Origin of the sequence: Shewanella sp. SP1S2-4 (assembly GCF_031932075.1) — a bacterium.
GTDB classification, from domain to species: domain Bacteria; phylum Pseudomonadota; class Gammaproteobacteria; order Enterobacterales; family Shewanellaceae; genus Shewanella; species Shewanella baltica.
On sequence record NZ_JAUOET010000030.1, the window covers coordinates 1 to 52,983 of the forward strand.

The 52,983-nt window shown below is 45.9% G+C and carries 46 protein-coding genes and 1 rRNA gene; 26 read left to right on the top strand and 21 right to left on the bottom strand.

Annotated features, from left to right (window positions below; genetic code table 11):
- Positions 1-1,217 (bottom strand): TonB-dependent receptor plug domain-containing protein (locus Q4Q52_RS19200; protein ID WP_311991376.1); only part of this gene is annotated, 1,217 nt, incomplete at its 3' end.
- Between the two features lie 425 nt (positions 1,218-1,642).
- Here Q4Q52_RS19200 and Q4Q52_RS19205 point away from each other — a divergent pair.
- Positions 1,643-3,001, top strand: coding sequence for an isochorismate synthase MenF (locus Q4Q52_RS19205; protein ID WP_259577623.1), 1,359 nt, complete (start codon positions 1,643-1,645; stop codon positions 2,999-3,001).
- A 12-nt stretch (positions 3,002-3,013) separates the two neighbouring features.
- Here the strand turns inward: Q4Q52_RS19205 and Q4Q52_RS19210 are convergent, their stop codons facing one another.
- Complete coding sequence (locus tag Q4Q52_RS19210) at positions 3,014-3,754, bottom strand: ABC transporter substrate-binding protein (RefSeq protein ID WP_006079406.1); 741 nt, start codon at positions 3,752-3,754, stop codon at positions 3,014-3,016.
- 215 nt (positions 3,755-3,969) lie between these two features.
- Between Q4Q52_RS19210 and Q4Q52_RS19215 the strand changes: the two genes are divergently transcribed.
- Both Q4Q52_RS19215 and Q4Q52_RS19220 read left to right on the top strand, forming a co-directional pair.
- The gene (locus tag Q4Q52_RS19215) at positions 3,970-4,629 is read left to right on the top strand and encodes a 7-cyano-7-deazaguanine/7-aminomethyl-7-deazaguanine transporter (protein WP_006079405.1); all 660 of its coding nucleotides are present in this window, start codon (positions 3,970-3,972) and stop codon (positions 4,627-4,629) included.
- Between the two features lie 100 nt (positions 4,630-4,729).
- On the top strand, positions 4,730-5,188 hold the full coding sequence (locus Q4Q52_RS19220) for a GNAT family N-acetyltransferase (RefSeq protein ID WP_259510916.1): 459 nt from the start codon (positions 4,730-4,732) through the stop codon (positions 5,186-5,188).
- A gap of 349 nt (positions 5,189-5,537) precedes the next feature.
- Here the strand turns inward: Q4Q52_RS19220 and Q4Q52_RS19225 are convergent, their stop codons facing one another.
- Positions 5,538-7,691 (bottom strand): cache domain-containing protein, encoded by a 2,154-nt coding sequence (locus Q4Q52_RS19225; RefSeq protein ID WP_311991377.1) that lies wholly within the window; start codon positions 7,689-7,691, stop codon positions 5,538-5,540.
- Between the two features lies 1 nt (position 7,692).
- Positions 7,693-9,075: a sigma-54 dependent transcriptional regulator gene (locus Q4Q52_RS19230; RefSeq protein ID WP_311991378.1), complete on the bottom strand. Its 1,383-nt coding sequence runs from the start codon at positions 9,073-9,075 to the stop codon at positions 7,693-7,695.
- A gap of 284 nt (positions 9,076-9,359) precedes the next feature.
- Here Q4Q52_RS19230 and Q4Q52_RS19235 point away from each other — a divergent pair, with 284 nt between their 5' ends.
- The 8 genes from Q4Q52_RS19235 to mutM all read left to right on the top strand — a co-directional run bounded on the left by Q4Q52_RS19235 (position 9,360) and on the right by mutM (position 16,418).
- Entirely contained in the window at positions 9,360-10,184 is an 825-nt protein-coding gene (locus tag Q4Q52_RS19235; RefSeq protein ID WP_006079399.1) for a substrate-binding domain-containing protein, read from the top strand.
- Complete coding sequence (locus tag Q4Q52_RS19240; RefSeq protein WP_006079398.1) at positions 10,181-10,888, top strand: ABC transporter permease; 708 nt, start codon at positions 10,181-10,183, stop codon at positions 10,886-10,888. The genes Q4Q52_RS19235 and Q4Q52_RS19240 overlap by 4 nt, the downstream gene beginning before the upstream one ends.
- 3 nt (positions 10,889-10,891) lie before the next feature.
- Complete coding sequence (locus tag Q4Q52_RS19245) at positions 10,892-11,602, top strand: ATP-binding cassette domain-containing protein (RefSeq protein ID WP_115335872.1); 711 nt, start codon at positions 10,892-10,894, stop codon at positions 11,600-11,602.
- Positions 11,586-12,176, top strand: coding sequence for a molybdenum cofactor guanylyltransferase MobA (gene mobA / locus Q4Q52_RS19250; protein ID WP_071940244.1), 591 nt, complete (start codon positions 11,586-11,588; stop codon positions 12,174-12,176). The genes Q4Q52_RS19245 and mobA overlap by 17 nt, the downstream gene beginning before the upstream one ends.
- Positions 12,177-12,209: 33 nt before the next feature.
- Positions 12,210-14,021, top strand: a complete 1,812-nt coding sequence (locus Q4Q52_RS19255; protein ID WP_311991379.1) for a bifunctional molybdopterin-guanine dinucleotide biosynthesis adaptor protein MobB/molybdopterin molybdotransferase MoeA — start codon at positions 12,210-12,212, stop codon at positions 14,019-14,021.
- A gap of 16 nt (positions 14,022-14,037) precedes the next feature.
- The gene (gene moaA, locus Q4Q52_RS19260; RefSeq protein ID WP_311991380.1) at positions 14,038-15,021 is read left to right on the top strand and encodes a GTP 3',8-cyclase MoaA; all 984 of its coding nucleotides are present in this window, start codon (positions 14,038-14,040) and stop codon (positions 15,019-15,021) included.
- Positions 15,022-15,111: 90 nt separating this feature from the next.
- Entirely contained in the window at positions 15,112-15,567 is a 456-nt protein-coding gene (locus Q4Q52_RS19265; protein WP_311991381.1) for a hypothetical protein, read from the top strand.
- A gap of 35 nt (positions 15,568-15,602) precedes the next feature.
- Complete coding sequence (gene mutM / locus Q4Q52_RS19270) at positions 15,603-16,418, top strand: bifunctional DNA-formamidopyrimidine glycosylase/DNA-(apurinic or apyrimidinic site) lyase (RefSeq protein ID WP_259214350.1); 816 nt, start codon at positions 15,603-15,605, stop codon at positions 16,416-16,418.
- Between the two features lie 75 nt (positions 16,419-16,493).
- Here the strand turns inward: mutM and Q4Q52_RS19275 are convergent, their stop codons facing one another.
- From Q4Q52_RS19275 to rfbB, 7 genes are all read right to left on the bottom strand, one after another.
- Entirely contained in the window at positions 16,494-17,969 is a 1,476-nt protein-coding gene (locus tag Q4Q52_RS19275; RefSeq protein WP_311898293.1) for a capsule assembly Wzi family protein, read from the bottom strand.
- Between the two features lie 90 nt (positions 17,970-18,059).
- Positions 18,060-18,551 carry a pantetheine-phosphate adenylyltransferase gene (gene coaD / locus Q4Q52_RS19280; protein ID WP_006084735.1) on the bottom strand — a complete coding sequence of 164 codons (492 nt, stop codon included), beginning with the start codon at positions 18,549-18,551 and terminating at the stop codon, positions 18,060-18,062.
- Positions 18,552-18,621: 70 nt separating this feature from the next.
- Positions 18,622-19,452 (bottom strand): hypothetical protein, encoded by an 831-nt coding sequence (locus tag Q4Q52_RS19285; RefSeq protein ID WP_311898292.1) that lies wholly within the window; start codon positions 19,450-19,452, stop codon positions 18,622-18,624.
- Positions 19,453-19,472: 20 nt separating this feature from the next.
- Positions 19,473-20,012, bottom strand: coding sequence for a dTDP-4-dehydrorhamnose 3,5-epimerase (gene rfbC, locus Q4Q52_RS19290; RefSeq protein WP_107950028.1), 540 nt, complete (start codon positions 20,010-20,012; stop codon positions 19,473-19,475).
- Between the two features lie 10 nt (positions 20,013-20,022).
- Positions 20,023-20,904, bottom strand: a complete 882-nt coding sequence (gene rfbD, locus Q4Q52_RS19295; protein WP_107950030.1) for a dTDP-4-dehydrorhamnose reductase — start codon at positions 20,902-20,904, stop codon at positions 20,023-20,025.
- Between the two features lie 47 nt (positions 20,905-20,951).
- Positions 20,952-21,821, bottom strand: a complete 870-nt coding sequence (rfbA, locus tag Q4Q52_RS19300; RefSeq protein ID WP_107950032.1) for a glucose-1-phosphate thymidylyltransferase RfbA — start codon at positions 21,819-21,821, stop codon at positions 20,952-20,954.
- Positions 21,822-21,909: 88 nt separating this feature from the next.
- Complete coding sequence (gene rfbB, locus Q4Q52_RS19305) at positions 21,910-22,968, bottom strand: dTDP-glucose 4,6-dehydratase (RefSeq protein WP_107950034.1); 1,059 nt, start codon at positions 22,966-22,968, stop codon at positions 21,910-21,912.
- Positions 22,969-23,259: 291 nt separating this feature from the next.
- Between rfbB and Q4Q52_RS19310 the strand changes: the two genes are divergently transcribed.
- A complete protein-coding gene (locus tag Q4Q52_RS19310; RefSeq protein ID WP_107950036.1) occupies positions 23,260-24,174 on the top strand; it encodes a WavQ in 915 nt (304 codons plus the stop codon).
- 74 nt (positions 24,175-24,248) lie between these two features.
- Here the strand turns inward: Q4Q52_RS19310 and Q4Q52_RS19315 are convergent, their stop codons facing one another.
- From Q4Q52_RS19315 to Q4Q52_RS19330, 4 genes are all read right to left on the bottom strand, one after another.
- Positions 24,249-24,809: a galactoside O-acetyltransferase gene (locus tag Q4Q52_RS19315; protein ID WP_107950038.1), complete on the bottom strand. Its 561-nt coding sequence runs from the start codon at positions 24,807-24,809 to the stop codon at positions 24,249-24,251.
- Positions 24,809-25,915: a dTDP-4-amino-4,6-dideoxy-D-glucose aminotransferase VioA gene (gene vioA, locus Q4Q52_RS19320; protein WP_107950040.1), complete on the bottom strand. Its 1,107-nt coding sequence runs from the start codon at positions 25,913-25,915 to the stop codon at positions 24,809-24,811. The genes Q4Q52_RS19315 and vioA overlap by 1 nt, the downstream gene beginning before the upstream one ends.
- Before the next feature lie 84 nt (positions 25,916-25,999).
- The gene (locus tag Q4Q52_RS19325; protein ID WP_311898291.1) at positions 26,000-27,073 is read right to left on the bottom strand and encodes a hypothetical protein; all 1,074 of its coding nucleotides are present in this window, start codon (positions 27,071-27,073) and stop codon (positions 26,000-26,002) included.
- A gap of 24 nt (positions 27,074-27,097) precedes the next feature.
- On the bottom strand, positions 27,098-28,147 hold the full coding sequence (locus tag Q4Q52_RS19330; RefSeq protein ID WP_311898290.1) for a glycosyltransferase family 9 protein: 1,050 nt from the start codon (positions 28,145-28,147) through the stop codon (positions 27,098-27,100).
- A gap of 98 nt (positions 28,148-28,245) precedes the next feature.
- Between Q4Q52_RS19330 and Q4Q52_RS19335 the strand changes: the two genes are divergently transcribed.
- Positions 28,246-29,001 carry a 3-deoxy-D-manno-octulosonic acid kinase gene (locus Q4Q52_RS19335; protein ID WP_311991382.1) on the top strand — a complete coding sequence of 252 codons (756 nt, stop codon included), beginning with the start codon at positions 28,246-28,248 and terminating at the stop codon, positions 28,999-29,001.
- A 13-nt stretch (positions 29,002-29,014) separates the two neighbouring features.
- Here the strand turns inward: Q4Q52_RS19335 and waaA are convergent, their stop codons facing one another.
- Complete coding sequence (waaA, locus tag Q4Q52_RS19340; protein WP_311991383.1) at positions 29,015-30,280, bottom strand: lipid IV(A) 3-deoxy-D-manno-octulosonic acid transferase; 1,266 nt, start codon at positions 30,278-30,280, stop codon at positions 29,015-29,017.
- Positions 30,281-30,422: 142 nt separating this feature from the next.
- On the opposite strand from waaA, the gene Q4Q52_RS19345 reads away from it, so the two are divergent.
- From Q4Q52_RS19345 to glpG, 5 genes are all read left to right on the top strand, one after another.
- Positions 30,423-31,070 carry a TetR/AcrR family transcriptional regulator gene (locus Q4Q52_RS19345; RefSeq protein WP_311991384.1) on the top strand — a complete coding sequence of 216 codons (648 nt, stop codon included), beginning with the start codon at positions 30,423-30,425 and terminating at the stop codon, positions 31,068-31,070.
- 286 nt (positions 31,071-31,356) lie between these two features.
- Positions 31,357-32,550: a glycine C-acetyltransferase gene (locus Q4Q52_RS19350; RefSeq protein ID WP_311991385.1), complete on the top strand. Its 1,194-nt coding sequence runs from the start codon at positions 31,357-31,359 to the stop codon at positions 32,548-32,550.
- 23 nt (positions 32,551-32,573) lie between these two features.
- Positions 32,574-33,599 (top strand): L-threonine 3-dehydrogenase, encoded by a 1,026-nt coding sequence (gene tdh, locus Q4Q52_RS19355; RefSeq protein ID WP_006079369.1) that lies wholly within the window; start codon positions 32,574-32,576, stop codon positions 33,597-33,599.
- Between the two features lie 153 nt (positions 33,600-33,752).
- Positions 33,753-34,058, top strand: a complete 306-nt coding sequence (gene glpE, locus Q4Q52_RS19360; RefSeq protein WP_006084745.1) for a thiosulfate sulfurtransferase GlpE — start codon at positions 33,753-33,755, stop codon at positions 34,056-34,058.
- A complete protein-coding gene (gene glpG, locus Q4Q52_RS19365) occupies positions 34,055-34,900 on the top strand; it encodes a rhomboid family intramembrane serine protease GlpG (RefSeq protein ID WP_311991386.1) in 846 nt (281 codons plus the stop codon). The genes glpE and glpG overlap by 4 nt, the downstream gene beginning before the upstream one ends.
- A gap of 88 nt (positions 34,901-34,988) precedes the next feature.
- On the opposite strand, the gene elbB is transcribed toward glpG, so the two are convergent.
- Complete coding sequence (gene elbB / locus Q4Q52_RS19370; RefSeq protein ID WP_311991387.1) at positions 34,989-35,651, bottom strand: isoprenoid biosynthesis glyoxalase ElbB; 663 nt, start codon at positions 35,649-35,651, stop codon at positions 34,989-34,991.
- 387 nt (positions 35,652-36,038) lie between these two features.
- Here elbB and polA point away from each other — a divergent pair, with 387 nt between their 5' ends.
- Entirely contained in the window at positions 36,039-38,804 is a 2,766-nt protein-coding gene (gene polA, locus Q4Q52_RS19375) for a DNA polymerase I (protein WP_311991388.1), read from the top strand.
- Between the two features lie 1,270 nt (positions 38,805-40,074).
- Here polA and yihA read toward each other — a convergent pair.
- Positions 40,075-40,734, bottom strand: coding sequence for a ribosome biogenesis GTP-binding protein YihA/YsxC (yihA, locus tag Q4Q52_RS19380; RefSeq protein ID WP_006079362.1), 660 nt, complete (start codon positions 40,732-40,734; stop codon positions 40,075-40,077).
- Between the two features lie 168 nt (positions 40,735-40,902).
- Between yihA and Q4Q52_RS19385 the strand changes: the two genes are divergently transcribed.
- The 5 genes from Q4Q52_RS19385 to hemN all read left to right on the top strand — a co-directional run bounded on the left by Q4Q52_RS19385 (position 40,903) and on the right by hemN (position 45,817).
- Complete coding sequence (locus tag Q4Q52_RS19385; protein WP_006084749.1) at positions 40,903-41,526, top strand: cytochrome c; 624 nt, start codon at positions 40,903-40,905, stop codon at positions 41,524-41,526.
- An 821-nt stretch (positions 41,527-42,347) separates the two neighbouring features.
- Positions 42,348-42,986, top strand: coding sequence for a class I SAM-dependent methyltransferase (locus Q4Q52_RS19390; RefSeq protein WP_283627148.1), 639 nt, complete (start codon positions 42,348-42,350; stop codon positions 42,984-42,986).
- Between the two features lie 90 nt (positions 42,987-43,076).
- Complete coding sequence (gene yihI, locus Q4Q52_RS19395; protein WP_006079359.1) at positions 43,077-43,637, top strand: Der GTPase-activating protein YihI; 561 nt, start codon at positions 43,077-43,079, stop codon at positions 43,635-43,637.
- A gap of 74 nt (positions 43,638-43,711) precedes the next feature.
- Positions 43,712-44,179 (top strand): DUF2489 domain-containing protein, encoded by a 468-nt coding sequence (locus Q4Q52_RS19400; RefSeq protein ID WP_311898281.1) that lies wholly within the window; start codon positions 43,712-43,714, stop codon positions 44,177-44,179.
- Between the two features lie 261 nt (positions 44,180-44,440).
- Entirely contained in the window at positions 44,441-45,817 is a 1,377-nt protein-coding gene (hemN, locus tag Q4Q52_RS19405; RefSeq protein ID WP_275956785.1) for an oxygen-independent coproporphyrinogen III oxidase, read from the top strand.
- Positions 45,818-45,911: 94 nt separating this feature from the next.
- Here the strand turns inward: hemN and add are convergent, their stop codons facing one another.
- Entirely contained in the window at positions 45,912-46,907 is a 996-nt protein-coding gene (gene add, locus Q4Q52_RS19410) for an adenosine deaminase (RefSeq protein WP_012197884.1), read from the bottom strand.
- Between the two features lie 210 nt (positions 46,908-47,117).
- On the opposite strand from add, the gene Q4Q52_RS19415 reads away from it, so the two are divergent.
- Positions 47,118-48,929: a DUF885 domain-containing protein gene (locus Q4Q52_RS19415; protein WP_311991389.1), complete on the top strand. Its 1,812-nt coding sequence runs from the start codon at positions 47,118-47,120 to the stop codon at positions 48,927-48,929.
- 95 nt (positions 48,930-49,024) lie between these two features.
- On the top strand, positions 49,025-50,008 hold the full coding sequence (locus Q4Q52_RS19420) for an alpha/beta fold hydrolase (protein WP_259214366.1): 984 nt from the start codon (positions 49,025-49,027) through the stop codon (positions 50,006-50,008).
- On the opposite strand, the gene Q4Q52_RS19425 is transcribed toward Q4Q52_RS19420, so the two are convergent.
- Both Q4Q52_RS19425 and rrf read right to left on the bottom strand, forming a co-directional pair.
- Positions 49,965-52,415 carry an EAL domain-containing protein gene (locus Q4Q52_RS19425; RefSeq protein ID WP_311991390.1) on the bottom strand — a complete coding sequence of 817 codons (2,451 nt, stop codon included), beginning with the start codon at positions 52,413-52,415 and terminating at the stop codon, positions 49,965-49,967. The genes Q4Q52_RS19420 and Q4Q52_RS19425 overlap by 44 nt on opposite strands.
- 288 nt (positions 52,416-52,703) lie before the next feature.
- Positions 52,704-52,819 (bottom strand): 5S ribosomal RNA (rrf, locus tag Q4Q52_RS19430).
- Positions 52,820-52,983 lie beyond the last annotated feature (164 nt).

The following is a 52,983-nucleotide window of genomic DNA, read 5'->3' on the forward strand; positions in this document are numbered from 1 at the left end:
CCAGTGCCAGTTCCACCGCCTGTGCCAGTTCCACCACCTGTACCTGTTCCACCGCCTGTGCCAGTTCCGCCGCCAGAACCGGTAGTGCCACCATTATTGCTGCCTGTATTAGCCGTATAAGTATCGACGACTGACTTCCAGCTTTGTTTCTCGGCAATGACTGAGGTCGTGAATAAACCCGCGGTATGCAAGTCTGTGATTAACTGCAGATTGACGCCTTGCGCAACCGAGCGCCCATCTTGCGACAGCGTAACAGCCTGATAGGTTTCATCGGCATAGGAGGCTTCTAAGGTATCGCTTTGATTGTGATAGCCAAAGCCACGTAGGGTGAAAGTGTCATCAAACTGATGTGCTAACCCCAGTTGGAAAGTATGCGCGTCATAGTCATCGGTACGTTCGAATTTCAACTTGCCGCTGCCAGTACCGTCACGGGCAGGTTTTCCCCATTCGCCGCTGCGCAGCGCCATATTGGCAATCAATTGGGTCTTGTCGGATAACCAGTAACTGCCTTGGGCATAAACGTTAGTGACTTCTTTATCCGAGTTAACGCGCAGCTCACCATCTTGGTATTGTGTCGGCTCAAAGTCATTGGGCATAGGGAAACCATCGGTTTGCTGCCGACTGACACTGACTAAACCTTGCCAATCGTCACCCGAACCTGCGGCGCTGATATCGCCATTAAATGTATTGTCTTTGCCGGCTTCGAGGCGCCCCGCCAGTGCTGGTGCCGTACTGCCCTGTTTAGTAATAATGTTGATCACGCCGCCCGCACCACTTGGACCGTAAAGCACAGATGTCGGGCCGACAGACACTTCTACCGAGGCAATTTGGCTTGTGGGAATGATACTCGGGTCGAACTGACCATCGTCAGCGCTGCTCATAGGCACACCATTGACCAACAAGGTCACATGGCGAGTTTTAAAACCACGAATATCGACCCTTGGTGTTCCGTCACCACCAACACGAATGTATACACCCGGCACATTCTTTAAGACTTGATCTAGGCTTTGCGCTCCGGTTGCGCGGATCTCTTCTTCACTAATGCTCCAATGGGTCGTCGCCATTTCACTGGCTTCTCCGCCGTCACCATGCACGACGATCACTTCATTGATATTGAGTCGCGGATCACGGGCGATTTCATCGGCTTGAACAGTAAAACTAAGACCAATAGCTAAGGCTAAAGATGACACTCTAAAGAGGGTATTCGTGGTAATCATATTATTGTTGTCACGTCGAAAATTTAAGATGTGCCCGCTATTGTGAACCGCGATGATTCTGTCTCAACCGGAAAACGTTTAAAAACCAACCCAGATCGACAAATTGAAACAAAGGGAAAGCGCATAGCGTAACCAAGAGACAAAATGTCCACCAAGGGTGACTTATCCGACAAAAAGACCCACTCAAGTCACATTTTTTAGCAGCGTAAAATGAGACTATGGCGAAAGTCACACGCTGGGGGCTTACATCTTGACACTCTAGACCTTGGCCTTTAATTTGAGCGAAAGATTCTTATTTACAGACTGAATCAACTAAAGGTAAATGACTTGAAAAAGAGTACATTAACCTGAGTCGAATTTATTAACGCTGACAGAGTGACCTTCAGCTTTCGCCTTTATCCCTTATCTTTACTTTGGAGTTCTATTTGCCCGTTCATGCCCTGTCTGAAGACCTTAAGTCTCTCATCGACAAACTCATTCAATTAAAGCAAGTTCCGCCGACGGAGCCGATAGTGCAGTTGTCGCTTAATACTGTCGCTATGCCTTTAATTTCATGGCTGGCATCGCAAACGCAATTTCCGCGTATTTACTGGCATGGGCGCGACAGAATCGAAGAAGTAGCGGCGATTGGGGCATGTAAAGACTTCAGATTTGAAACCGGCATTAACGATCAACAACTGGCCATGGCCTACCAAGAGCAGCGAGCCTTATCGACGAATCAAAATATTCGCTACTACGGCGGCGTTGCCTTCGATCGCACCATAGAATCTTGGCCAGAGTTCGGTAATAGTCGCTTTATCCTGCCGCGCATTGAATTTAGACGCAGCGGAAGCAAGTTTAGCCTGTTAGTGAATCTTAATTTTGCCGAGAATGATCACCATAGCGAAATCAACAAGGCCATCGCCGCTATCGAAGCTGTGATGCCCGCGAAACCACTCTCGCCGCCGAAGAAAATCGTTCCACTTGGCCGTAGTGACAAGCCTGATTTTGAACGCTGGAAGACATTAGTCGAGCAAGTGGTCGAGCCAAAGTTCAATCAAGACACCCCAAAAGTGGTGTTATCCCGCTTAACTCAGCTTGAAGTGAACGAACCTATCGATCCTTGGATGGTACTGGCGTGCTGGCAGGGACGTAATCCCAACAGCTTCCAATTTGGCTTTCAATTCAGCCCAGAACGCACTTTTATCTCTTGCTCACCGGAGCGTTTGTTCCGCCGCCGTCAGCAGGAATTATTCACCGAGGCGTTAGCAGGCACAACGGTACGCGGCTTAAGCCAAGAAGAAGATATTGCGCTGGCGAATGCCCTGTTAGAAGACAATAAGAATAGCGTAGAGAACCAACTCGTTCGTAGCCACATAGTGAATATGCTCACGCCGCTGAGCAATTATGTCGGCGCCGATGAATTAGCGACCATCTTTAAACTGAATCATATTCAACATTTGCACCGCGCGATTCGAGCCGAATTAAAGCCGGGCGTAAATGATTTCCAACTGTTGCAAGCACTGCATCCAACCCCTGCTGTGGGTGGCTTGCCGCGGCATTCGGCATTGAACTTTATTCGTCAGCGTGAAGGTTATACTCGTGGTTGGTACGCAGGTGCCTGCGGTTACTTCAATAAATATGAGAGTGAGTTTTCGGTGGCTATCCGCAGTGCGTTGATCGAACCGGGTCGGATTAACCTATTTGCGGGGGCGGGAATTATTGCGGGTTCTGAGCCCGAAGCTGAGTGGCAAGAGCTTGAAAATAAACTCGCGACTATCATGTCGATTCTGTTCGAAATGTAATAAGCCTAAGACCTATTTTTCACCATCAACCCTGCGTTTTTCAAGCGTTTCAAGGTAAAGCCTGTCCTGTTCACCCGAATCAATTAAACGTTTATGTGCAAGGTCAAAATGGTGTTTCAGCATCTGACCTTTTTCAGTATTCGCGAAGGCGAAATAGGTTTCGGCCTTGAGTACGCCTTGAATAATCACAAAATTTTGTGGCGCCTTCAGCTTAGGCACATACATAAGCAAATTAGATTTATAATCCAGCACTGCATCTATGCGCCCTGCATTTAAGCTATTGAGCATAGTCAGCATATCGCTACTTTCTTCGTAGTACATGGGCACGGGAGTCAACATATTGTATCGATAGGCCAACATGGCCTGAACCCTCTTATGGGATAGACTCTCAAGTCCTGTCCAAGTCGCCGCTAACTCGGCGGTCACCGCTACATCGATAGAATCCACTTCAACCGTATTCTCAGTTAACAGCGCCTTTTTAGTATCTCCCTTATAAACGCTGAGGGTGATATCGGTACGATTATGCTCAACCAGATAAAGGCTGCGGGCAAAGGGCATAAACTGCACTTTGAGTTGCCATTCTGGCTCGGGGAAAACCCGCTGAAGTAACTCGAAGTAATAGCCCGTTTCATCACGATTGGCAAAATCATCCCACGATGCCGTCGCTACATTGACAACAATCGGCTGGGCGGCGCAAATGGATACAGGTAACACGGCTAAAAGTAAGCAAAAAATAGCAAAGAATCGTCTCATGGCTATCCTCCTTCGACGTACACAAAGTGTAGAAGAGTTTTCATTCTATGCGTACATTTAAACAGCAGGCTTGCATCTTAAAACTCGAACACTATAATGGCGACCCGATTTCGCCTCGCTGCGATCGGTAATGTTCGGTGATATTGTCGTAAACATAATAAATTGAAAATTAGCGGGTTCCCTCACCCCGCCCTACACAACTAAAAAGGCCACATATGTTAATGTTAACCACAGCGCAGCTTCGCCGCGCCTTATTCCTATTAGTAGGATTCCACATACTGATTATTTGCGTCAGCAACTACTTAGTACAATTGCCATTTCAGCTATTTGGTTACCACACAACCTGGGGCGCATTTAGCTTTCCATTCGTGTACTTAGCCACAGATCTCACTGTCCGTATTTTTGGCCAACAAGCCGCACGTAGCATCATACTCAAAGCTATGGTTCCTGCTTTGATGATTTCCTACGTGATGGGAGTCGTGTTCCATCAGGGTAGCTTCCAAGGCGCTGACTCACTTGCAGAGTGGAATACCTTTGTGTTCCGAATCGCCTTCGCCAGCTTTGCTGCTTATTTGATTGGCCAGTTAATGGATATTAAGGTTTTTGCCCGTCTTCGAATGAGCCGCTCTTGGTGGGTCGCGCCTGCAGCATCGACCTTAGTGGGTAATTTGGTCGATACCTTAGTGTTTTTCAGCATCGCCTTTTACGCCTCTTCCGATAGCTTTATGGCGGCCAATTGGCCCGAAATCGCTACTGTCGATTACGGTTTTAAGCTGATCGTGAGCTTAGGTCTTTTCCTGCCTGCCTACGGAGTTCTGCTAAAAGTCTTACAAGACAAGATTTTGCGCACCAATCCGCAAGAATCAATTTCCTGATCAACTCAACTGGCCAGACCTGTTATAATTTGACCAGTTAATAGTTCAGCCCTGCTCCTGTTAACGTGCGAGTGGGGCTGATTTTTTATGAGAGCAAGCAATGTATTCTATCGAAATTAAAGCAGAGTTAGGTTTGACTCCCGAGTTAGCCACTCAGCTTATCGAACTTAGCAAACAAATCCCTGAACTCGATCGCCCCCTCACCAGCGAAGTGTTAAATCAGCGCTTACAGGGCAAGCAGTGTTTGATCTTAGTCGCGTATGTGGAAGGTGAATTGGCAGGGTTTAAACTGGGTTATGAGCAAGAAGAGGCCATCTTTTATAGCTGGTTAGGTGGTGTTGCCTCCGACTTTAGACGTTTAGGCTTAGCGCAGAGTCTACTTGAATATCAAGAAACTTGGGCACGCCGTCAAGGTTATAACCATATTCAGGTGAAAACGATGAACCGTTTCCCTGCGATGCTTAATTTGTTGATCAGTAATCAATATTTAATTACCGAGCTCAACGCCGATCCAAAAAGCTTAACCGACCATAAACTGCATCTACGTAAGTCGATCTAAACCGTTAATGGATGAGAGCGAAACGATATTTGTAAAGATGTGCACTTTTTGCAATAAATAGCTTGCAAACACGATTGAGAATGATTATCGTTAACGTGCGTTCCAAAACTCATCTTTAACAACGATGACTGGTAATCGACGTTGTTACGGAGCTCCTGAGTTTGCAAGCACGACATTGCTCACACACACTCTTTGTGGCCGGATTCATCATCCGGCTTTTTTTTGCCTAAAATTCGGTGATGCAAAGCCACATAAAGCAGAACTAACAACTGCAGCCATATTTTAATGACACGTAATCAATCGAATACAACAAACAGCCATATCTCACTCAGTAAAACTCATCGGTAAGCTAATCGGCAGACATGTCGCTGTAGTTGCCCGCAATATGTAAGCCCTCGTAGGGATTGTTTTGCTGATCTTCCTTCGCCTCATGGTACAAGCCTATGGTAAATAACGTGCCTTTACCTAAGGTTGAATTCACTTCTATCGTGCCACCAATCCGCTTAATAATGCCGTAACTGAGCGAAAGCCCTAAACCAGTGCCATCCTTACGCGTGGTGTAAAAGGGGTCGAAAATCCGCCCTAGCTGCTCTGGTGCAATTCCAGAACCTTCATCTTCCACTTCGATTTTGACGCCAATCGGCATATCTTGCTGCACCCAGTCATAGGTTCGCACCCAAATCCGTCCTTTACCGTCCATCGCATGCGCCGCGTTTACCACCAGATTAATCAAGACTTGTAGCAACTGCGGTCGATTAACCTGCACTGGACAACTGGCGTTTAACTCAGTGATCAATACCACTTCTTGTTTCTGAATCGAATGCCGCACTAACACCAACATTTCTTCAATAATGGGGGTAATCGGATGCATTTCTAACGGGGCGTTAAATTCACCCGGACGACTGTACTGCAACAGGCTGCGGATAATGGTGCTGATCCGTCCCACCTGTTGAATAACGAGATCAATTTCTTCTTTTACTACTTCCGCATTATCGCCAAGTTCGTAGCGCAGTAACTCCATGTTGCCGAGGATAACGGCGGTCGGATTATTGATTTCGTGGGCAATACCTGCGGTCAATTCACCGAGTGCGGTGAGCTTCTCGTTAGTGACGAGCTGTTGACGCGTTTCATTCAGTAACGCCACGTTACGTTGCAGTTCTAAGGTTTTGTCCTGCAAGCTGCGGGTACGCTCTTCGACCTTCATTTCAAGCTGCTCTGCCGCCGCTTGGATCTGGGCATTTCGGCGCTGCAGCAGATCGAGCATACTGTCGAACTGCTCGGCCAAGTTCGATAACTCGTTATCCCTATCTAACCCTAACGCGCCAATACGAATATTGCGCCCCGACTGCACCGCTTGAACCACGTGGTGGATACGCTCAATCGGCTGCAACAAGCTATAGGCGCCGCGATAAACCAGCAAGCCCGACACCAGCAGCACCAACATTAGAATCGTGCCCAGCTCTATGATATTTAATAAATAATTATGGATAAAAGGTGACTCAGAAAACCCCGTATAGATCATGCCAACACGCTGGCCGCGGATATCTTCCAAGGGAGCGTAAGCGGATATAAACCAATCGTTAAACACAAAAGCGCGGTCGACCCATTGCTCGCCTTGGGTTAACACTTTTTCTTTCACTTCCTCCGACACTAAACTGCCCAGCGCGCGACCTTGCGTCTCGTTGCCCGTGGGATAAAAGTGCAGCGGCACGTTAGTGGAGATACGGATGTTATCTAAGAAGATGGTTACAGTGCCGATGGAGCGCTCGGGCAAAGTGCCCTTGTCGTACACCAGATCACGAATGTGGTCGACAATCCGAATGTCACGATTAAACAGGATGCCGCCATCCAGATACCAAGCCACTTTACCTTGCATATCAGGCACAGGCAGTAGACTACGGCTCAATAAACCGCGTTCTTCAACGGTTTTCGTCGGGCTCTGCGCCCGCAAAGTCGCGACTATCGGGATGCTCGCTGTGACCGCTAATTCTGGGTCGATGCGTGATAAGCGTTCGGGCGGCAACACCATCAAGCCGGAATAAGGTAATAACCCGTTTATCTTTGGGAGGATCTGCCGTAAATCAGGGTCAGCGGCCGCTTCGGCGACAGTGACGAGACGCAGATAATCGAGGTTAAGTTGTTTTTTCTGTTCCAGGAGAAATGCGTCGAGACTGGCTCTGTGGATGACTTCACCAGTTAATTCTTTACCACTGAAAAGTGGCCTAAAATCATTTTGAAAGGTCCAAGACGTTACCACACGTTCGAGTTGCTTTTCTTGGCGTACTTGCACTTGCTGCAAGGTATTTTCGGCAACAGATAAGTCAGCTTTAACCTTCATAAACAGCTGCTTACCTGTGTAGCTGATATTCCAGTAAATAGTAATAAACACTAAACTCACCAGTGTCAGCAGAATAGGCAGTAATGTCAGGATTAATATGCGATAGCGCACCTTGGCCTGCATTTGCTGCCAACTGACACCAAAAAAGTGAGTAAAGAATGACACCCTATGACTCCTGATCGCCGCTGAAATCAAACCACTCTTTATACTTACGATCTAGGGTTTTACGCGAAACGCCTAAATCCCTCGCCGCGGCAGACTTATTGCCAGAATGTAAGTCCACAACGCTAGTCACATGATGTTTTTCGACTTCTTTTAATGGCCAATCCAATGGATAACCCGATGTCGATAAAGACTCACTCTTTAGCTGTTGTTTCCAATATTCCGCCGGCGGTTTGCCCAGCAAAATACAGCGCTCAATCATATTGCGCAGCTCACGAATATTGCCCGGCCACTCGTGTTGTTGCAACTTCACCATGTCCTCATGGCTCCACACGACTTCTCTAACCCCTAATTCGGCGGCGAGTTGACGGGTGAAGTGATGGGTTAACTCGACCACATCTTCGGGTCTGTCACGTAATGGCGGGATTAAAATATCGAGCACATTCAGTCGATAATATAAGTCACGGCGGAAATTCCCCGCATCTACTTCTTCAATCAAAGTGCGGTTGGTGGCCGCGATCACTCGCACATCGATGTTCACTTCTTTCTCGCTGCCCACTGGGCGAATCGCTTTTTGCTCTAATACTCTGAGCAATGCCGTTTGCATTTTCAGTGGCATTTCGCCAATTTCATCGAGGAAAATCGTCCCGCCCGAGGCAAAACTGAATAAACCTTCACGATTACCTTTCGCGCCCGTAAATGCACCTGCGGTATGACCAAACAGTTCACTTTCGAGCAATTCAGGAGCGATAGAGCCACAGTTGACTGGGACAAAAGGTCCCTGACGTCCACTGAGCAAATGCAATTGGCGTGCAACTAATTCCTTACCCGTGCCAGACTCACCTTGGATCAACACCACGGCATTGGTCGGCGCCACACGTTCGATAATGTGTTTCACCGACTTCATGGCCTCACTGCTGCCAATAATGGTCGATGAGTAACCGATTGAAACCTCACGGCGCAGCATCAAGTTTTCGCGTTTGAGCAGGCGGCGTTCAATACAACGATCGACCGCTGTCATCATCTGCTCAAGGTGGAAAGGTTTCATGATGAAGTCAGACGCACCCGCGCGTAGCGCGGTAATCGCCACTTCCATGTCGGCATAGCCGGTCATAAAAATAATGTCCGAACGACGGCCCTGCTCATCCAACGCTTCATGCCATTCGATACCTGAGCGGCCCGGCAGGCGAATATCGACGATCAGTAAATCGAAATGGCAACGACTACGGAGCTGCTCCGCATCTTCGATACTGCCCGCCGTTTCGACTAAGGCGAATTTCTTCGAGAGTGCTTTATTTAAAAAACTGCGCATTCCGGGTTCATCATCAACAATCAGTACCGATACTGCCGATGGAAGAGGCTTGAGGTTATTATCTATCAGGCTCATATTGTCTGCTTCTGGACATTTTGACTCATTTGCGACCAATTCTAGCACTGAAAATAGATGAATAGGTCACTATGAACCACAGGAAGTAGGTGCTGAGACAATTTGTCTGTAGAGTATTTGTTAAGCTTGGGATCAAGCTCACAAATTAGGTTAAGCTGTGAAGAAAATGACCGCATTCTCAGCTTGGCATCTAATTTGCTTTCAACCGAACGTATTACAATTTACGAGACCTTCCACTCAGTAGGCATTTGAGTTGGAATCCTATTTTTCGCCAAGGAGTACCCATGCTAAACATGAAATCTCATATTAAGTCACTACTGGGCCTGGTTGTTGCAGCCAGTATGTTCACCGTTTTACCCGCTCACTCGACTGAAGTTATCAAGTTAGCCACGACCACCAGCACTGAAAACTCAGGCCTATTAAAAGAACTGTTACCTAAGTTTGAAAGTGAATCTGGCTACAAGGTTCAAGTTATCGCCACTGGTACAGGCAAAGCCCTGAAACTGGGTGAGCAAGGTGACGTGGATTTAGTTATGACTCATGCGCCAAGTGCCGAAGCTAAATTCGTCGCCGACGGTTTTGGTGTTGAACCCCGTGGCATCATGGAAAATGATTTCGTGGTACTGGGCCCTAAAAATGACCCAGCAAAAATCCGTGACAGCAAAAATGCCGAAGAAGCTTTCGCGAAAATTGCCAAATCAGGCGTACCTTTTATCTCCCGTGGTGACAATTCAGGCACTCACATCAAAGAGTTAGAAGTATGGAAAGCGGCAAGTGTGACACCCGACTTCAAAGGTTACACTTCAGTAGGTCAAGGCATGGGCAAAACCCTGCTAATGGCAAATGAAATGCAAGGTTACACTCTGTCTGACCGTGGTACTTTTGTAGCTTACAAAACTAAGCTAGATCTTGGTGTTGATTTCGATGGCGGCAAAACCTTAGCCAACCCATACCAAGTTATCCTGATCAACTCTGCTAAGTACCCAGATCTAAACCACAAAGGCGCTAAAGCGTTCAGTGACTGGTTGATCAGCAAAGAAGGTCAAAGCATGATCAATAACTTCAAAGTTGATGGCGAGCAATTGTTCAAGGCAACTTATAGCGAATGAGCGACGGCTGGCTAGCACTATTACAGCAGGCGTTAAGCCTGCTGTTTTCTTTAGACCCCGACGTTTGGTCCATCATTTCGATCTCGTTTTCGGTTTCTTTCGCGGCGCTGCTCATCACGCTGGTGCCTTCTATGGTACTCGGCTTTGTGCTGGCGTTTGCGCCATTTCGCGGCAAATGGATAGTCACTAACTTAGTTCAAACTCTGCAATCTATCCCCACTGTGGTTATCGGTCTGCTGGTCTATTTACTGCTCACCCGCAATGGTCCACTGGGCGATCTAAAATGGTTATTCACCCAAGAAGGTATGATCCTCGGGCAAATGTTGATCTGCGCGCCGGTACTGATTGCGATGAGCCAAGCCGCCTTTACTAGCGTTGACCGCAGAGCATGGGAAACCTCACGCACTTTAGGTGCCTCTTGGTGCCGCGCAGTGTGGACAGTCTGCCGCGAGCTACGTATGCCCTTACTGCTGGCGATTGTCGCGGCGTTTAGTCGTATTTTGACCGAAGTGGGTTGCTCTATGATGGTCGGCGGCAATATTTTAAACGTAACCCGTAACATACCCACAGCTATCGCACTCGAAACCAGCAAAGGCGACTTCGCCCAAGCTATCGCCCTCGGGCTAGTGCTGCTAATCTTGGCCTTGATCCTCAACTTTGCCCTCGGTGGTTTACGCGGCAAAGCCATGCCAAGGAGCCATTAAGCAATGACTAAGGTCAAACTGATCGCCCGTGACTTAGAAATGTCCTTCGGCGCGCGCCTGTTATTCAAAGCGGACGCATTAGCGCTCTGCCAAGGGGATGTGATTTATCTGCAAGGCGACAACGGCACAGGTAAATCGACCTTGATGAAAATTCTTGCGGGCTTGATGGCGCCAACGAAAGGCAAAATTGAGACTGTGGGTTTTGCCCAAAATGCTTGGTGGCGACGCAATCCATTATTAGGTAAAGCCGTTTATTTGCACCAACATCCTTATTTGTTCGACGGCACAGTGGAATATAATCTCACCTATGGGCTGAATTTCAGTTCAGAAACAAAAGCCAAGGCGAAACAACGTATTACCCAAGCGATTGAGATGGCGCAGCTAGGGTCGCTGCTACACGCCAGAGCCAGTAATCTCTCTGGCGGCGAAAGACAACGGCTCGCCATTGCGCGCGCTTGGATCCTACAACCTAAACTGTTAATGCTTGACGAACCGACCTCCAATATGGACAAGGATTCCCAAGAGCTAGTATTAAAAATGATCCAACAACTCAAACACGAAGGCACAGGTATGTTGTTGAGTAGTCATCAGAATTGCGCGTTAACCTCCATCTGCGAACAGCAGTGGCATATAGAAGGCGAACGAGTGACGACCTCTTATCAACACCCAGAATCTTTGCCAGCACAGGAGTCTTTATATGTCATCGCAAATTGATGCCGTTATTCTCGCCGGTGGCATGGCGCGTCGCATGGGCGGCGACGATAAAGGTCTCGTCGAATTAAACGGCGAAGCCATGATTAAGCACACAATAGACAGAATAAAACCTCAGGTTAAGGAGATCCTGATCAACGCAAATCGCAACCAAACACGTTATGCTGAGTTCGGTTTTAAAGTGATAAGCGATGAACATACTGGTTTCCTCGGCCCTTTGGCGGGAATGATCACCGCAATGGGGCAAACGGATGCAGACTACTTATTGGTGGTGCCCTGCGACTGCCCACTGCTGCCAACCGACCTTGTGCCGCGTATGCTGGCAGCTATTAAGGCTGAAGATGCAGAGATCGCCGTCGCCAGTGACGGTGAATATGAGCAACCCGTCGTCTTACTGTTAAAGCCCAGCTTACGTGACTCGATGAAAGCGTTTCTTGAGGCGGGTGAGCGTAAAGTGGACTTTTGGTATGCCAAGCACCACTTTGTTGTGGAGTCTTTCGCCGACCAGCCCAATGCCTTTGTAAATGTGAATACGCCAGAACAAAAACAACGACTGGCCATGGAAATTACCAAATAGCTAAGGCTCCAATAACCCAAATTAGAGGTGCAAATGAGTAACCCCTTCGTCAATCCGCTCGCTATTCCCGTTCTCGGATTTTGTGCCTACAGTGGCACGGGGAAAACCACCTTACTCAAGCAATTGATCCCCGAACTAAATCAACGTGGTCTGCGCTTAGCCGTGATCAAACATGCGCACCATAATTTCGACGTGGATATTCCCGGCAAAGACAGTTACGAAATGCGTAAAGCCGGTGCGCGGCAAATGCTGGTCGCCTCCCACGTGCGCTGGGCGCTGATGACAGAAGATGCACGCGATGGCGATCCTGAGTTAGTCCATTTGCTCAAGCAAATCGAAGCCGACAAAATCGATATCGTCCTTGTCGAAGGCTTTAAAAAACTCGCCTTACCTAAAATTGAATTGCACCGCGCCGCCCACGGCAAACCTTTTATCTACACCCAAGATGAAAATATCCTCGCCATCGCCTGTTGCGGTGACACTCAGTTGCCAAGCGATGCACTTCCAAGTGAGCTGCGCCGACTCGATCTCAACAATGTCAGCCAAATTGCCGACTTTGTCATTGAGTATGCCCAAAACTGGGAAGCGCCACTCCAATACCCGATTTCAGCCGTGGATGCCTGCGCCATAGGCGACAACAAAAACCTCAGCGTCAGCCAAGGTTTAGCGCAGATTTTATCCCATGTTTCACCCGTGGCAGAAGTCGAAGAGATTGACTTAGACGCCTTAGATAACCGCGTACTGGCCAGCGACAGTATTTCTCCCGTCAACGTGCCGCAACAAACCAATTCGGCGATGGATGGCTACGCCTTTGTCTATCAAGACCCCATGCCTGCCACCTTAAAACGGGTGGGAGAGGTCCTTGCTGGTCATCAATATTCGGGCACGCTTAACGTCGGCGAAACCGTGCGAATCATGACCGGCGCGACTGTACCCGTGGGTGCCGATACAGTGCAGCCCCGTGAACTAGCCAAAGAAATCGACGGCAATGTTAGCTTCGACGGTCGTATTCTGGCGGGGCAACACGTTCGCCTCGCGGGGGAAGATATCGCCCAAGGCCAAGTTGCCCTCGCAAAAGCCACTCGCCTTAGCGCCGCCGAACAAGGTTTACTGGCCTCACTCGGGCTCAATCACGTGAGTGTATATCGCCGCCCAACTGTTGCAGTATTCTCTACCGGCGATGAAGTGAGCCAGCCCGGCGAAGTGCTCAAAGCTAACTGCATTTATGACTCAAACCGCTTTACCATCAAAGCGATGGCAAAACGTCTTGGTTGTGATGTTATCGATTTAGGCATTATCGAAGATTCTGAAACCGCACTCGAAGCGACGCTCGCTAAAGCCGCTACCCTTGCCGATGTCGTCATTAGCTCTGGCGGCGTGTCAGTCGGTGATGCGGATTACATTAAAACCGTACTGGCCCGCTTAGGCAAAATCGATTTTTGGCGGATTAGCATGCGTCCGGGTCGGCCCCTCGCCTTCGGCAAAATCGGTGATAGCTTATTCTTCGGATTACCGGGCAACCCTGTAGCGGTAATGGTCACTTTCCTGCAATTTGTGCAGCCCGCTTTACGTAAATTAGCGGGTGAAGTGAACTGGCAAGCGCAGCTATTCCCCGCAATAAGTGATGAAACACTGCGAAGCCGCCAAGGCCGTACCGAATTTATTCGCGGGATTTATCAACTTGGCAAAGATGGACGCCTGCACGTGAGCAGCACGGGTAACCAAGGTTCCGGAATGTTAAGTTCAATGGTCAAAGGGAATTGTCTCATCATCATAGGCGATGATGCAGAAGCCGTGAATGCAGGTGAAACTGTGTTTATTCAACCCTTTGCGGATCTGCTTTAAGATCCAGTGAGTTTTTATGAGTCTAATGGTGGATTCCTTTGGCCGTAAGGTCGAATATTTACGGCTCTCGGTCACCGACCGCTGCGACTTTCGCTGTGTCTATTGCATGACGGAAGATCCCTGTTTTCTGCCAAAGGACCACGTACTCCACCTCGAAGAGTTAGCTTGGATTGCCCAAGCTTTTACCGAGCTTGGTGTGACTAAAATTCGCCTGACTGGCGGCGAGCCCTTAGTTCGCACCGATTGCGATCAGCTAGTGAGTCTACTTGGCAAACTGCCAGGGCTAACAGATTTGTCCATGACCACCAATGGTTCAAGGCTGACAAAATTCGCTAAGCCCATGTTTGCAGCAGGATTAAAGCGCCTCAATATCAGCCTAGATACTTTAAACCCCACATTGTTTACCCAGGTAACACGTAACGGCAAATTAGACAGAGTCATCGACGGTATCGATACCGCCATTGCGGCGGGCTTTGAACGTATCAAGATTAATGCAGTGATTTTAAAGCAGCAGAATGATAATGAAGTCATTGATTTAGTTGATTTCTGCCGTGGTCGCCGTTTAGACATCGCCTTTATCGAAGAAATGCCACTTGGCGAAATAGATGAGCGTAAACGTGCCCGTCATTGCAGCAGCGATGAAGTCAAAGCCATCATAGAAAGTCGCTATCCGCTGCAGCTATCTAACAAACGTACTGGCGGCCCAGCGCGGTATTACACTATGGCCGACAGCCCAATCCATATCGGCTTTATCTCACCCCACAGCCACAACTTCTGCCACGAATGCAATCGAGTACGCGTCACAGTCGAAGGCCAATTATTGCTGTGTTTGGGCAATGAGCATGCTGTTGATCTCAAAAGCATAGTCAGGGAATTTCCCGCAGATATTGAGAGACTTAAAGCCGCTATTCTCGCGGGCATTAACCTCAAGCCTAAGCAACACGACTTTGGCAATAATCAGGTACAAATTCTACGTTTTATGAACGCCACTGGCGGTTAAGCATCACCCCTCAATCGCTTAAGGGCTAGCATCTCAATTTTGCCGTGATAAACTCGAAGCATCACCCCATACTTAGCGTCACACATTTCTATGGCCTTAACTCGTAAGCAATGGAATAACGTCATTATTGTCGCCTGTGTCTTTATGGTCGCCGTGCTGACTTTTATGGATAACAAGACCAATAATGTTCCGAGTGATGCTCAGCTGCTATTTGACGATAATGCGCCGCTTTCACAGCTGCAACTCAATGGGATGTGGCTGCACAAGCAAGCATCACAATGGGAGTGCGACACTAAAGTTCTCAACTGTGATGAATGGGCTAAAGCGTGGCAAACCATACGGGTGTCTCCCTTAACGGCTGCACCAGAAACCACAGATAATCCACAAGAATTAGTCATCCAGATTGCAGATATCCGCGATGCTCAGCTGTGGATCTATTTCCCTAATGAAGGCGCCTTAAAGTCTCCCGCAGGCAATTGGTATTTAGTGCCTCCGAGTTTACGAGCTAAACTGCAACCGATCCTCGATGCGAAACCCGCAGCTTAATGCCGCCCCATTTTACTTAAGATAAGAAAGAATCCATGCCGGAATTACCAGAAGTTGAAGTCACCCGTCAGGGTATTGCACCCTTCCTTGTCGAGCAAACCGTGGTTGATCTTGTGATCCGCAATGGTTCGCTGCGCTGGCCAGTACCTGACATCGCCAAACAAATTATCGGCCAAGTCATACGCCAAGTGCGTCGCCGTGCTAAGTACCTGTTAATCGACACTGATGCGGGCACTAGCATAGTGCATTTAGGCATGTCGGGGAGTTTACGGATTTTGCCCCACGATACCCCAGTGGAAAAACATGACCATATAGACTTAGTGCTCGCCAACGGCCGCATTTTACGTTTTAACGATCCAAGACGATTCGGTGCTTGGCTATGGTGTGAACTCCCAGAAGAAGCTCATCCATTACTCGCCAAACTGGGGCCAGAGCCACTGACCCATGCTTTTAATGTCGCACAATTAGCGGCAGCACTAGCAGGCAAGAGAAAGGCCATCAAACTCTGCCTGATGGATAATCATATCGTGGTGGGAGTGGGTAATATTTACGCCAATGAAGCCCTGTTTGCGGCGGGCATTCACCCAGAAGCCGAAGCAGGTAAAATCGATATCGAGCGCTTGACCGTTTTAGTTGCCGAAGTGAAGCAAATCTTAGCCCACGCCATTAAGCAAGGCGGCACTACGTTGAAAGACTTCACCAATGCCGATGGCAAGCCGGGCTACTTCGCCCAAAAGCTGCATGTCTATGGTCGCGGCGGTGAAACCTGCACCAGCTGCGGTAACTTATTGAGTGAAATCCGTTTAGGCCAGCGCACCACAGTATTCTGTGGCATTTGCCAGACACGCTAAGCATTGCGTTATATTAGAAGCAAAAATGCCAAGCATTGGCTTGGCATTTTTGTCGTTATCAGATGTGAGCTACGATTAGAAGCGATACTCAAAACTGCTAAAGAGCGTGGCATTAGTATCATTTTCTTGAACATCAAATTCCGATCTCGATACCGTTCCACCTAAGCTCCACATGCCTTTCCATACAGGCATACGGTAAGAAAGCTCAAGCATCAACAAATCTTCCTTCGGTGGTTGTGGCGCCCAAGTGCTCGCCACATTAGTGCCATCTTTATTCAACTTCGCATAACGCAATAAAGAGGTAAAACCTCGGCTGTTACTAAACTGGCCGACTAATCCCACCACAAACGTTTGAGCATCGCTATCATAGGTTGAGCCTAAAGCACGGCCATAATAACGAGAACCACTTAGATAGACAGGATCTTCATAGAAGCAATTGGCACTATCACCATCGCATTTTACATAGGTGTCTGAATATTCCATAAACAGCTTAAACTGCTTACCCGATGTGCCAAAATGGGTGTCAATTCCCCAAAGTGAGCCGCAGTCGCTGCCATTCTCACAACTATGTTCGAGATACAATCCCACAGGAATATCCTGCAAAGAACTGCTATAACGCATATCGATACTTTGGGTTCTATGACCTGCATCGCGGCGATCTTCTTGCGCGCAATCACTTGTACCATCGAGGCAAACTGAGTTGCTGGCAACCGAATCCCACCAAGAGTTGAAGTTACAATCTTGGCCCTCTCCGCAAAACAATGTAGACCACGACAGACCCACTTCTAGCTGCTTAATCGGTCTTGCACTTAAGCGCATATCCCACTCAGCCGTTTTAGGCACTGCACGATCAACTTCCGTTAAGCTAAATCCGGTTTTAAATGTCCAAGGACCAATCCAAGATAACCAAGGCGTTTCAAAGGCTGCGGCATTATTGCGGCTCAGCGTTAGCGACTGCATAGGGCGAGCGTTATTAGAACGGTGCAATGTAGAGTCAAATCCAGGCCCCCACCACTGTTCAACCGAACCTAAGGTCGCAATCCAATTACCGAAAATGATGGCAAAATATGACTCATCGAGGCGAAAGTTTTTATTATCTTGCGGATCATAGGTTTCTGCCACCGTCGCCTTATAGGCAACACGCGATCCTAAATACTCGTAGGAGCCCAGCACTTCACCTTTCTCGCGATAATTGGAGCCATAGTGTTGAAAACGAGCAGGATCGGTCGCGCCCGAGACTTTAACCCTCGCATTGCCGCGATTATCGACAGCATTTTGATAGTAAAAGTTAACCCGAGCAAAGGCTTGCACTAAACTAGGAGAAAGCAATTCAGGCTCTACTTTTGCTAAATCGCCGCCAATTCCTGACCACATCAAGGGATAAGTATTCACAGGAACAGTGATCACACCCGCATCGGCCAACGCTTGAATATCCGCTCTAAGATAAATATCAGAGGCATCGACCCAAGGTGCAGCGGCAAGTATTGAAGAAAAAAATAGGCCAGAGGCAATGCTAGTAGCAAGGATCGTGGGGGTTAAAAAAGCCTTCATAACATCCTTTTAAGTATCATCGCGAGGCCACAATGCCTCAAAGTTAACACAAAACGCCTACGTAAAAACCATCAGGTACGCGGGTAAAATCTAAGGTTTAGCCAGCTTAAGCTTTGCTGCTAATGCTGTCGCCACTTCTGAGTGAACAAATTGGCTCACATCGCCACCATGCAAGGCGACTTCCTTTACTAAGGTTGAGGAGATAAAGGAATTTTCCTCGGCAGGCGTTAAAAACACGCTTTCCAGATCTGGGCTCAATCGACGATTCATATTTGCTAGCTGGAATTCATATTCAAAGTCAGATACCGCACGTAAGCCACGCACTAGCACACTGGCCTTTTGCTCCTTGGCAAAATCCACCAGTAAACCCGAAAATCCAACCACTTCAACATTATCCAAATGAGCGGTGACACGATTTACCAGTTCAACCCGCTCTTCTAAGGTGAATCTTGGCTGCTTGGAAGGATTGGCTGCAATACCAATAATCACATGCTTAAACAGCTTAGCCGCTCGCTCAATCAAATCGGCATGACCATTGGTGATAGGATCGAAGGTCCCTGGGTAAATTGCTCTTGTGTGCATAGTAAAAGTACATCCCACCGCTATCATATATTCATTAAAGGCACCCAAGAAGATACCCTAAAACACGCTGCTAACTTAATTTACGCTTAAATGCCATCCACTTCCGCCGAAAACGATTTAACGATCGCATCCACTTCTGCGGATGAAATGAAACTAACTTACCGCCACGCTGAACACAAGTTATAGACAATAGTATCTCATTGAGAATGGCGATCACCTTAAGCTTTATCAGCTCTGGATTTTTACAACTCGCGTTATACCAGCCTTTACCTTGTTTGGTAGGAAACATATAAGTCGACAAATGGTTTTGTATTTCAGCACAGCTACGGGCAAACTCAATCTTGCCATGATTGACTAGAATCGACGCTTTAAAATCATCATCGCAACCAATCTTATCGAACGGTAGTAATAGCCCGATATCCTTCATATGTACTGCCAATAAATAAGACGCAATCCAAGCATCACCCGTCACCTGGTTTAACTGAATGGTCTGTTTAAAATGCTTTATATCGCCCACTACCTCACCAAAGCTAGCGCAATTAATAGCCTGACTAATAAATTTCACATTAAGGGATGAAAACGGCCAATGGTGGCAAAAAGTATCATTAGCAAAAATCAGTACATCATCATCTGCTATATTAATCTGCTGTCGAACATGGGCAAGCCCTTCGTCCCAAGCAGAAAACTCCCAACCTTTATTACTGCCTTCAAGCTCAAAATCAATAAAGTGATCATATTGAGTGGTTTGCGTACGCGCCTCAACCGTATTGTATACAACGCAGATTTTAACTTTGTCGGAAATTTTTGACAGAATATCGGCACTGTACTTAAGTGCGTTTTCCTTGTAATGCGAATAATAACTCACAAGAATTACTATCGCTTGGCGTTTTCGATCATACATTTACAGTAAACCTCGACGAACTAAAATGTAAAAGCATCGGCAAATGCCGTCCCCATCTTATCTTTAGCAGACAATATGGGAGGGACAGTTATCGGCCAAGCTATTGCTAACTCGGGATCATCCCAAGCAATACTCTGTTCAGAGGCTGGATGGTAGTAATCGGTACATTTATACACAAATTCAGCTTCATCACTCGTGACATAAAAACCATGGGCAAAGCCTGCAGGAATCCACAACTGTCTTTTATTTTCTGCGGATAAGTAAACACCAACCCAGTGGCCAAAAGTCGGGGAATTATTACGCAAATCAACTGCCACATCGAAGACTTCACCCGAGGTAACTCGTACAAGTTTGCCTTGAGTTTGATCAGTCTGATAATGCAAACCGCGCAGTATCCCTTTACAAGACTTCGAATGATTATCCTGCACAAATAGGCAGTCGGCGACCTTTTGTTGGAAATCTCTCTGACTCCAAGTCTCCATAAAAAAGCCACGTTCATCACCGAAAACTTGAGGCTCGATAATTTTCACATCTACAATGTTAGTTTCTATAATATTCATGGTCTTACTACTATAAATAGGCCTTAATGTCTTTAAACGCCAATCGCCAATCACTCGCATAAACACCTAGGTTTGTTGCAATTTTTGTACAATTCAACCGTGAATTTAAGGGTCTTTTAGCGGCAGTGGGGTACTCAGATGTAGTAATAGGCTTAACCTTAATGTGCGTATTTAGACACCGTTGGGCATAGGCCTCGTCAAAAATATACTGTGCAAATTCATGCCAAGAAACGTAGGGTGAGCCACTAAAATGATAGATACCCCAAGGACATTCATGCTCCATTGAGCGTTTTGCCATAGCGATCAGCGTGTCGGCAATATCACCCGCATAAGTGGGACTCCCAAATTGATCACAGACAACACGAATATCCGACCGTTCACGACCAATACGCAACATCGTTTTGACAAAATTAGCCCCAGTCTCGCCAAAAACCCATGAAGTTCTCAAAACAAAATGCTGAGGATTAGTATTTATAACAGCTTGTTCACCCGCCAGCTTGGTTTCACCGTAAACACTTTGAGGATCGACTGTATCTGACTCAATATAAGGAACTTTTGCATCACCAGAAAACACATAATCGGTAGAAACGTGGATCATAGTGGCTTTAATCTTATTGGCCGCAACAGCTAAATAAAGGGGCCCCAAGTGATTTACACGCTTTGCATTAAGTTCATCTTGCTCCGCCCGATCCACCGCAGTATAAGCGGCGGCATTGATCACAACATCAGGGCGAAAACGTTCAATGCAAGCATTTACGGCCAACTCATCGGTGATATCCAGCAAGTGTCGATCCACTGCCAATAATTCCACGTGGGTATTAATGCCGCCGCTCAGTTTCTCAACCAATTGACTACCGACTTGTCCCTTTGCACCTGTGACGAGTATCTTCATCGGCTTATCTACCCACAATGAATCGAACTGAATGAAAAGTCATAGGACTATCGCTTATCCATAAGTGAGACTAAATAGCGACCATAATCATTTTTTAGCATAGGTTGAGCGAGAGCAATCAATTCAGCATCACTCAACCAGCCATTTCGCCATGCAATTTCTTCTAAGCATGCCACTTTTAGACCTTGTACATTTTCAATTGTCTGCACAAAGGAAGAGGCCTGATGCAGACTCTCATGCGTACCAGTGTCTAACCAGGCAAAACCACGCCCAAGAATTTCAACATTTAAGCTGCCGGCATTAAGGTAAATTTGGTTCACCTCAGTGATTTCAAGCTCGCCACGGGCGGAGGGCTTGATGCTTTTAGCAATATCGATGACCGAATTATCATAAAAGTACAAACCAGTCACAGCCCAATTTGATTTAGGTGTAGTTGGTTTTTCTTCAATACTAATGGCGCGGTAATCTTGATCAAACTCCACGACTCCGAAACGCTCGGGATCTCGGACGTAATATCCAAATACCGTCGCCCCCGTAGGTCGGCTAGCGACCTGTTTTAAGGTTTTACTAAAAGATTGGCCATAAAAAATATTGTCGCCGAGTACTAAACAAACACTGTCACTACCAATAAAATCTTCTGCAATAATAAATGCTTGCGCTAAGCCATCGGGACTCTCTTGAATTGCATAGGAAATATGGATACCAAAGTCGCGGCCATCACCCAATAATCGCTGGAAACTCGCATTATCTTCCGGCGTAGTGATCACTAATACATCACGGATTCCTGCTAGCATAAGTGTCGACAATGGATAATAGATCATGGGCTTATCATAAACAGGCAATAGCTGTTTAGAGACACCTCGAGTGATAGGATATAAACGACTACCAGAACCACCCGCAAGAATAATACCTTTCATTAAATATCCTAGATGTTAGAGCTTAGCTTTCAAGCCACGGCAAAATGACTGAAACCTAAAATCATATTAACTTTATTGAGTGAAATGGTTACACACCTAAACGTTCACGCTGATATGAACCATCAAGCACATGTTGGCACCAAGATTGATTGGCGAGGTACCATTCAACCGTTTTACGAATACCTGAATGGAAAGTCTCTTCAGGATGCCAGTCTAATTCTGACGCAATCTTAGACGCATCAATAGCATAACGCAGATCATGCCCAGGCCTATCATCAACATAGGTAATGAGATCACTATAACGATTTACGCCGTTAGGTTTTGTCGGCGCCAACTCTTCCAATAACTCACAAATAGCCATCACAACATCGATATTTTTCTGCTCGTTATGCCCACCGATATTATAAGTCTCACCAATAACGCCCTGAGTCACGACTCGATAAAGTGCGCGGGCATGATCTTCCACATATAACCAGTCACGGATCTGTTGGCCGTTACCATAGACAGGTAAAGCCTTGCCTTCCAAAGCATTCAAGATCATCAAGGGAATAAGCTTCTCGGGGAAATGGAAGGGCCCATAGTTATTCGAACAATTTGTGACAATAACTGGCAAGCCGTAAGTGCGATGCCAGGCACGCACTAAATGATCGCTCGACGCCTTAGAGGCAGAATACGGACTACTGGGCGCATAAGATGTCGTCTCAGTGAAAAGATCCGTCATATTAGGCAAATCACCAAACACTTCGTCGGTAGAAATATGGTGAAATCTAAACCGTGACTGTCGCTCAGCATCGAGTCCACGCCAATAATGACGAGCCGTTTCCAGCAACTGATATGTGCCTATAATATTGGTTTCAATAAAAGCGGCAGGACCATCGATCGAACGATCGACATGACTTTCAGCAGCAAGATGCATAACAACATCAGGTTGATGAGCAGAAAATACACGGTCTAACTCTGCTCTGTCACAAATATCAACTTTTTCAAATTGATAGCTTGGATTCGATTCAACGCCAGCCAGAGATTCTAAGTTACCCGCATAGGTCAATTTATCGAGATTCACGATCGAGTCTTCGGTGTTACTTAAGATATACCGGATCAATGCTGAACCAATAAACCCTGCACCACCCGTTACTAAGATCTTCATTCCAACCTCAAAAAATTATCACAAAAATTATGAGGTTTATGATATCAAACCACTCAGTAAAGGTACACGATCAACCAAAGTAACAGAAAGACGGTAGGCACAAAGCCATAGCCTACCCACCCAAAATATTGTTATGACTTTTCCTAAACAATCGGATGAATGCATTGAGATGCCAACAAGCCTACACAACTAGTTACAATACTTTCTAAGCAATGTTAAAATACTTAGCCTTACCATCAAGATCAACAACTTAAGACAAAAATTCACTTAAGCAACATAATAGGTTAGATAATGCAAACGAGATACATCATTTTTGCACCTTCATATAATCGAACCTCTGGAGGTGTGATTGTTTTACACAAACTATGCCATCTCATTAATGAGCTCGGTGGTAATGCTGTGATATTTCCTTTTTTTCAGCAATATAAATTCAGCAAAAAAGATCTCTCTGGACTAAAAAAGTTTATTAATAAGTCTATTGATGGATTATTTAGGCAATATAGAACTAACCCTGAATTCAACACGCCAGTATATAAAGGAAAAATCACTGACAATGATATTGTTATATACCCTGAGCTCGTTTTTGGAAATCCTTTAAAAGCAAAAAATATCATTAGATGGTTGTTAAACAAACCAGGTTTCTTTACCGGAGAGGTTTTCTATGGTGCTAATGAACTTTATTTCAAATTTGACCATGGTCTCGTCAACGACTTTCATTTCCATGGTTCGACATTATCGAATAACATTCTCAACATCTTGCATATCCCCTATGAAATATACAATGAAAAAAATACACAGGAGTCTAGAGCTGGTGTCGCATATTCTATCCGAAAAGATAAAATAAAGCCGAAAACATACCACCCAAAAGATGCAATTCTTATTGATGGTTTATCACATGAAGAAACAGCAAAAATCTTCAAGCGGGTAAAACAATTTATTTCATATGACACTTATTCTGCCTATTCATCGTTTGCCTCTCTATGTGGTTGTGAGTCAATTGTAGTACCGGATGAAGGTGTCACAAAAGAACAATGGTATCCCAACATTGAGAATCGGTATGGCATAGCCTATGGATTGGAAGACTTAGAGTTCGCCAATTCGACCAGGCGTCTAAAAAGACAACATTTTGAAAAACTCGATAAGGCTTATGCACAATCTGTGACTGATTTTATGCTGGAATCAAAAACATTTTTTAATTTATCCTGACGGCTATAGCCACAAGGGATATGCTTGGCATTTATTCAGCATAAATACTAGGCATATCTTTATGTAAAGTGAATCTACTTAAGATTTGCAATATCTGCAATATTAAGTAACTTCCGCTGCCGTTCTTTAATTCTCTTTGCTGGCACGCCAGCGTATATGCCAAATTCATGGCATATGTTATTAACCAAAGATAATGCCCCGACAGCAACACCATCATGAATAATAGACTCAGGTAAAATCACACTGCCACTGCCTATGACAACATGCCTTCCAATTAATACATCACCATGATTTACATTTGTAAATTCTGCTGGCACTGTGGGGTTTGTCATATACTCACCAGAGTAATCATCACTACTAGAATATACGCTGACACGAGATGATAATGTACTGAAATCAGATAACACAATTTCCCCAGCGCCAATCAATAAGGAAAAAACGGCTATATGGACATAATCGCCAATGACGATTCCGCCAGTACCAGCAGATAACACACAAAAATCATCAATGCGAATATTATTACCAAGAGTAATTCTCTCAGTACCGTAGATAGATGCTTTATCTGAAATAAAAACTGTCTCTCCAACTGAAGCGAATCCCATCTTTTCTAATTCATCACGGCTCAAATAGGCCATTAGATACTCCTTATCAAGTCAATAATTAAATTAACATCATCAATTTCCATCTCATTAAAAATAGGAATGCACAATACTTTATTTGAAGTCTCATTCGCATAGGGAAGATGAGCTACTGAAGCAGACTCCAACCCTTTATACATAGACATATTACTGATTAACGGGTAAAAATAACGACGAGATAAAATATTGTTTTTCTTTAGTTTTTCATAAAGTTCATCTCGAGTCAGACTATATGATGACTCAACCAAAATAGGGAAATAAGAATAGTTGCTGTTACTATCTTTAGATAATTCAGGCACCCTAATTCCTTCTACTTCAGCAAGCTTCTCTCTATAGTGATGATCGATAACTTTTCGTTGCTCTATTGCTTGGGCAATATATTTCAACTGCACCAAACCAAAGGCAGCATTGATTTCACTCATTTTTCCATTTATGCCTACCGCGGTAACCGTTAACTCATCCTCAATACCAAAGTTTTTCAACCTATCGATTTGTAATTTGGTCTCTGCATCTGGACTAATCACAGCTCCACCTTCAAAAGTATTAAACACTTTCGTGGCATGAAAGCTTAAAATAGATAAATCACCATAGTTAAGTAAACTCTGACCTTTGTAATTAACACCGAATGCATGAGCAGCATCATAAATGACCTTAAGCCCATGTTTATCTGCAATAGCCTCGATCGCCTCAACATCACAAGGATTGGAGTAACAATGGACTGGCATAATAGCCGATGTCTTAGGTGTGATTGCAGCCTCAATTTTTTTAGGGTCTATATTGAACGTATTGGGATCTATATCGACAAAAACTGGCACGAGCCCATTCCATAAAATAGAATGACTCGTCGCAACAAAAGAATATGGCGTTGTAATCACTTCTCCAGATATCTTTAATGCCTGCAAAGACGTGATTAGCGCGATCGTAGCATTATTAAATAATGAGACATGCCGTACACCAAGATACTTACCCAGTTCTTTTTCGAGTCTCTGATGGAATGGGCCATTATTTGTTAACCAACGATTACCCCATATTTCTTCAAGATATGGGGTAAATTCATTCAGTTCGGGCAAGAATGGTTGAGTCACTGGGATCAGTTTAGACATATGTATTCTCTCAATAAATAATGCAGAAATATTGCATACTAGCCAGGTAAGATTAATAGGCTAAAAATGACTCATCATAAAAAATCAGCCAAGATCTAACAAAAATGCCAACTCCTTCATCGCCACATCAAGCCAGTTAAGCTGCTCGCCTCTTGCTAATGAGGTTATTAGCTGATTAGCTAATGTAGGATCTAAGAGCAAGGCAATCTTATGTCCTATGGCTTCTGATTTAGTTTCACAACTTATTACATACTTTTCTGATACACATTTTTCAATCCTTGGCGGCTGATCCTTAGATACAGGAACAGCCAAGGTCGGTTTGTGCAGCGCTATCGCTTGTAATAAAGTATCTCCACCGCTCAATACGGCAGCCTTAGCCGCGGCCAAAATATTAATAAATTGCTGATTATTCAATTGAGGAATAACAACTACCCCCTCAAGCTCAGGCAGAGGATTTGGATAATTAGGGCCAAAAACCATGACACTTGTTATGCCAGATGCTTTATAGCTTTCATGAGCGGCCTGAGCAAAAATATCTGCGGCTAATTCGCCATTTACCTTGTGCCCACCAGAACCCGCATTAAATAATACAAACTCATTTTGCGTTAGCTGATATTGCGCTAATAATGCCGCTTGAGTGCTTGCATCGGGCTGAGTAAAGACAGGACCTATATTCAAAGGCGCGGGTTTATTAATGAGTTTCAGCTTCAGGCGATCTAACCAACTGATAGGACCGATCACAAATTCTGGTTGCACGACCCAATGACAATCCGTCACTAAAGCGCGGCCAATTTTCATTCCACGGCTACGCTTACGCTTGTGCTGGCTGAGAAATATGACCTTAGCGCCGAGTTTATGGGCATGGACTAACTGTGATTTACGCCCAGAAGCATCGAACAATACTATATCGGGCAGGTAATCAGACATGATTTGATTCACCGCTTTGACTTGTTTAGTCGGCGTATCTTCAAGTAGCACTGCCGGATAAGGGCATTGAGCCGCATAGGGTGCTTTTTCACTTAAAATAAACTTTATCTCGGCATTCGGCCAAGTTCTTTTCACCTCATCGGCAATGATCATTGAGCGCATATACTCACCTATGCCCTCAGCCGATGAGACTGGGATAAACAAGAACTTAGGGGCTTTTTGAGGAGCCATAATTAACCTTTAATCCAAATAAATTTATTCTGCAGTTTTAGTGTCATACGCCACCAGATCAAACTTCTCAATCACAGCTTCAACACTAATCAATGACATTAGATGCTCGCCTTTAGCGCGAGTTCCCCACTTAATTTGTCCACTATGCTGCAACCTGATGGCCTCATCATAGGCGCTCGCCACATATTGCTGCGATAAATACGGACCCGTGCGCCCGGGATTGGAATGGGCATATAAACCAATGACTGGCGTGCCTTGGGTCACCGCCATATGCGCAGGACCGGTATCTGGCGCTAACACTAAACTGGCGCGTTTTAGCAGCGCTAAGAGTTGAGTCAGACTGGTTTTGCCCACTAAATTATCGATTTTAGAAGGGCAAGCCTGCAAGATTTGCTCGGCTAAATCCTTCTCAAGCTGAGTTGGGCCACCGCACAGCATGACTCTAAACCCTTTAGCAATCGCATGACTCGCGACGGCAGCATAACGCTCGGGCAACCAGTTACGTTCAGCCTTACTCGCGGCAGCGCAAATGATAAAGACTTTTTCATTATCTTTAATCTGCGTCTGGGCAAATTCAGTATCCGCAATGGGTACAGGAATATGCCATTGGGGAGTGAGATCCTTGACGCCAATCGCCTTAGCGAAGCCCATAAATCCTTCGAGCACATGGGGCTTGGCCAAGGGCTCAACCCTACGATTCGTCACTAGCCACTGGCCTTCTTTAGCGCGGGCACGATCAAAACCTATGCGCACCTTTGCCGAAATGGCTAATGAAGCCAAGGTTGCACGTAGCGCAACCTGCATATGCAGCAGCACGTCAAAACGTCGGCCTTTTAAGGCCTTACGCAAATTAAAATAGCTGCGCCATCCTTGAGATTTATCGAAAATAACAAACTCAATACCAGGTAAATGCTTCAACAATTGATATTCGAGTTTACCGATCACCCATGTGATTTTGAGCTCGGGGTATTGCCGCTGAATCGCCTGCACCATAGCCACGGCATGACAGACGTCACCGATAGCGGATAAGCGCAGCAAACAAAGGGAATTCATGGTATTGGGATTTAAACTCATTGGGATTGAAGCTAAAAGCTCTTAAGGTTATTTGGCGCAAGCTAAGGATCTTAATGTAGAATGGTCCTAGGTGCCACGCTTAAGTCAACAAATCTCCCATGAATGCTCAGATACAGCTCATAAAAACCGCCCAAGGTCACATGGCGCTTTGCCAAGATACACCAACAGATATCGATCCCGCGTGGTTCTCGGTGGATTTTTGGCGAGCTAAAAATGCTGTCGTCGGTTCATCAAAAGGCCGCTACACCACTTGGTTTGTGGCATTTGAGCACAGTCATTGGGTATTGCGGCATTATTGGCGTGGCGGCTTAATGGAGAAATTCAGCAAAGACGCTTACGTTTATACTGGCCTCGAAAATACCCGCGCCATGGGTGAGTTACGCTTATTAAACATTTTGTATCACGAAAATTTTGCCGTACCTAAGCCGATTGCCGCCAACATAGTACGCGATGGATTATTTTACCGCGCCGATATCATTATCGAACGGGTCGAAGGCGCCGAAGATTTAGTCGCTAAACTCGGCAAAGGAATAATGAGCACTGAGCAATGGCGGGCGTTGGGAGTAACTATCGCCCAATTCCACCAGCGCGGTGTGTACCACGCCGATCTCAATGCCAAAAACATTCTGTTCCAGCCTGCGCAAACAGCACCCATAACGGCAGAGCGGTTTTATCTTATCGATTTCGACCGCGGTGAATTAAAAACACCGAACCCGCAATGGCAAAAAGCCAATCTAGACAGACTATTACGCTCCTTCAATAAAGAACAAGGCAAACTGCCAAGCCTTGCCTTCAGCGCCGATAACTGGGCATCACTGATGAAGGGCTATCAAGGGGCAATGCAAAGCGCCTAATTCACCAGCCGTATTAAGCCTTTATTAGGGATTGCGCTAGCGCAAATTGCCGCTGCAAGGCACCACGATTCGCCTCCACCACGGCAAGACCAGCGCTCGCCGCCTGTTGGCGTTGTGAAGGGGTTTCAAAGTATTGGATAAGATTTAGCCCTAGTTCTTGCGCTGAGCCAACAATCCGCAAACCACCCGCATCCGCCAGCATTTGGGTAATTTGGGCAAAGTCCCAGTGGTTTGGTCCCACCATCACAGGCACGCCCATAGCGACAGGCTCCAAGGGGTTATGGCCACCGTTTTCGATCAATGTCCCCCCGACAAAGGCTTGGTCCGCGGCACCATAAAAGGTGAGCAATTCGCCCATGGTATCGCCCACCAGCACTTGCGTCTTAGGCGTCACGGGCTGATTTTCGCTGCGACGAACGGATTCAAAACCTTGCGCCGCAACCACTTGGGCAACGGCGTTAAACTGTTCCGGATGACGTGGCGCGATAATCAATAGGGCATCGGGCCATTGTGCTAATACTTGCCTATGGGCTGTGAGCATCGCGTCAAATTCACCAGGATGTACGCTGCCCGCAACCCAAATCGGCGAGGTTTCACGCCCCCAAGCCTGACGCAACTGCTTAGCACTGGCTAAACGCTCAGGCGTAATACTGAGATCAAATTTCAAGCTACCGCATAATGTCACTCTGTCCGGCGACACTCCTAACTCGATAAAACGTTGCGCTTCTACTTGAGTCTGCACCGCAATAACATCGAGTCGTTGCAACATAGGTCGACTGAGTTTAGGGCGCTTAGTATATTGCGCCGCCGACTTGGCCGACAGACGTGCATTAGCCAACATCAAGCGCACACCTCGCTTGGCCGCTAAGGCAACCAAGTTAGGCCACAGTTCGGTTTCCATAATGATGCAAGATTTAGGTGAGACTTGGCGCAAGAAACGCCGCACACACCAAGGTAAGTCAAAGGGCAAATAACAATGCTGCACTGAGTCACCAAAGGCTTTGCGCACCTGCGCAGATCCTGTTGGACTGGTTGTGGTAACCGTAATACTTAGCTCAGGGTGTGATTGCATAATCAAACGGATCAAAGGGATTGCCGCGAGCGTTTCCCCCATAGACACAGAATGGATCAGTAAATCCGTCGATTTTAGTCGGGTTAATCCAAAACGCTCCCCCCAACGGCCAAGGTAATCGGGGCTTTTGATAGCACGAAATGCTAAATAGACGATTAGCAAAGGGGATAATAAATATAAGATCGTGGAATAGAGAAAACGATTCATTAAAAACGTGCTTATGAGTTTTGCCTGATGAATGGCGGCAATGTTAGCATATGCACCAAATTAGGGATAATTTACCAGCAGTATGGCGGTCGTTGGTTAACTCTATCTATGATGTGGCGTTCACTAGCAATTTGGATAACTTATGAAAACCCGCGACAAAATAATCTATGCCAGTCTTGAACTGTTCAACGAGCATGGCGAAAGAAACATCACCACCAATCACATTGCCGCTCACTTAAATATGAGTCCCGGGAATCTTTATTATCATTTTCGCAATAAAGAAGACATTATCCGCTGCATTTTCAGCTTATATGAGAATCATCTCGAATCGGGTTTCCAACCCTATGAAGATAAGCAAGTGGATGTGGAACTGTTAATCGGCTACTTCGATGCCATGTTCTATACCCTGTGGCAATTCCGCTTCATGTACGCCAACCTTGCGGATATTCTCGCCCGCGATGAAGAGCTAAAAAAACGCTATTTGCATGCACAACAACAAGTCTTAACGCGCTCGAGCCATGTGCTGCATAAACTTAAGCAAGATGGATTTCTGTGTGTCGATGCTGACAAAATCACGCCACTGGCGGATACCATTAAGATGATCGTCAGCTTTTGGATTGGTTACCAACTCACGCAATCCAGCAAGTCGACCATCACTAAAGCGACACTTTATGAAGGTGTGTTGAGGGTACTGATGATTTTCAAAGCCTATGCAACCCCGACATCCGTCGCAACTTTTACTCGCCTAGAGCAGCATTATCACGCGTTAGCGAATCAAGAATCCCTCTAGCATCATCCCAAACACCTTTGTTGGGAACTCGCATTCGGTACTAGACTCAAAGCAATTATAGTACTGAGTGCGAACCCGTTTTCGCTCTACAACGCTTAAAAGAATACTCAGTCAAACAGTGGCAAACTTATGTTGCACATTAGTTTTTATAATGTAAAAACCACTTTAGCCCTAAACTCGTTTATCTTGCGAACCTGCATGAAAAAAAGGCTGTAGGCCGATTAGGTTTAGAGTTAGAATGCCGCCACTCCCAAAATCAGAATAAAGTTAACTAAGGAGATATCAGGTGGCCTCTACCTCATTCTACGCACAGATTAATCAACAGCTTGCAGACATCAAAGCCGAAGGCTTATATAAAAGCGAGCGTGTTATTGCCTCACCGCAACAGACTGCCATTCAAGTTAATCAGCAAGAAGTTGTTAACTTTTGCGCGAATAATTACTTAGGCTTAGCGAATCACCCTGAGCTAATCAAAGCCGCCCAACAGGGCTTAGACAGCCACGGCTTTGGTATGGCGTCGGTGCGCTTTATTTGCGGCACCCAAGATATCCATAGAAAGCTAGAAGCTAGCCTAAGCGAATTCCTCGGCACTGAAGACACCATTCTTTATTCTTCATGTTTTGATGCAAACGCCGGTCTGTTCGAAACCTTGTTAGATGCAGAAGACGCGATTATTTCCGATGCGTTAAACCATGCTTCTATCATCGACGGTGTACGTTTATGTAAAGCCAAGCGTTTCCGCTATGCCAACAACGACATGGCCGATTTAGAAACTCAGTTGATCGCCGCGAAAGAAGCAGGCGCCCGTAATATCTTGATCGCCACCGACGGCGTATTTTCGATGGACGGCGTGATTGCTAATCTGCAAGGCGTATGTGATTTAGCCGATAAATACGGCGCACTGGTGATGGTCGATGACTCTCACGCGGTAGGCTTTATTGGCGCAAACGGCCGTGGCACCCACGAATATTGCAATGTGATGGACAGAGTCGACATCATCACAGGCACCTTAGGCAAAGCCTTAGGCGGCGCATCGGGCGGTTTCACTTCGGGTAAAAAAGAAGTCATCGACTGGTTACGCCAGCGTTCACGTCCTTACTTGTTCTCTAACTCATTAGCACCGTCAATCGTAACTGCATCTATCCATGTGTTAGAAATGCTGAAATCAGGCCAAGCCCTGCGCGAAGCCGTATGGGAAAACAGCCGTTATTTCCGTGAGCAAATGTCAGCAGCTGGCTTTACTTTAGGCGGCGCAGACCACGCGATTATCCCAGTAATGATTGGCGATGCGAAACTGGCGGGCGACTTTGCTAACCGCTTATTAGCAGAACATATTTATGTTATTGGCTTCTCGTTCCCTGTGGTTCCTAAGGGACAAGCCCGTATCCGTACGCAAATGTCAGCGGCACATACCCGTGAGCAACTCGACAAAGCGATCTCCGCCTTTACCCGTATTGCCAAAGAAATGGGCATTATTTAACCCCCTATTTAGGACTTGAGACAATGAAAGCACTAAGCAAGTTAAAAGCCGAAAAAGGTATTTGGTTAGTCGATGCGCCTAAACCAGTAATGGGCCACAACGATCTGCTGATCAAAATTAAAAAAACGGCGATTTGTGGCACCGACATGCACATCTACAACTGGGACGAGTGGTCACAAAAAACCATTCCAGTCCCTATGGTTGTTGGCCATGAATATGTAGGCGAAGTGGTTGATATCGGCCAAGAAGTTCGCGGTTTTAAGATTGGCGACCGCGTTTCTGGTGAAGGCCATATCACCTGCGGCCACTGCCGTAACTGCCGCGCTGGCCGCACCCATTTATGCCGCAACACCTCTGGTGTCGGTGTAAACCGTGAAGGTTCATTCGCGGAATACTTAGTCATCCCCGCCTTTAACGCCTTCAAAATCCCTGATGACATCAGCGATGATTTAGCATCAATCTTCGACCCGTTTGGTAACGCTGTGCACACAGCATTATCCTTCGATTTAGTCGGTGAAGACGTGTTGATCACAGGCGCAGGCCCAATTGGCATTATGGCTGCGGCCGTATGTCGTCACGTAGGTGCGCGCCATGTGGTGATCACCGACGTCAACGAATACCGCTTAGAGCTGGCCCGTAAAATGGGTGCCACTCGCGCAGTCAACGTGTCTAAAGAAAGCCTGAAAGACGTGATGAAGGAACTGGGCATGACCGAAGGTTTTGACGTCGGTTTAGAAATGTCTGGCGTACCATCAGCCTTCCACGCCATGTTAGATACCATGAACCACGGCGGCAAAGTCGCTATGCTGGGTATTCCTGGTGGCGAAATGGCGATTGATTGGAGCAAAGTGATCTTCAAAGGTTTGGTCATTAAAGGCATCTACGGCCGCGAAATGTTCGAAACTTGGTACAAGATGGCGAGCCTTATCCAATCGGGCTTAGATATTTCGCCTATCATCACTCACCACTTCAAGATTGATGATTTCCAACAAGGTTTCGACGCTATGGGCTCGGGCCAATCGGGTAAAGTGATCCTCAGCTGGGATTAATCCTGCCGAGCATTACTTATACCCAAACGACCTGAAGATGCAGGATTCGTATCTTCAGATAGCTTGGGTATAGATGGGGCTGTACACTCGCAGCCCCTTGTTGCACACTTATCCCATCTTGATTTCCATCTCTTAGCTCTGTCAGGTTTTATTATGTCTTCCTTTAAACACTTAAGCGTTAATCAATTGCTGCAAATGACCGAAGCACAGCCAGTGCAAATCGTCGATATCCGCGATGGCAATAGCTTCACCAACGGCCATATTGCAGGTGCAACTAACCTGAATAACGAAAACCTAGCGCAATTTATTAGCCAAGCCGATATGGACAGCCCGCTAGTGGTGGTTTGTTACCACGGTATGAGCAGCCAAAATGCGGCACAGTATTTATGCGAGCAAGGGTTTGATGACGTTTACAGTCTAGACGGCGGCTATAGCGCCTGGCATGAGGCAAATGCATGATAGAAATTGGCCGACTCCCCAACAGTAGAGCCGCGCAGGCATTTGTCGATTACCTCAAAGGTGAACACATTGACTGCCAAATTGAGCCGCTGGAGCAAGGTGTCGCCATTCTCGTCATCCATGACAAAGATCTGGAGCAAGCGCGCACAGAGTTTGCCCATTTCATGGCTCATCCCTACGACAGTAAATATCTGCAAGCCTCGTGGGAACACGGCGATACCCAAACTAAGATAGATTACGGTGCCCCTTCGCTACAGTTGTTTACCCAATTCATTACCGGCGCAGGCCCAGTCACGTTGATCGTTTTTGCGGTTTGCGTACTCATTTTTGCGGCGATGAACTTAGGGTTCGTCAACCAAACCTACGCAGCACTGTCCTATTTTGGCGCGGTACCAAATTCAGAGTTCAGTCAATTCTGGCGCGTTTTCACTCCGAGCCTGCTGCATTTTTCAGCCATGCACGTCATCTTTAACTTGCTCTGGTGGTGGTATTTAGGCGGTAAAATCGAAACCCGAATCGGCACAGCACCATTGCTAATCTTGCTGTTTGTGGCGGGCACACTGCCAAACGTCATCCAATATTATGTCGGTGGACCTAACTTTGGCGGGCTATCCGGCGTTGTGTATGCCGTGGTGGGCTACACTTGGATCATGGGGATACGTAAACCTGTGACAGGTATAGGCTTACCGCCATCATATATGGCCTTTATGATGATTTGGTTGGCATTGGGATTCACGGATATTCTAGGGGTTGCCGTTGCGAACGGTGCCCACATTGGTGGCTTACTCATAGGGTTAGCCCAAGGTTTATTCGATAGCCGCAAGTCCTCGAGCTCAATCTAATTCCGTGAGCCAAGATAAATCCTGAAGAACGCATGGGGATTTATCTTGGTTCAATGACGCGCTCTTACACTTCTACAAACCGCTCAAACTAACGTGCGTCAGTCATCTCCAGTACCTTAGCAACCAGCATCTCGATGCCTGAATGCGCTTCAGCAATGCTTCCAGCCAACATATAAGCGGGAGTGCTGACAATCCGATTGGCTTCATCCACGACGATCTCATGCACAGTGGCGACTTGATGCTCTCCACCCATCAAATTAAACGCCGCGGCAGTATCGATATCATTACCGATAGTGCCTTTTACACCATGGGGATATAAACGCGGGATCATCATAGGTGCGATACAGATAAAGCCAACGGGCTTTTTCGCCAGAATGAACTCATTGATAAAATCTGTGACCAGCGGATCTACTTCACACTCGCTGCCGTTCGTCGCAAAATTACACAGATTTTTCGCCGCCCCAAAACCACCGGGAATGATCAAGGCATCAAATTCGGCGATAGCTAATTCTGTGGTCGCTTTAACTTCGCCACGGGCAATGCGCGCCGACTCCACCAGCACATTACGACTTGCTGTCGCATCGACCTCGCCAGTGAGATGATCTACCACATGCATCTGTTTGATATCAGGTGCAAAACATTGGTAATGAACCCCAGCTTTAGATAAACATAAAAGCGTTAAAACCGATTCATGGATCTCTGTTCCATCGAAAACACCGCACCCACTCAGTAACACTGCGACTTTTTTCATTAAAAATATCCTTCTTATGTCATTAAGTTTCAACAAACCATAAACAAACTGGTTGATCTGATTAAAAATCGTGCTAACTTAATTCGTCGAATCTGACGAGTGCCGAAAATTAAGCCAATCCTTAGATGTATTTTACGGAGTCAATAAAAAATCCACAAATTGGGAAGATTTTTTAAGAAACAGTATTAAACTCACACAAATCTTTTATAAATATAAAAAACAACAACTTAAAAATATCGCACTAAGCCGTAATCATCGCCATTATTCTCAGTTGACTTTTTCACTCACAGACTTATCCACAGGCTGGGAGTCATTTTGCCGTGGCTGAAATAGCGCTTATGTGGCATGCTTAGCGCCATCTAAGTCATCGATAAACGAAAAATACTTATGCCAACCGTCGCTAAAAACCCACTTGTGCTTGTGGATGGATCTTCTTATTTATATCGCGCTTATTATGCGCCTCCTCACCTGACAAACTCAAAGGGCGAAGCAACCGGTGCCGTTTATGGCGTAGTGAATATGTTACGCAGCTTGCTGACTCGCTATCAGCCGAGCCATATCGCAGTCGTGTTCGATGCCAAGGGCAAAACCTTCCGCAATGACATGTACAGCGAATACAAAGCACAGCGCCCACCCATGCCTGATGACCTACGTTCGCAAATCGAACCTCTACACCGCATTATTCGTGCACTAGGTTTACCACTGATTTCGATTTCCGGCGTCGAAGCCGATGACGTGATCGGCACTATTGCTCGCCAAGCCAGTTTAGAAAACCGTGCAGTGCTTATCAGCACTGGCGATAAAGACATGGCGCAGTTAGTCGATGAGAACGTCACGCTCATCAACACCATGACAGACACCATAATGGGCCCAGAAGAAGTCGCGATTAAATTTGGTGTTGGTCCAGACCGTATCATAGATTTGCTCGCGCTGATGGGCGACAAGGCCGATAACATTCCCGGCTTACCCGGTGTTGGTGAGAAAACAGCGCTCGCTATGCTCACAGGAGCCGGCAGCGTGAGTAACTTATTAGCGGAACCCGAAAAAGTTGCCGAGCTCGGCTTTAGAGGTTCTAAAACCATGGCGGCGAAGATCATTGAAAATGCCGACATGCTCAAGCTTTCTTACGAACTCGCCACCATCAAAACCGATGTCGAACTTGAGCAAGACTGGCACGAACTCACCATCAAACCTGCGGACAAAGATGAACTGATCAAATGCTACGGCGAGATGGAGTTTAAGCGTTGGTTAGCCGAAGTCTTAGATAATAAAATCACTGCAAATACCCCAATTGATGCGGCATCCGGGACACAGGAAGACTCGACTCCAGTCGAAGCGATTGCAACACAGTACGACTGCATTCTCACGGAAGCCGAATTAGACGCTTGGATTGCGAAGCTTAAAGAAGCCGACTTGATGGCGGTAGACACTGAAACCACCAGCTTAGATTACATGGTTGCGGAATTAGTCGGGATCTCCTTCGCCGTTGAGGCAGGAAAAGCCGCTTATCTGCCTTTGACCCATGATTACGTTGGCGCACCGACTCAAATCGATAAAACCGTCGCGCTGGAAAAACTGCGTCCACTGCTTGAGGATCCAAAACTTAAGAAAGTCGGTCAAAATCTTAAGTACGACATCAGTATCTTAGCCAATGCAGGCATCAAACTGCAGGGCGTCGCTTTCGACACTATGCTCGAATCCTATGTATTCAACTCAGTGGCTTCGCGCCATGATATGGATGGCTTAGCGCTCAAGTACTTAGGCCATAAGAATATCAGCTTCGAAGAAATCGCTGGCAAAGGTGCAAAACAGCTGACCTTCAACCAAATTCCACTGGAAACGGCTGCGCCTTATGCGGCCGAAGATGCCGACATCACCCTGCGTTTACACCAACATTTGTGGCCAAGACTTGAAAAAGAAGCGGAACTGGCCGCTATGTTTACCGAAGTCGAATTGCCGCTGATCCAAGTATTGTCGGATATTGAACGCCAAGGGGTATTAATCGACAGCATGTTACTCGGCCAACAAAGCGATGAGCTGGCGCGTAAAATCGATACCTTAGAAGAGAAAGCCTACGACATTGCAGGTGAGAAATTTAACCTTGGTTCGCCTAAGCAACTGCAAGTATTGTTTTTTGAAAAGCTCGGTTATCCGATCACCAAAAAGACTCCCAAGGGTGCCCCTTCGACCGCAGAAGAAGTGTTGGTCGAATTGGCATTAGATTTCCCTTTGCCAAAGGTGATCCTCGAACATCGCAGCCTATCTAAATTAAAGAGCACTTACACAGATAAACTGCCACTCATGGTCAATGCTAAAACGGGTCGTGTGCACACTAGCTATCATCAGGCCAATGCGGCAACAGGACGCTTATCATCGAGCGAGCCTAACCTGCAGAATATTCCTATCCGCACCGAAGAAGGTCGCCGTATTCGCCAAGCCTTTATCGCACCTGATGGTCGTAAAATTTTGGCAGCCGACTACTCGCAAATCGAACTGCGGATCATGGCACATTTATCCCAAGATGCTGGCTTACTCAAAGCCTTCGCCGAGGGCAAAGACATTCACAGAGCTACAGCTGCCGAAGTGTTTGGCACTGACTTTGATGAAGTAACCACAGAACAGCGTCGCCGCGCCAAAGCGGTTAACTTCGGCTTAATTTACGGCATGTCAGCCTTTGGCTTAGCGCGTCAGCTCGATATCCCGCGCCATGAAGCACAAACCTATATCGACACCTACTTTGCCCGTTATCCAGGCGTATTACGTTATATGGAAGAAACGCGTGCGGGGGCAGCCGACCTAGGTTACGTATCGACTCTGTTTGGTCGTCGTCTCTACTTACCCGAAATCCGTGATCGTAATGCGATGCGCCGCCAAGGTGCTGAACGTGCTGCGATTAATGCCCCAATGCAAGGCACGGCTGCCGACATCATCAAAAAGGCCATGATCAATATCGCCCAGTGGATCAAGACTGAAACCCAAGGCGAAATCACTATGATCATGCAGGTTCACGATGAATTGGTGTTTGAAGTCGATGCGGATAAAGCAGAAGCGCTTAAAAAGACAATCTGTACTTTAATGGCACAAGCCGCCGATTTCGATGTTGAACTGCTTGCCGAAGCGGGAATTGGTAATAACTGGGATGAAGCCCACTAACCTTAGTGACATCAAAACCAACACTATCAATATAATTTAAAGTAAATAAAGCTAACCTGAATTCAATATTTTGAACTCAGGTTAGCTCTCTCCCGTCTTAATCATCTCTAAGCACATCAATACTGAGTCCCTTTCATCACTGTGCGAAAATTATCTTTTCACAATACAAATCAGACCATTAAGTTAAGAAAAACTGCATCGGCAGCACAATACCTAACTCGCAACCAAACAATCTCTACTCCGCACGCTTTAGAGCGTTAAGTTCGGCGCAACTTAACTGGCGACATAATGTATGACTCACAGCCAAACAATCTGTATTCCGAACACGCTAGTTCGTTAAGCGCTGCGCAACTTAACAGACGACCCAAACCATGACTCGCAACCAAACATTCCTTACCCCACAAACACTAGAGCATTAAGTACGATGCAACTTCATCGGCAGCAGCATGCATAACTCACTACCACACAATCTTTACCTGATTCATTTAGCAGTAGAGCTCATCGATACACTGCCGCAGCAAATGGAGACTCAAGGGTGTGATTACGCTAATCGAAACGGCGTTAAAGCCAGCTATATATGCTCAAAAGTGTCATAACGGTTGTTCTCTCACGCGTACACTAAAACATTAAGCCAGATTTAGAGTAAAAACATTAAATCTCAAATATTGATCTCTTTTGTATATAAATTTCGGATTACCCCGCTAAATCAGCCGATTAAGCATTTTTAATGAAATTTTAAGATCAATTTAAGATGCTTTTTCACTCATAACCTGAGATCAAGCGCACATAATTACCTCTTTTTTGAAAAAACTGTTTTCCATTTAAAGATAAATGGAGTAATATTCTCTGCGTAGGGTACAGAGGTTAAGATGTTCTATCTTTCAGACCTTTATTTCACTTATAGTGATGAGCCAAATTCTGGCGCCTCAGCAACTTGTTTGCTGAGGCTTTTTTTTGCTCTTTTTTCAGACTTTAGGTAAATTTTAGAGTATTTACTTTAATAAAAAGTAAATTGGCTGTATGCTAGTTTCATTGAGAACCATTGAAGCTAATTTGGTGGTGCTTGAGTCTTGTTGAATTTAGCTTCTCCCCAAAAGAGCTAATATTTTTGGCCGGTGACGCTGTCATCGGCTATTTTTTTGCCTGAAATTGACGAAAAATTAATAGGGATAAAAGCTTAACAAGAGGGAAAGATAAGGAAAAACTACAGGAAAAACAGAGGGGCGGCATACACAGTCAAACTCGACCATGTATGCCAAAACAGGCAATATTATTCGGCGTTGTTCGCCGCATCTAACTCATCAGTCAACCATTGCGGATGACACCATTCATTTAGAATAGCCAACACTTTAGGCTTACCGGTTCCTTTAAGCGATGAGAAAGGCTCAACTTGTACCCAGTCACCAAACTCACTCAACGCCAGACGCACTTCATTTACCGTTTTCATCTTAGCGCTTTGAGCTAATTTGTCTGACTTGGTCAGCAAAGCTAACACAGGGATTTCACTGGCAACCGCCCACTCGATCATCTGCATATCGAGATCTTTTAGTGGATGACGTATATCCATCAAGACAACCACGCCACTTAAACAAGCGCGTTTTTGCAAATATTCACCTAATGCCTGCTGCCATTTATTTTTCAACGCAAGCGGGACTTGTGCAAAACCATAGCCAGGTAAGTCAACTAAACGACGCTGAGCATCTAACTCAAATACGTTAATTAATTGAGTTCGGCCAGGGGTTTTACTGGTTCTTGCTAAACTTTTTTGCTCAGTTAATGCATTGAGTGCACTAGACTTTCCAGCATTAGAGCGGCCAGCAAATGCAATCTCAACTCCAACATCGCCGGGCAGATATTGATCCAAATGTGCAATGTCAGGTGCACTGATTAAAAACTTTGCCCTACGAAAATCTATACGAGATTCAGTCACTATTTACTCCGAAATTTTTCTACGCAATACCATAATTTATGAAGAATTACTTACTTTTCCACGTTTTCGTGTAAAATATTACTCCGATCACATTAATCATATTTTACCACGCTTGCGGGTCACCCTAGTAAGCTCAGGATAATAATCTTAACCAGAAGTTGGAACGCCATGAAAAAGCTAGCTCTTGCGCTGTCTGTTGTAATTGCCGCCATATCTTCACCTGCGATTGCTGAAGGTAATGCTGAAGCGGGAAAAACGAAAATCATTGTCTGTTCAGCCTGCCATGGTATGGACGGTAACAGTATGATCGATATGTACCCTAAACTTGCGGGCCAACACGCCACTTACCTCCAAAAGCAACTACATGATTTCCGTAGTGCAGCGCAAACTGGCGGTAAAGACGGTCGTATGGATCCTATCATGAGTGGCATGGCAATGCCTCTAAGCGATCAGGATATTCTCGACATTACTGCATATTTTTCTAGCCAAGCAATCCAAGTGGCTGAAGCGAAAGATGTCCCTGAGTTAGGCGCGAAACTTTACAAAGGTGGCGATGTTTCACGTGGTATTACCGCTTGTATGGCATGTCATGGCCCAGATGGTAAAGGCGCTGAACTTGCAGGCTTCCCAACATTGGCTGGCCAACACGCCAACTACATCAAGATCCAACTGACAAAATTCCGTGAAGCGGGTCGTCATAATGACCTGAACGGCATGATGCAAGATGTGGCTAAAAAGCTAAGCGATAGCGATATCGACGCACTATCTAAGTATCTTTCTAGCCTGAAGTAATCTTAGTGAGTTAAGGAAGGGGTGTATTATCACCCTTTTTTTAGACCACCAAGTTGACGTGAACGTAAACTGCATGAGATTCATGCTTGACATAGATCACAGATTTGGGTTTAATAAGCCCCGTACCGAGATAAACCCATCTGTTTGTACAAAAAGATTAATAATAACTTACAGGTTTCGGTATAATTAACATTCAAGATATAAGAATAAAGACACTCAATAACAATAATATACTTAAGACCACTCTCTAATAATAACAAGAGTCGTGATTTCCACTTGAAATCCAGGTCAGCACCATTTTGTAAGGGATGGCCGATAACGCCAATTTGCTTCTAGCAAAACGCCTTACACTCAGGGTAACTTGCCCCATCAGGACACAGTTCACATGATGTAAACTGTCGCAAAGGAAGCGATAAGCTTAGGATGCACTGGCTGGATGCTTGTTATCACTGGAAGGTACTTAAGTAACACGGATGGTTAACTAAACGTCAATGATGACGATGCTATACAATGATGTGTCGCGAGACCATCTACGGAAACTGTGGTCAGGATGGCGACAGAAAAAAATAAAGTGTCTGGAAGACCGTTAACAAAAATAATGCAGGGAAAGCAGTAAAAAAAAGAAGGATACCGACCGGGAAAGTCGCATAGCAAGTATGGATACTTGGAATCAGGATAAGGTGCTAAAGCACCCTTTGTAAGGCGGCAGTTTAACTGCCGCCTTTTTTCTTTGGTGTAAATACACCACCAGTGTCTAAAATGTGCACTCGACCAATATAATTGGTACAATCAAAGCCTTAATAACCACTTCAGCAGACTCAATGCCCAGATGCCCTCTTTGTCATAACAGTCAGACACAACTCCTTCACCAAGATAAAAAACGGAGTTTTTATGTTTGCAAGACATGTGAGTTAACCTTTGCGGATGCCAATAGCCATTTACCACCCGCGGCAGAGAAACAAAGATACGGTCGTTCACGCATAGCGTTGAAGCAAAAGCAGCTATCGCAATTTATTTTGCCGCTGTTAGCGCAATTAGAGCAGCAGCAAGCTGGTAGTTTATTAGGATTGAATTTTGGACGCATACTCGATAATGAGAGTTTAGCGACAATAGAAAATGCGGGCCACAAGTTAAACCAATACGATCCCTTTTTTGCCCCGAATCATGATGTGTTAAAGCAAGAATATGATTTTATCTGCTGTTATCGCGTTTTTGAGCATTTTCAGTACCCAATAAAAGAGTGGGCCTTACTCTCTCGACTACTGCATCCTGGTGGTTGGTTAGCGATAAGCACACCGTTACTGACTGAATTAGATGGTTTTGCTAAGTGGCATTACAAGAACAACCTCACCCATGTGAGCTTTTACCAGCGACAAACCTTCGAGTACCTAGCAAACAATAGCGATTTTGAACTATTATTTGCCGCAAAGGACCTCGTTTTGATGCAAAAAACATCATAATCTGGTATAACACTCGGCCTAATTTCGCACCTTGTAGACAAGCTCAACCTTAGTCTGCGGGGCCATACGTTGTAAACAATTGAGAAGACCATGTCTCGTAGCAAGAAAACACGCAAGGGCGGCGAGAACAGCCCTAAGTTACAGCCAAGAGTGAAGAAGCAAGATCGCGCTGTAGCGACTGGCAAACGTAAAGATTCTGGCAATAAATCAGGCAGTCGTCATAACGAAAGCTTAATTTTAGCGCAAGCGCCGCAACAGCAGGCCGCGAAGAAAAAAGACCCGCGTCATGGCAGCAAAAAGCCTATTGCTTTAGCGATTCCAGCGGCAGTGGTTACAGATAAAGCCGCCCAGCCAAAAGTGAAACAAGCTAAGCTGACTGACGAGCAAAAACTGCTGAAATTGGAAGAAGATCCAAGACTAAATCAGCTGTTAGATATGCTGGAAGAAGGCCGTGATCTCAACGATGTAGATCAAAAATGGTTAGATCAACAGCTGAATAAGATTGAAGCTCTGATGGTTAAACTGGGCATTAGCGACGATATGGATGATGACGCACCTTCATCACCAGCTAAGTCTTTGTCTGACGATGAGTTGTTCGATAAGTTCGAATCAGGCGCTGACTTACTGAAAGATTATCAAGACAAGTTCTAAACCTCTCAGTGCTAAGGCATAGGGAACTCAGTTTTTTAGCTGTGCTCCTTATGCCATTCATATAAGGAGTCTCTGTGTCTACGGCTATCATTATTCTCGGTTTTATCATCATAGTAGCGCTTAGTAGCTACGCCACCTTCTTAATCCTAAAACTCAAGCAGCAAAAAAAGCGTCAGCAGGCCGAACAAGCCGAGCGTGAAGTCACGGCGAATGCAAAACGCGCCCAAGTTTTAGATGATATCCGCTATATCGCCACTGCCATGATTGAAGACCGCTGTGAGATCTCTGAAGGCGTGGTCAGAATTGGGCGATTATTTGAAATCCTGTCATTGAGTGAGCGTGTGGCTCCTGATTACCCTTCATTATTCAAACACTTTGAGCTAATTAAAAATCATCCCATCATGGACGCTCGTCAAGCCTTGCCTAAGCAAGAAAGGATGAAGTTAGATTTGATCAGAATGAAGTCCGAAGCGGCATTAGAGCAAGGCATCAGTGATGATGCGAAAAAACTGGCGGATTACCAAGCCAAAGCGATGCATTAAACTCGCTCATTGTTATACCTCAAGACCACTTATGTTGTGGTTTTCAGGTCATCTCGATAAAACCCACTCCAATCTTACTCTGCTTTCTCCCGTGAGCCTGCGCACAAAACCACCATATATCGACAGACAAGCGTACTTTTTTGATAGATATTGCGTAACTTCTAAAAAGACAGACGTCATTTTTACAACCTAGATCAAGGTTATTTACTTAAGAACCTTGCATACTTCGCTTGTTGCTAATTTACCCACGGAGGACACGCCTTGAAGCAGCCCACTCAGATTAGCTGGGATCAGTCGATGATCGAAAAGTATAACTACAGCGGTCCCCGTTATACCTCTTACCCAACGGCATTGGAGTTCGATGACACATTCACCGAACAAAACCTGCTGACGGCCATTGAAAATAGCAAAAGCGATAAACTGTCGCTGTATATTCATATCCCGTTCTGCGCCAAGCTTTGTTATTACTGCGGCTGTAATAAAATCATCACCCGCCACCAACACAAAGCCGATCAGTACATTGAATATTTAAGCCAAGAAATTATCAAACGTGCGCCCCTGTTTAAACATTACAGCGTAACCCAAATGCATTGGGGCGGCGGTACACCTACGTTCTTAAATCCTGAGCAGATTCTTAAACTTACGTCATTGATTAAAGCTAACTTTAACTTTGCGGAAGAAGGCGAGTACTCGATTGAAGTCGATCCTCGCGAGATAGAGCTGTCAATGCTCGACACATTGAAAGAAGCGGGCTTCAACCGGATCTCCATCGGCGTACAAGATTTCAATAAAGAAGTGCAAATTGCCGTTAATCGCGAACAAGACGAGCAATTTATCTTCGACTTGATGGCCAAAGCGAAAGCCATGGGTTTTGTGTCAACCAACATAGATTTAATCTATGGTTTGCCACACCAAACGCCAGAAACCTTTGCCGTCACTATGCAGCGCGTTTTAGATTTATCGCCTGACCGTCTGTCGGTATTTAACTATGCTCACTTACCTGCGCGCTTTGCCGCTCAACGTAAGATCAAAGATGAGCATTTACCTTCGCCAAAACAAAAACTCGAAATGCTGCACCAAACTATCGAGACCTTAACTGGCGCGGGTTACCAATATATAGGTATGGACCACTTTGCTAAACCCGATGACGAGTTAGCCAAGTTACAGCGTGAAGGCAGACTGCACCGCAACTTCCAAGGTTATACCACCCAAGAAGAATGTGATTTGTTAGGTCTTGGCGTGTCGTCCATCAGTCAGATTGGCGACTGCTATGCACAAAACCAGAAAGATATCCGCCCTTACTATGAAGCCATAGATAAGGAAGGCCATGCTTTGTGGAAAGGTTGCAGCCTGAACCGTGACGATGAAATCCGCCGCGTAGTGATTAAACAGCTGATTTGCCACTTCGAACTAGATATGGCGAAAATTGATGAGAAACTGGGGATTAACTTCGAAACCTATTTCGCGGAAGATCTTAAGTTAATGCAGACATTTATCGATGACAAGTTAGTTGAAATCGTCGACAGACAGATCACTATCAGCCCAACTGGCCGTTTATTGATCCGCAATATCTGTATGTGTTTCGACCTTTACTATCGTCAAAAAGCGCGTCAGCAACAGTTCTCGCGCGTGATCTAAAGCGCCTATCGCTGCACTCGCGAATGCTCATAAAAAAATCCGACTCTAGAGTCGGATTTTTTATTTATAGCTATTTTTATTAATGACTCAGAGCTTATACCTTAGCGGCATACAGCGCTTTACGCTCACTGTCGGATAAAAACGCCATTTCAACGCCGTTGCGTTGCACCTGCGCTAACTCAGCATCGGTTAACTTGAGTTCGGATTTAGCAATACGATACTCATGATTAATATCGATAGCGCTCACACCGGGATCATCGGTATTTAAGTTGATCAATACGCCTGCATCCATAAAAGTTCTAAAAGGATGGTCAGCGTAAGAAGCGACTGTAGAAGTATGCAAGTTACTGGTTGGGCAAGATTCGATACCAATACGGTGCTTAGCGAGATATTCCATCAACTTAGGATCGTGAATCGCGTTCACCCCGTGGCCAATTCGCGTCGCGCCAAGTTCTTGAATCGCTTGCCACATACTTTGTGAACCCGCGGCTTCACCGGCGTGAGCCGTAATCGCAAGATCTGCATCACGAACACGTTTAAAGTGCTCGTTAAATAACTCGCCAGGGAAACCCATTTCATCGCCAGCTAAGTCCATAGCCACGAGATGTTGTTTATGGGTAAGTAAGCCTTCAAGTTCTTGAGTACAAGCGGCTTGACCGAATGAACGTGACAAAATACCAATCAAATTGATCTTCACGTTATAGTCTTTTAAGCCCGCTTTAACGCCGTCGACTACTGCTTCAACTACGCCTTCAATCGGTAACTTATGGTTCATCGCCATATAGTAAGGACTAAAACGTAACTCAGCGTAATCTAAGCCAGACAATGCCGCATCGGCAACGTTTTCATAGGCAACGCGTTTAACCGCATCCAAGTCAGCGAGTACGCCAACCATCCAATCGAGCTTCTTTAAGAAGGCGACTAAGCTAGTTTCTTTCCCCTGAATTTGCACAAAAGGTGCGAGAGTCTCTAAAGAATCGGCAGGTAGCGCAATGCCGTGTTGGTGTCCTAGTTCCCAAATGGTGTTTACTCGCACATTACCGTCTAGGTGACGATGCAGATCCACCAATGGAATGGATGTATCAATCATATTTAACCCCTATTTGAACTACCCAGCCAATGCTTTTGTTATTTGGTCGCGGGCGGACACTAAGTTTAACACGCATTTTCAGGGGCATTTATGCGCCAAACGCATTTAAATTCACATTCAGTCACAATTCTGCTTAATATCCATACAAGGAACTGCCGTATTCATCAGGCATAATGACTTCAATAACAACGAAAATATCAGAGATCGACTATGCATAAACTCTTAACCCCCAGTTTATTGATATGCGCATTAAGCGCCTGCAGTACCACTCAAACCACAGAAAATAGCCAAACCTCAGCGCCACAGACAATATCAGCAACACAATCGCAAGTTGAGCCCATAGCTCCCGCGCTGCAGGCGATTATCGACCAAAGCTGGCAATTACAGCTCAGCGCGAGTCCTGAAATGGCTTACAGCATGGGCGATGCCAGTGCCGCAGGAAAGTTATCGGATCTCTCGCCAGCTGCGCTCGCTAAGCTCAATCAAGGCCAAATCGCAGTATTAGCGCAGCTCAAAGCACTCGACCGCAGCAGCTTGAGTAAAGAAAATAAGATTAACGCTCAAATACTGGAAGATCAGATCCAAAACGATGTCGACCTATATCGCTTTAAGGATTATTACCTGCCCATTACCGCGGAAAGCGGCTTCCACGCTTATATCACCTCAATCGCACAGGGAAGATTCAACACCCTTGAGGATTACCGCAACTATATTGCCAAACTCAATGCACTCCCGACCTATTTCGCCCAGCAAACTCACTGGCTAAAGCAAGGATTAGCCGAGGGAATAACGCCACCTAAAGTGACACTCAATGGCTTTGAAGACAGTATCAGTGCTTATATCGTCCCTGTGGAAAAGAGCGGTTATTTCAAACCTTTTACCCAATACCCCAGCTATTTCACTGAAGCACAAAAAACTCAGCTGACCCAAGAAGGTCGCGTCTTAGTCGAGCAAAAAGTCTTGCCGTTGTACCAAAACTTCTATGATTTTATGACCAAAGAGTACATTCCCAATGCACGGGAAAATATCGCGGCCAGCAGCTTACCTAACGGTGCTGAGTTTTATGAGAATCGAGTACGTTACTATACGACCTTGAATATGACGTCGGCAGAAGTGCATGAACTGGGCTTAAAAGAAGTAAAGCGTATCCGCCAAGAGATGGAGCAAATCATCAAGTCCGTTGGCTTTAAAGGCAGCTTTGCCGACTTTTTACATTTCCTGCGGACCGATCCCCAGTTCTACACCACAAGTGCCGATCAGTTACTCAAAGAAGCGGCATTTATTGCCAAAAAAGCCGATGCCATGCTGCCTAAGTACTTCGGCAAACTTCCCCGTAAACCCTACGGCATAGCGCCAGTGCCCGCCGAAATTGCGCCGAAATACACCACAGGACGATATTCAGGATCGAACAGCGATGACGAACCCGGTTACTACTGGGTCAACACTTATGCATTGGACAAGCGCCCACTCTACGAGTTAGAAGCTTTAACTTTGCACGAAGCCGTACCCGGTCATCATCTGCAAATTTCACTCAACTCTGAGCTAACCTCACTCCCTGACTTCCGTCGTTATGGCTATATCTCTGCCTTCGGTGAAGGCTGGGGTCTGTATTGCGAATATTTAGGCTTGGAGGCTGGCTTCTACCAAGATCCCTACAGTAACTTTGGCCGCTTAACCTATGAAATGTGGCGGGCGGCGCGTTTAGTCGTAGACACAGGCATGCATGCCCAAGGATGGAGTCGTCAACAAGCCATCGATTTTATGGCCAGCAATACCGCGCTATCACTACACAATGTCACGACCGAAATTGACCGTTATATTTCGTGGCCAGGACAAGCCTTGTCCTACAAGATTGGCGAGTTAACGATCAAGCGTTTACGCGCTAAAGCAGAACAGGAACTCGGCGACAAGTTTGATATTCGCGCCTTCCACGACGCTGTGCTCGAAAATGGCTCAGTACCTATGTCGATCCTCGAACAGCAAATCAATGATTTTATTGAAGCTAAAAAGGCGACACGCTAAGTTAATCACAACCATGGGAGTCGGTATTTTCAGACTCCCATGGTTGTCTGTTACACTCTAGCAAACCATTCAAGCCAAATGATTTGCGACTGAGTATGAGCCAAGCCAAAGCGACATTTTCGACTGAACACGATTTAAATACCTCAGAGCAGCAAGCCTTCTGGCAAAGCGTTGTTCAAGACACGCTGATCACAGCTGATGGCATCACGCTGGCTTATATGATGGTCAAACATCCCCAAGCACATACCGCAATCGTTCTCAGCAGTGGCCGAGTTGAATCCTATTTAAAGTACCAAGAATTGGTCTTCGACTTATACCAACAGGGTTACTCAGTTTATGCCATCGATCACCGTGGCCAAGGATTGTCGGATCGTATGACAATCAATCCACACATGGGTCATGTGCGAAGATTCAATGATTATATTGATGATTTTGCACTGTTTATGCAGAAGAAAGTGTTACCGCAAAACGACAAACAACTCATGCTACTTGGCCATTCAATGGGTGGCGCGATTGGCACTTTGTATCTCAAACAACATCCCGATATTTTTACCGCCGCGGTATTTTCAGCGCCCATGTATGGCATCAAATTACCTATGCCAAAAGCATTCGTGCGCTGGTTAGCCAGTAAACTCGATACCACACTCAATGGCGGTGAACCTAACTATGTGCTTGGAGGACAAAACTATAAGCCGGTTCCCTTCAAAGGAAATGAGCTAACCCATTGCCAAAGTAGATACCAAGCCTATCGAGACTTGTATGACGCGGCCCCTAAGTTACAACTCGGTTCCCCAACTAACCGTTGGTTGACAGAATCTTTAGATGCAGCAGACACTTGCGTACTGGCAACGGCGCAAATTCGCACGCCAATCCTGATACTGCAAGCGAGTGAAGATAAGATTGTTGATAATGCGGCCCAGAATCTTGCGGTGAGCACTCATTGCCAATTGAAGGTGATCGCAGGGGCTGCCCATGAGATTTTTATGGAAAAAGACGCCTATCGGAACCAAGCCTTAAATTATGCGCTCGACTTCTTTAAACGCTTCGCAATAAAGGACGAGGACAAACAAGCTGGATAAAGTCCGCTTGGTTTAGCGCTCGGCTGAATAAATAGCCCTGATAACCATCACAGCCAAATTCAACAAAGGCTTGATAGTGTTGGGGTGATTCAACGCCTTTAGCCACCACGTGCAAATTAAACTGCTGCGCAGAGACAATTAACGCCTTCACTCTTTGTGGCATTGCGGCTAATGAATCAATACAACTCATATCCAATTTAACCGCAACTAATGGCTGGTTGGCTAAACAACTTAAAGCACTCGAGCCAGAACCGAAATGATCGAGGACGATACCTATCCCTGCATCAACTAACTTAGACACGCGCTCAGCCACAAACTGTGGTTGCATTAACAATGCGGCCTCATTGAGTTCAATACCCAGTTGATGAGCCGTAATGCCATGCTCTTTAACTAACGCAACCAATGCATCAACAAAATCTGCCTGACCAAATGAGAATGCACTGATATTAAGAGTTAAAGTCGGCAAACTCCGGCCTTGGGCATGGGATGTCTGAATAAACTGACACACACGATTAGCGACCCAAAAATCGAGTTCAGCAATCATTCCTCCCTGTTCGGCTAACGCTACAAACTCTGCAGGCGGGATAAACTCGCCATCGGTACGATACCAACGTGTGAGCACTTCAGCCGAGACCAATTCACTGTGCGCATTCATCACAGGTTGGAACATTAACGTCATGCTATCTTGCTGTAATGCCGTCTGTAACTCCTGTTGTAACTGTTCATCACGGCTCTGACGTAAATCCATCTCAGCATGATAGAAAGCGCATCCCGCTTGCCCAGGTTGCTTAGCACTCAAGGTTGCTAACTCGGCGCGGCGCATGACTAAAGCAGGATCTAAGGTCTCTATGCTGTCGAGCAAACAAATCCCCACATTCGCGCTAAGCTCAAAATAATGATGACCATAATGGAATGGTCGAGCAATCACTTGCCTTAACTCACTCGCAAGCGCTAAAGCACGACGCGCAGCCACTGAAGCATCAACCGCTAAGTCTTTAGCCAGCAAAACAAAATCACCGGACTCCAATCGGCCAACGGTAATATTCTCAGTAAAATAACTCGATAGACGTGCAGCCACTTGCGTGAGTAAGCGCTCTAATTCGTGGGAGTTTAGAGTCGCGACCAAGCCTAATCTATCCACCTCAACAAGCAGCAATGCTCCCCATTGACCTGAACTATTACCTTGGGTTAAAAATTGCGACAGTCGCGCCATAAAGACATCGGGTAACATCTTGCGACCCGTAACCGATTGATCCACAAGTTCATTAATCGCAGCATGGTTCTTGGCACTTTCTGACACATCCATATGAATGCCGATCATCCGAGTCGGACGTCCTTGAGGGTCCCAATCAACCAACATGCCGCGATCCAGCACCCACACATAATGCCCCTCTCTATGTCGCAGGCGATGGACACTTTCAAATTCCTTACTCTTACCGCTAACGTACTCCTGCAAAGCATCAAGTACGATATCCCTATCATCGGGATGTAACCGCGTTTCCCAAGTCTGGAATACGCCCGCTAATTCATCCGGCGCATAACCGATCATCTCTTTCCAGCGATCAGAAAGAAAAACCTCACCCGTGCTGATATCCCAATCCCAAATACCGTTCCGCGAACCTTCCACCGCAAACAGCCAGCGCAGTTCGCTGTCATTCAACTGTTTCACGGCACGGCTCAAACGTTCATGTACCTGCTGCAAACTGGCTTGCAATGATAAAACTTCTGATGAACTCCAAGGGATCGATGTCGAAAAGGAAGAAGCCCCTACCTGTTTAGCGGCCTCGCTTAATATTTGAAATGGACGGATCAACAGGAAATAGAGAATGAAGGTAAAACCAATCAGTAATAATCCACCCAGCCCCCACACCCGCATAAAACGTTGTTGTAACTTAGCGGAAGCTTCGGCAACTAAAGGCGCTAAATCGGCTTCAAGATAAATCAAATCAACCGCACCACCATACTGAGGCAAGACGGGATAATATGCTTGAATGGTTAAGCGTTCGAGATTAACGAGAATTTGTGGCAGGAAAGCCTGAACCACAGCACGATGACGAGTAGCATCATAACCATCAATGACTTGCATGGCATTGCTATCGCGCCAAACAGTATGGTTTGCAAAACGAATACGGCTATCAGCATCAACTAAGATATAAACCATAGTGCCCATATCCAGCGCAGCTAAGGAAACCTCCTGCTCGATCCGCTCCACATCCTGTAAAGCCTGCGCCGATTGAACCACATTCTGCATCCGGAACAACTGCTGCTTTATCAGTGTCGATTGTCGCTGCGCCAATTCAGCACGCACTTGATCGCTTTCAAACAGGTACTCGCCTATGACCAACACTAAATATAGTGTCAGCATACACAGAGGGAGCAGTACCGCGAGCGAAAGCTTACGAAGCATAGGCAACAGACAGCCTTTAACAAAAATGTGAATAGTTTTGTATGCTAACGGGAAACTAACCACTAAGCAAAAGGACTTATCAAACTAAGCGAGATCTTGATGTAAATAATCAACTTAGAGTATAAAAGTCTGAAATAAAGGAAGGAAAAAACGTAAAGAACTAGCGAAATGACCAGAGCTAAAACGAATAGAACAATGTTCTGTATTAACGCTGATTTAACAAATTACAGACGCAAAAAAGCCAGCTTATTCAGCTGGCTTCGTTACATCTCAATGAGATAATTAGGCGCTTGGCGATGACCTACTCTCACATGGGGAGACCCCACACTACCATTGGCGCGTTTGCGTTTCACTTCTGAGTTCGGGATGGGATCAGGTGGTTCCACAAGGCTATTGTCACCAAGCAAATTCTGTTTATTACCGTGTCCATCTCTGGACCACGTTAATAATAATTCGGAAAGCTGATTTGCTTTGTTTGAGTTCGCACTTTATCAAGTTTCGATATTCTGTCTAAGACTTTTCGTACGACCTCCATGGATGGAGGAAGTGCTAGAAAATGTCTGGAACA

Excerpts from the sequence above, each read along its gene's own strand:
- rfbD (WP_107950030.1), bottom strand. The coding sequence starts at position 20,904 with ATGAAGATACTCGTCACAGGTGCAAAGGGACAAGTCGGTAGTCAATTG.
- mutM (WP_259214350.1), top strand. The coding sequence starts at position 15,603 with ATGCCGGAATTACCAGAAGTTGAAGTCACCCGTCAGGGTATTGCACCC.
- elbB (WP_311991387.1), bottom strand. The coding sequence starts at position 35,651 with ATGAAAAAAGTCGCAGTGTTACTGAGTGGGTGCGGTGTTTTCGATGGA.
- Q4Q52_RS19335 (WP_311991382.1), top strand. The coding sequence starts at position 28,246 with ATGAATGCTCAGATACAGCTCATAAAAACCGCCCAAGGTCACATGGCG.
- yihI (WP_006079359.1), top strand. The coding sequence starts at position 43,077 with ATGTCTCGTAGCAAGAAAACACGCAAGGGCGGCGAGAACAGCCCTAAG.
- rfbC (WP_107950028.1), bottom strand. The coding sequence starts at position 20,012 with ATGAATATTATAGAAACTAACATTGTAGATGTGAAAATTATCGAGCCT.
- Q4Q52_RS19285 (WP_311898292.1), bottom strand. The coding sequence starts at position 19,452 with ATGTATGATCGAAAACGCCAAGCGATAGTAATTCTTGTGAGTTATTAT.
- waaA (WP_311991383.1), bottom strand. The coding sequence starts at position 30,280 with ATGAATCGTTTTCTCTATTCCACGATCTTATATTTATTATCCCCTTTG.
- Q4Q52_RS19275 (WP_311898293.1), bottom strand. The coding sequence starts at position 17,969 with ATGAAGGCTTTTTTAACCCCCACGATCCTTGCTACTAGCATTGCCTCT.
- Q4Q52_RS19265 (WP_311991381.1), top strand. The coding sequence starts at position 15,112 with ATGGCCTTAACTCGTAAGCAATGGAATAACGTCATTATTGTCGCCTGT.
- glpG (WP_311991386.1), top strand. The coding sequence starts at position 34,055 with ATGATAGAAATTGGCCGACTCCCCAACAGTAGAGCCGCGCAGGCATTT.
- Q4Q52_RS19420 (WP_259214366.1), top strand. The coding sequence starts at position 49,025 with ATGAGCCAAGCCAAAGCGACATTTTCGACTGAACACGATTTAAATACC.
- Q4Q52_RS19325 (WP_311898291.1), bottom strand. The coding sequence starts at position 27,073 with ATGGCTCCTCAAAAAGCCCCTAAGTTCTTGTTTATCCCAGTCTCATCG.
- Q4Q52_RS19220 (WP_259510916.1), top strand. The coding sequence starts at position 4,730 with ATGTATTCTATCGAAATTAAAGCAGAGTTAGGTTTGACTCCCGAGTTA.
- moaA (WP_311991380.1), top strand. The coding sequence starts at position 14,038 with ATGAGTCTAATGGTGGATTCCTTTGGCCGTAAGGTCGAATATTTACGG.
- vioA (WP_107950040.1), bottom strand. The coding sequence starts at position 25,915 with ATGTCTAAACTGATCCCAGTGACTCAACCATTCTTGCCCGAACTGAAT.
- tdh (WP_006079369.1), top strand. The coding sequence starts at position 32,574 with ATGAAAGCACTAAGCAAGTTAAAAGCCGAAAAAGGTATTTGGTTAGTC.
- Q4Q52_RS19415 (WP_311991389.1), top strand. The coding sequence starts at position 47,118 with ATGCATAAACTCTTAACCCCCAGTTTATTGATATGCGCATTAAGCGCC.
- Q4Q52_RS19345 (WP_311991384.1), top strand. The coding sequence starts at position 30,423 with ATGAAAACCCGCGACAAAATAATCTATGCCAGTCTTGAACTGTTCAAC.
- Q4Q52_RS19390 (WP_283627148.1), top strand. The coding sequence starts at position 42,348 with ATGCCCAGATGCCCTCTTTGTCATAACAGTCAGACACAACTCCTTCAC.
- Q4Q52_RS19425 (WP_311991390.1), bottom strand. The coding sequence starts at position 52,415 with ATGCTTCGTAAGCTTTCGCTCGCGGTACTGCTCCCTCTGTGTATGCTG.
- add (WP_012197884.1), bottom strand. The coding sequence starts at position 46,907 with ATGATTGATACATCCATTCCATTGGTGGATCTGCATCGTCACCTAGAC.
- Q4Q52_RS19315 (WP_107950038.1), bottom strand. The coding sequence starts at position 24,809 with ATGGCCTATTTGAGCCGTGATGAATTAGAAAAGATGGGATTCGCTTCA.
- Q4Q52_RS19230 (WP_311991378.1), bottom strand. The coding sequence starts at position 9,075 with ATGAGCCTGATAGATAATAACCTCAAGCCTCTTCCATCGGCAGTATCG.
- mobA (WP_071940244.1), top strand. The coding sequence starts at position 11,586 with ATGTCATCGCAAATTGATGCCGTTATTCTCGCCGGTGGCATGGCGCGT.
- Q4Q52_RS19255 (WP_311991379.1), top strand. The coding sequence starts at position 12,210 with ATGAGTAACCCCTTCGTCAATCCGCTCGCTATTCCCGTTCTCGGATTT.
- Q4Q52_RS19215 (WP_006079405.1), top strand. The coding sequence starts at position 3,970 with ATGTTAATGTTAACCACAGCGCAGCTTCGCCGCGCCTTATTCCTATTA.
- Q4Q52_RS19330 (WP_311898290.1), bottom strand. The coding sequence starts at position 28,147 with ATGAGTTTAAATCCCAATACCATGAATTCCCTTTGTTTGCTGCGCTTA.
- Q4Q52_RS19385 (WP_006084749.1), top strand. The coding sequence starts at position 40,903 with ATGAAAAAGCTAGCTCTTGCGCTGTCTGTTGTAATTGCCGCCATATCT.
- rfbA (WP_107950032.1), bottom strand. The coding sequence starts at position 21,821 with ATGAAAGGTATTATTCTTGCGGGTGGTTCTGGTAGTCGTTTATATCCT.
- Q4Q52_RS19235 (WP_006079399.1), top strand. The coding sequence starts at position 9,360 with ATGCTAAACATGAAATCTCATATTAAGTCACTACTGGGCCTGGTTGTT.
- rfbB (WP_107950034.1), bottom strand. The coding sequence starts at position 22,968 with ATGAAGATCTTAGTAACGGGTGGTGCAGGGTTTATTGGTTCAGCATTG.
- coaD (WP_006084735.1), bottom strand. The coding sequence starts at position 18,551 with ATGCACACAAGAGCAATTTACCCAGGGACCTTCGATCCTATCACCAAT.
- Q4Q52_RS19310 (WP_107950036.1), top strand. The coding sequence starts at position 23,260 with ATGCAAACGAGATACATCATTTTTGCACCTTCATATAATCGAACCTCT.
- Q4Q52_RS19245 (WP_115335872.1), top strand. The coding sequence starts at position 10,892 with ATGACTAAGGTCAAACTGATCGCCCGTGACTTAGAAATGTCCTTCGGC.
- Q4Q52_RS19210 (WP_006079406.1), bottom strand. The coding sequence starts at position 3,754 with ATGAGACGATTCTTTGCTATTTTTTGCTTACTTTTAGCCGTGTTACCT.
- Q4Q52_RS19240 (WP_006079398.1), top strand. The coding sequence starts at position 10,181 with ATGAGCGACGGCTGGCTAGCACTATTACAGCAGGCGTTAAGCCTGCTG.
- polA (WP_311991388.1), top strand. The coding sequence starts at position 36,039 with ATGCCAACCGTCGCTAAAAACCCACTTGTGCTTGTGGATGGATCTTCT.
- glpE (WP_006084745.1), top strand. The coding sequence starts at position 33,753 with ATGTCTTCCTTTAAACACTTAAGCGTTAATCAATTGCTGCAAATGACC.